Origin of the sequence: Methylobacter psychrophilus (assembly GCF_025583945.1) — a bacterium.
Classification (GTDB): Bacteria; Pseudomonadota; Gammaproteobacteria; order Methylococcales; family Methylomonadaceae; genus Methylobacter_C; species Methylobacter_C psychrophilus.
Map to the genome: position 1 here is coordinate 1 of NZ_JAOEGU010000026.1, position 56,877 is coordinate 56,877.

The window sequence follows — 56,877 nt, forward strand, 5'->3', positions numbered from 1 at the left end:
GAACAAGATCGGATAGATCCAGAACATCCTCGGTTTTTAGCCATTTTTTGGCGGCAAAATTCGCCAGTTTGGCAAGGGTTTTGGTCGGCCCTATGCCCACGCAAACCGGAATACCGGTGGCGCGAACCACCGCTTTTCTAATGCGCTGGCCATAAGCGATAGAATCTTGCTGACAAACACCGGTTAAATCCAAAAAGGCTTCGTCGATGGAATAAACTTCCATAGACGGCGCAAACGCTTCCAGAGTCGCCATGACGCGGGCTGACATGTCGGCAAGCGTGTAGTTTGATGAAAAAAGTTGTATCTGATGTTGATTAATCAACTGTTGTACCTGAAAAACCGGTACCCCCATTTTTACCCCAAGATCTTTCACCTCCTTACTGCGGGCCACCACACAACCGTCATTATTGCTCAGTACCATCACCGGCTTACCGATCAAATCCGGGCGAAAAACCCGTTCACACGATACGTAAAAATTGTTGCAATCAACGAGTGCGAGCAACCGCGGCATTACAGCGGATGAATCACGTTGGTTACTACGCCCCAAATCACCATGTCCAAATCATCATGAATAACAATATCGGCATAGGCAGGGTTTTCCGCTTTCAGTTGCCATTGCCCATTAGCTCGTTCCAAGCGTTTCACGGTTAATTCACCGTCCAGCGCACAAATAACGATCTTACCCGGTACTGCTTCTATAGAGCGATCCACCACCAGAATATCATTGGGATGGATACCGGCACCGAGCATGGATTCACCCTGTGCACGCACAAAGAAGGTCGCTGCTGGTTTTTGTACCAACAGTTCGTTTAAATCCAGATTTTTCTCAACGTAATCATCGGCCGGAGAGGGGAAGCCGGCCGCGACTTTACCACTGAATAGCGGTAGCGGCAGTCTGGGCGGGCAGGGGGTTGGCAAGAAAACACTATAGGCAGGTAGGGACATAATAGCTCGGCAGGAATAGGGTGGATAACAAAACAGAAACACATAGTTGCCATGTTTTCTTTTTGTTCTCTTTTTTGTTGCATTCTAGGGTATTTTTGCTAAGATGGCAAACAACGTAAAGCTCACTGAGAGGCAACGCTACATGAAAGTAATCACCCGGCGACAACAGCAAGTTTTTAATTATCTGCGCGATAACACCGACAGTTTTTCTTGTCCACCCAGCTTGGCCGAGCTCTGTGTACGGTTGGGCATGACTTCGCGTGGATCTTTATATAAACACATCATGGCCTTGATTGAGGCGGGTCTGATTGAGCCTTTTGCCGGTAATAAACAAGGCGGGATTCGCTTGACTTCGCAAGCCGGGCAAGAACAATTACAACCGGAACAAGGCTTGCCGTTTATTGGTGTTATTGCCGCCGGCAAACCGATTGAAGCCTTGGCAACGGTTGACTATATGACAGTACCGGATGCCCTGAAAACCGACAAACCTTGCTATGTGTTACAGGTGAAGGGCGATTCCATGATTGAAGCGGGTATCTTTGACGGGGATTGGGTGGTCATTGAGCAGCGTGATTGTGCCAACAACGGTGATATTGTCGTGGCTTTAATCGATAACGCCGAAGCCACGCTGAAATATCTGGAGCAGGGGGCAGAGCAGGTCTTGCTATTGCCTGCCAATGCCAACATGACCGCACTGTCTTACCGTCCTGAACAAGTTGTCATACAGGGTGTATTAGTCGGACAAATGCGCAGTTATCGAGTTCACTGACACTTTTATAGTTATAACGAGGAACGACCATGCAACATAAAATTCACATGCACGATCAAGTCTTTAATAAAGTTGACGACATCATGAAGCATTATAAAAGAAAACCGGCAGCGCAATTCCTGCAGCAAATAAAGCAGTTTATGGCGAGCATGCAAAACCGAAGGCGATAATTTGATGTGTTAAAAAACACTCGACAGATAAATGGCCGAAGGCACACGCTGTAAATCTGACAGCGGATACTGGAAATTAACTATAAATTCCCGGACAAATAATTTCGATATCAACAGATACCCTTCCGACAAGGAATGGTATCTGTATGAACTTACAACGGCGTAATGGAAATTCAACCCGCGAGGTTATTGATCGTAGTCGAACAAACGACCGTTATTCTTGATAAAATCATTGCCAAATTGGGGGCGCTTAATGAATGATTGGATAACGAATGGGTTAGAATCGTTGCTTGCCACCCTGAAAACCGCCAGCTTTTCCTGTATTCCGTTAACGGTTGGGAAACGGTTGAGTTTACTGTACTGTACTTTGGAATCCATTAAAACGTATCGGTGCAACCATCAATGCGCTAAATATCTATCGATACCGATATCAGTATTGATAGTATTGGCATTATTAAGCGCCTCCAGTCAAAAACATAGCCCGTTCAAAGTTTTGAATGCCATCGGCTTGAGCTCAATTTTGGCAGGCGTGGCGGTTTGGTTTTTAAATCCCGCTGCCTGGTTCGATGTGGCGATATTTGCTAGTGGCATTATCCCCGCCTGGATATTGGGGATAGTTGTCTTGGCAAAACTGCTAAAAAATAACAACTTTTCCGAATCACCCTTTGCCTATCGGGCGATGGCAGAACCCCAACCAAAACTTTTCTTGCTATTGTTTTTGAGTTTCTTGGGGATGGTCGGTTTTCCTATTTCACCGGCTTTTCTCGGCGAAGATTTATTGCTTTTTCATGTCAGTAATCATGCGCCCTGGGTTGCACTGCCTATCACTGTTGCTTTCGCTATCAATGGTATCGCTGCCGCCCGGGTATTTGAAAGACTGTGTATGGGCACCCAGACTGAACTTAATATAATGATAGAAGAACTTGAGATAAAAGTAGCGCTATCTATCAAAATACCAAAACACCATACGGCTTGATTAATTACGCGAGAGCTGTCTGGCAGAGAATTTTCAACCAACAGGATGTTGGCGCAGCAACGGATCTTGCCGGTAATAAAGTTGCAGTTGTTGGTAGACTTCAGCAAAATGCGATTGCAAAATTTCTGGCGCGCAGAAAAAATATTCACTGATTACCGCAAAAAACTCGGCTGGACTGGTTGCTGCATAAGAGTCAATAACGGGGTGATGGTGATGCTCGACCCGTTGAACCAGGCTTTCATAAGCAACACTGAGTGAAGTCGACCACGCAACGACAGCCATCCCATGATGCAACGGTGGAAAGCCGTCAGCCGAACCATTAAGCATATCCAACTTATGAGCAATTTCATGAATAACAACATTGCGGCCGGATTGATTATCCGGTATATCCCGTTCAACATCATCCCATGATAATATCAAAGGCCCCCGCAACCATGATTCACCGATTAACGCATTGTCATTATGGTGAACAACACCCGCCGCATCCTTTTCGTCCCGGTTAATCCTGAACGCAGACGGGTAAACAATAATCTCTGTCCAACCCGATAAACAGTCAATCCCCAACCAAAGCGCAGGCACACAGGCTTGAATCGCAATGATCAGACACATGGTATCGGTAAGTTGAAAGTCCTGTGCACCGGAAAATTTTTTTTCATTGAGAAACAAGGTTGTTAGTTCACGTAAATGCGCCTTCTCAACCGCCGTCATGCCCTCCAAAGAAGCCAGTTTTTCAGTCACCTCAAGCCATAAAACATGCTCAATAGCATGATGCTGTAAAACGTAACGGGTATGTAGGCGATTAAAAAAATTCATAGCCAATTAAATCCTGATTTCTATAGGGCTGGGATGACAATACGGGCACTAATAATTGTAAACAGTTGATTAATAATGATTAACCAAAAAAAGATGTTAAATAATTTCAAAAGAGAAAATCACCGTAATTAATGTCATTGATACCAATCCCAGCAAGAAGATCATTTCTGCCCAACGCTCTAATCGTTCATTGGCTTGCTTTGAACGAATCGATGAAAATGAAAGTAATGCACTGATCATAAATAATAAACTATCAATCGCCAAGGCTTTATCAATCAGGTAATTTGTAAGTCCTGTATCCATCGTTTTGACGATACTGATAACCATAATACAAACACCCACCATCGTCGCAGAATTCGGCAAAATATGATGGGATAGATCATTTGAACTATTATTTTTCATCAGCTATTTCCTTATAAACAAAACAGGAAAAAATCAAACTCATCTAAAAGTTTGTTGATTTATCTGAGCTTTTGAACACATTTGCCAAGACATACCAAATTAATTTCAAAAACATGGCGACCACAAAAACAAATAATATTCCCATCAGGTATATTCCTCCCCACCTACCATCATCTTTAAACTGCGGATAGTAAGGAGAAATATCAGCCAAAAAACGAAACAAGTATATTGAACTACCAAAGATAGCAATGCTGACAAAAAACTTTTTACCTCTTAGAAATAATGGCAAAAATGCCAAGACAGGACATACCACGATTAACAGATTAAAAGCATTATTAATTAACGCGGTTAATAAGGGATTCTGTATTTGTGACAGCCTTTCCTGCGTTGCATTACTTACCTCAATGACTTCATCATTTAAAAGAGGAGCGATAATATAAACAGCCTCTTTTCCTTGTAATTCTATCAGTGCGTTCATTGCACCAATACGTATCTTGGGCTCATTATCTTTTAAAAAAAAGACCAGCGTGGGGATTGCTTCTTTTGCCTGTAATTTTGCTACAGTCTCTGTTGCTGCAAGGCGTACATCATCATTACTATCTTGCAAAAGATCAATAATACCGGGGATCGCTTCTTTTGCCTGTAACTCTTTTAATGTATTGACTGCCGCATAGCGTATGCTTTTATTGTTGTCTTGCAAAAAAGGCACAACAGTAGAAATTACTTCTTTTTTAGGAACTAAGGCATTTTTTTCTTGTAATTGCTGCACTAATTCCATTGCCCGAATTCGTATCCCGTCGTCATTATCGTGTAACAGAGGAACAAGACGAGGAACAAGTTCTTTTTCTTGCAATTGTACTATCGAATTAAACGCCTGAAGACGCACAAGACCAACGCTATCCTTTAACAGTGGAAGAATACCGGAAACCGCATTTTCTCCCTGTAATTCTTCTAATGCAACTATTGCATTTCTACGCACATCAGGATTGCTATCTTTCAAAAGAACGGTAATTTTTGCAATGGCTTCTTTTGCCTTTACTTTGCGTAAAAGGCTTAGTGCACTGGAACGAATCTCTGCATTGCTGTCTTGCAAAAGCAGAATAATGCCAGGCACCGCTTCTTTTGCGTCTAAATCCTGCAATGCTTTTATCGCGCTCAAGCGCACATTATCGTCCTTGTCTTGTAAAAGAGAAATAATTCCAGGAAGCGCCTCTTTTCCTTGTAACAAGCCGAGTGCTTCCATGGCTCGAATACGTATATTGCTGTCTTTATCTTTCAAAAGCCCGGTAATGCCGGAGGTCGCCTCTTTAGCTTGCAATTGCAATAAGGCGTTTATAGCAGCCATGCGTACCGTGTTTTCGCTATCGTTTAATAGCAGAATAATCGTTGGAATTGCTTCTTTAGCTTGCAATTGCAATAAGGCGTCCAGTGCACTAATACGTACATTGGCGTCTTTTTCTTGAAAAAGAGAAATAATGCTTGGAATTGCTGCCTTTGCGCGAAATTGCACTAATACTTCTATGGTTTTATTCCGAACGGAGCTATCCGCATCTTGTAAAAGAGGAATAATACGGGGAATCGTTTCTTTCGCGTCTAATTGTCCTAATACTTCTATTGCGGCAGCGCGTACATAAGGTTCGCTATCTTTCAAAAACGGCGTAATACTGGAAATTGCCCGCTGCTCTGCCAAGCTTTGCAATAGTTTCAAAACGTATGATTTACTATTGCTTAAATTGTTTTTCGGGTTTTTTAAAGTAGGAGCAATAGCCGGAACCGTGTCTTTTTTTTGTGACTGCGCCAATATTTTTTTTACGCTTTTACTGGCTTTATCTGCCTTCTTTCCTGTCAAACATTCCTTTTCGGACCCGGAAGAGCGATTAGTACAATTCTGGATTTTTTCTGCCAGAACAGTATGATTTACTAAAACCAGGATCATGGAAAAAATAAAATAAAGTATTATTTTCATAGATAATGAACTGTTTTGATAGATGGCTTAGGTTTGAAATAACACACCTGATGGATGTCTAAAAATTGCTTTTAGCAAATTGGCGATATAGTAATGTTAATAACTTACTAAAAAAAGCCAATATCCAAAATTTTTAGTGATTTCCATAAATGATTATATAATTTTCATGTTTTATTGATGAATTACCGATTTTTATCTAAAATCCCTCTCTTTCCCTTGCTACCTTAGATGGCCATCAGTCTAACAGGACAGCAGTATATAGGGTTTCTTTATTTGTTGCACGATAGACAGATCTTGGCTAAATATTCATTAGACCGAAAGAAACCAACTTACTATAATGACGTTAAATCATTTTTGGTAACTTGGTTTCAAGCTGCTTTTGGCGTGTTTTTATCATTACTGTCAGACGGCATTTTTATTACTCTTTCAAAGCCCAGTTTTTCAGCTGCAATGCTACCCACACCGGATCGTCAAGCGTTAAATCATGACCTCCCCATGGGTGACTGTGCAATTCTAAATGCCATTTTTTTTGTATAGCTTCCGAGCAGTTTGGTGACACTAGTCTGTCGCCTTTGCTGTTTAGTAATAAAATGGGCTGTTCCGGCTTTCTATCGCCGGGACGATAGGTTGCAGCTGCTACAATTTGTCGAAAGCTGTTTTTAAGACTAATCGGGCGCTCATGCTGTATTTTCTCCCAATCAAGGCTTATCTGTTCATCCTGATCGCGGCGATTGCTTATTAATTGCAATATGGCTTTTTCTCGGCTGCAACCCTTTCGCTTCGACATCAATAGCGTAAATTTACCGTAACTTTGCCAGCGTAATCGATGATAAAAAGGACTTAAATCGGCAAAACTGGTATTAATCAGACTTGCCCCGCAAATATCCTCAGGGTAACTACGCATCCACTCCCAGGCTACCATGGCTCCCAATGAAACAGCCAGAAGGGTAACAGGTTGTTGCAGGTAACCCTGAGCAAGCGCTAGCCCACGAACTTTGTTGGTAATGGCCTTGATGGAAGCCGGACTAACTTCTTTGTGAAAACAGCCGGTACCAGGTAAATCCAGCATGGTGATGTTGGTATCGGGAAAAGTTGCCTTCAGGATGGGAATAAAATCGCCCCAGTGCGCTGATTCACGTGACAAGCCTCTAAGTAGAAGCCAGTTTTGACTAGGTTTATTATTCATACCAAATATCCTGTGCTTTTTTTGTATATTCGGCTTTTTGTTGATGCGCCAAGTGGGCCCAACTTCCTGGATATAAAAGACTTCTGTGTAAAAAATCAAAAAGTAAAAAATGCCGACGAAAAACCCGATGCTGCCGATGTGGCAAAAGCGGGTGGAACAAGCCGTGCCGGGAAAATAGATGTGATGGATTCTTGCGTAACCATAGCCATGAACCCATTTCCAGAGTCAAAGGCAAAAATAAACGATCAGTGTCAAATTTTTGTATAAATTCATCAAGCAGATAGTCCCATAAATCACCGCTAATGACATATTCCAGGCACATGGGCTCTATTTTATAAATATGATGTGGATAACATCGATCAAATAATTCTTTTAATGCCAAGGTTTCAGCAATAAAAGGAAAGGGGATTTTGCGTGAAGCATAAGGAAACCATAAGCGGTCTTTAATACCAAAACCGGAATGTAAATCCAGGGCAATCGACAATGGTGAGTTAAACAGTTGTTGATCGACTACACGACATAAAGCCAACGCTTCTTTTTCCATGTTCAAGACATCGCCGCGATACCAGGGCAATCGTGGCGTCAAGTTCTGACCACTGTAAAGCTTGGTTGCACCCACACCTTCTACGGGTGAATTTCGCATAAGATCAACCCCATTGCCGTTACAACGAGTCCCCAGATAAATACCCACCGGATTAACCAGAGGCACAAAGACCAGTCGGGATTTTTCCAAACGGGCAAGAAGTTCTTCATCCCAATCGAGTAATTGACTGATAGTTTCCATATAAGACAAAATGACTTCCGAGCCAATTTTTTCCAGTCCGTGGACACCGCCAAAAAATGCCAATACCGGCACATCGGGTTCAGTTGAGCCTAAGGTAATGCAATGGATAGGAAATTCATGGTCTTTATAATGAATTCGCTCTATAACTTGAGTACGGGCTTTGTTGCCGAATTGCTCAATAATACGTTCAAGCTGTTCAAGTTCAGGAAATTTAAAACCAGTCATAGGTAGAAATCAGAAGTTATAAGTAATGAAAAACAACTTTATTGTTTTATGCATTAGTATCACACAGTGTAATTGTTATACTTTGTTAAGAAAATCAGAGGATAACTCTTAAATAAACGGTTATCCTATTACACTCTCATGACAAAAAGATGAATTGTAGCGGACCACTTACTGCATCGATATTTATACTTTTTACTCTATTAAATACCAACATTAAATAATCCGATACCAAATATAATGCCCCAACTAAAACTATTTCTGCTTGCTCTTGGCTTTTATACCCGTATACCTTGTTCACAACTATTGGATTATAAACAGTTACCTCAAGCAACTATTTATTTGCCGCTGGTCGGCTGGCTGGTTGGTAGTATTACTGCGCTCAGCTTTTATCTGGCTGATTGTTTGTGGCCGCAAACAACAGCAGTCATATTAGCTTTAATTGTCGGTATTTTTTTGACGGGCGCCTTTCACGAAGATGGTTTTGCCGATGTCTGTGACGGTTTTGGCGGAGGCTGGGGTAAACAACGTATTCTGGAGATCATGAAAGATTCCTCTCTCGGTGTTTATGGCGTTATCGGATTGTTGCTACTTTTTTTATTGAAGTTCAGTTTACTGGATAGTTTATTAGCCACAGCCGTTCCTTTTGTCTTATTGGCCGGGCACAGTATTAGCAGGTTGTCGCCACTGTTGCTCATGCAGCGATATAATTATGCGCGTAATAATGACAGCAAGGCGGCTGTTGCTATTTATAAAGCCAATAGGCAACAATTGTTTGTTGCTAGCGTGTCAGGCTTGTTACCTTTGCTGCTGCTGCCCGCTGTGTGTGTACTGGCTATTATTCCTGTTTTCGTTGTTAATTGGTATTTGGGACGTTATTTTTATCGCTATATCGGTGGTTACACAGGCGATTGTCTGGGTGCAAGCCAACAAATTTCAGAAACTGTTTTTTATTTAAGCATTAGTGCCTTATGGATATTTATTTAATTCGCCACACGAAAACTGACACGTTTAAAGGACTTTGTTATGGGCAAAGTAATGTTGGATTGGCGAAAAGCTTCCTTGAAGAAGCGCATCAACTGCAACAGAAATTACCTGAACTTAAAGATAACAGTCTGCTTTTTAGTAGTCCGTTAACGCGCTGCGTACAATTGGCTGAACGGCTTTCCAAGTTGGTGACGACTGATGCCCGATTGATGGAACTTGATTTTGGTGATTGGGAGAACAGTTACTTTGATGATATTGATACGGTTATTTTACAGCAGTGGACCGATGATTTTGTTAACGTTGCACCACCAAACGGGGAAAGTTTTATTGATTTATGCCGGCGTGTCGGAGATTTTTGGCAAGAGTTGCTACAGGGAATACCACCGACTACAGAACAAGTTTTGATAATAACCCATGCTGGCGTTATTCGCGCATTATTGGCACATATTTTAAAACTACCGCCTGCTAATGCTTTTCAGTTTCGGGTTGACTTGGGTTCTGTGCATAAACTTCAGCACCTCGATAATTACACTGTTATAAACTACATCAACTTATAAATGAAACACGGTGGTAATATTTATCAGTTTGCCCGGTATCTAGGCTGCCTGCCTGAACAGATAGTGGATTTTTCAGCCAATATTAATCCACAGCAAGCGGTTGATTTGAGTTGTTTGCAACCGGTCTCACTTGGCCCTTATGCCGATCCCGATTATAGATCGTTAAAGCAGGCGATTAGCACGCGCTATAACTATCCGGCTAATGCCGATATTGAAGTATTTAATGGTGCCAGTGCCGCTATTTTTGCTTTACTACGCCGGATACAGCCGCAAGATTTGGTTTTATACACGCCTTTGTATGGCGAATATGCGCATATTGCCGGAGAACTGGGTTGTAAGTTGCATAATATCAACCGGTTTAATTCGTTAATAATGGATATTCCCAAAAATAGCACAGTAATTTTTGTTAATCCCTCCACGCCGGATGGACAGCTTTATGATATGCAAGAACGCTTGGCAGCTTGGCAAGCGGCAGACTGTAATATTATCGTCGATGAATCATTTTTGGATTTTTGCGTGGCCGATTCGGCAGCAGAATACATAGCCGATTACGATAAACTTTATATTATTAAATCATTAAGTAAATTTTATGGTTGTGCAGGCATTCGTATAGGCTTTATTATCGCGGCTGTAAAAGCAATAAAAGAACTAAAACGTTACGAGCCAGCATGGAAACTATCCAGTTTTGATATGATGTACATCCGGCAGGCGTTGGCAAATACTGATTTTGTTGAACAAACCCGGCAGCAGACAGCGTACCTTCGCAACTTGCTACAATGCGCCCTGCAATCTTCCGGTTTGTTTCAGCGGATTTATTCAGGACAGGCTAATTTTCTACTGGCAAAATTAGCCAATGATTTTGATGGCTACCATTTGCAAAGGCTATTGGAACCATCACGAATTTTAATTCGGGTTTGTGATAATTTTGAAGGCCTGGATAATCGCCATGTCCGTTTTGCTGTAAAAGATACACTGTCTATTAGTTTACTTGCGGACAGCTTAAAAACGCTGTCGCTAAATATTGGTAGTCGATAAACATCCGGAAATTTTCCGGGTGGTAAGTCAGACTAAAATCGGCAATAAAATGCCATTGCCATGAGACGTTGGAATACAACGCTTTTATTTATGGATTAAAAGGGATATATGAAACCATTAGCTGTTTTTGGTACCGGTTCAGATGCAGGTAAAACTAGTTTGGTCATGGCATTGTGCCGAATTTTTGCGGATCAGGACATAAAAGTCGCGCCTTTTAAGGCACAAAATGTGTCCAATAATTCAGCGGTTACCCATGATGGTCGTGAAATTTCCAGGGCTCAGTGTTTACAGGCAGAAGGTGCACGGGTAGAACCCAATTATTTGTTTAATCCGGTACTGCTTAAATCGCATGGTAACAGTTCTGTACAAGTGATAGTCAATGGCCTGGTTCATAAAAAACAAACTATAACCGCTTATTATGATGAAATTAATGAGCTAAAATTACAAGTACAACTGGCTTTTTCGCGTTTGCAGCAAGATTATGAGTTGGTCATTGCCGAAGGCGCAGGGTCACCTGTTGAATTAAATTTGTTGGATAAAGACTTATCGAACACCTTCATCGCCAATACTTTTAACACCAAAAATATTTTGGTAGCCGACATAGAAAGAGGCGGGGTATTTGCTTCAATTTACGGCACCATGGCATTAATGGATCCGGTTATGCGGAGCAACCTGGTTGGAGTCGTCATCAATAAGTTTCGCGGTGACCGGCGTTTTTTTGATGAAGGTGAAAAGATTATCAGGGATCGTTTTGGTATACCTGTTTTAGGGGTGCTACCTTTTCAGCCGTTAAATATTGACATGGAAGATTCCCAGTCCCTAGGAAATTATCAACAGCGCCTGGATGATGTAAAAATCCGTGTTGGCGTTATCGCCTATCCCGGTTTAAGCAACTATAACGACCTCGATGTTTTAATGGCAGACCCTGAAGTTTATGTCGAATTAATCCATGCTTATCGTTCGCTGAATGATTTTGATATGGTTTTACTACCCGGTAGCAAAACCGTAATCCGTGATTTGCAATGGCTAAAAAAACAGGGTTTATTTAAAGAGCTTCAACAGTTCAATAAACCTGTTTTTGGGCTTTGCGGCGGTTATCAAATGCTTTGTGAAAGTCTACATGATCCCGATGCCCTGGAACATGATGAACCCATCATTGAACCCGGTTTAAGTTTTATTGATGATGTGGTCATCTATCAAAGTCCTAAAATACTTCAGCGTGCCTATTATCAATTGTCTTCATACACGGCAATAAAAGGCTATGAAATTCATAGTGGACGCATGGGCAAGTACCCTTTATTTTATCAAGGTGGACGTTTCACGGGTACGCATGTGCATGGTATTTTTGACAATGATGCTTTCCGGGGGGATTATTTTAAGGCGATTAATCCTCGCTATCAGGGTTTTGACTATGCAAACTATCGTGAAGCGCAAATACAGGGTTTTACCGATATGGTCGCGAAAAATCTGGATACGGCCGCTATCCTGAAAGCACTTCAGCCCGATTGATCGTGTTTGAATTAGCAGCTTTAGCCTATCTTATTGATATTTTTTTTGGTGAATTCCGTTGTAAACATCCGGTGGTATGGATGGGTGAATTTATTTCGGGGTTTGAAAAACGTTTTTATCATGACCAAGTTTTACCCGGTGCACTATTAGTGATCAGCTTGGTCGTATTGACCCTGCTGATTAGCAGCGTTGTTGTTTATCTGTGTAGCTGGTTACCGGAAGAACTGTCTTTAATCGTATTGGCATTGATTGCTTCCACCGGACTGGCCATGAATATGTTGCATGCCAGTGTTACTGAAATATTGACGACTAAACAGCCTAAACGAGCTTTAAGTTTTCTCGTTAGTCGTGATACTGACGCCATGACGGAAACTGAAATCTATAAAGCGGCATTGGAAACCTGGGCTGAAAATCTCAGTGACGGTGTTATTGCACCCTTGTTTTATTTGGTATTGTTTGGCTTGCCGGGGATTGCGGTTTATAAAGCTATTAATACGATGGACTCCATGATTGCCTATAAAACCGGGCGATATTTTTATTTTGGTAAAACGGCGGCTATTGTTGATGATATAGCCAATTTTTTACCGGCACGACTGACAGCGTTGTTGATTGTTTTATTGGCTAAAGATAAACGTCTTGCCTGGCAATGCTTGTGGCGTGATGGCAATAAACTGGAAAGTCCCAATGCCGGATTTCCGATTGCCGCAATGGCAGGCGCTTTAGGTATTACCTTAGGTGGCGAGGCTTCTTATCACGGACAACTAAAATATAAACCGCTATTAGGAATATCTGTTAACCCGGTCAATAAGACCGTATTAGCGGAGGCTTTAGCAATGAAAACAGGGGTTAATTGGCTCGTTTTAGGTTTATTAGCTACGGGTGCTGCACTGACATGAAAACACTGTTTATAGGTGGTATAAAAAGTGGTAAATCCCGATTGGCAGAAGCGTATATTTTAGAACAAGAATACCCGGATAAACCTTACTATTTGGCAACAACTGAGTTTTTTGATGATGAAATACAAGCACGTGTGACTATTCATCAACTGCGCCGTAAAGATTTTTTTATCACACGGGAAGAGCCGGTAAAACTGTTTGACGCCCTTGAAAAATGCCGGCGACCGGTATTGATAGAGTGTGTATCAATGTGGCTCAATAATTTACTTTATTATCAAATTTCAGAAGCTGATATTTTACAGGAACTGGAAGCCGTGTTGCAGTTACCCTGTCCTATGGTTCTGGTACACAATGAAGTCGGCTTGGGTGTCATTGCCGATAATCTATTGGCACGCCAGTTTGTTGATTTATCGGGTAAAGCAGCGCAGTTGATGGCGCAGTACTGTGATGAAGTGTTTTTTTGTAGCGCAGGATTAAAGCTGCGTATGAAATAGTCACTGTTTTGACAACACAGTAAGAACTCCCAATCGTTGTCTGACTTTTGAACGTCACTGCCTTAATTTATTTCTGATCGGGTCGGTGGTAACAACATTACATCTGTTACCCCGACCCGATCAAAGCGTAATTCCGAAGTGTGTAAACACGATCAGTAGGTTTTTTTGCGAGTTGCTTAATCTTTCTAAAATAAACCTGTTATCTGATTTCAAAAGCAGTAAAAGCCTCATCAGTTTCCAGTTCAATTATGTCAACCTGATCAACTCGGGCGGTGATCGGGCCTTTGTGGCACCATTGTATTAATTGCTCAACACTGGAATGATCAGCTTCGGCAATAATTTCGACCCGACCATCGGGCAAATTTCTGACAAAGCCTTTTATCTCAAGTTGTCTGGCTTTTTTCTGGGTAAACATCCGAAAATAAACGCCTTGCACACGTCCGGAGACCTGAAGCCTGACCCTACGTATCACTTGGTAATTTTCCAGCAATAATGAATTCTTGGATTACGGGAAAAATCTTCAGGAATAGTGGCAGCGCTAATGTCTTGTACTATTAATTCAGACAAGCCCGGCAGATCAATTTTAAATCGTCTGAAATTGGTAGAAAAATATAAAATCCCTTCAGGTGCCAATAGTGTTACAGCATTTTTTATTAGCTGAACATGATCATTTTGTATATCGAACACATCATCCATTCGCTTTGAATTGGAAAATGTTGGTGGATCAAGAAAGATAAGATCATATTGCTGGGTATCCGTTTGTTTGGCTTCATTTGCCAGCCATTCCAAACAATCTGCCTGAATAAACTCATGCTCTCCGGTATTTTTATTCAGAGCCATATTGTTCTTGGCCCAAGTAATATAAGTATTGGACATATCCACCGTGGTGGTTGACGTTGCCCCTCCCATAGCGGCATGAACGGTGGCACTGCCGGTATAAGCAAATAAATTTAAAAAGCGTTTATCTTTAGCCTGTTGCTGAATCAGTAGCCGGACAGGTCGATGATCGAGAAACAAGCCGGTATCCAGATAATCTTCAAAATTAACCAATAATTTGCAGCCACCTTCTTCAATGGTATGGAAGCGTCCCAGCTCACCGTGTTTTTCGTATTGGTCAGTACTTCTTTGTTTACGACGTATTTTTAAAAAAACCTGCTCGCTATTAACACCCAATACCTGAGGTATTTCGGCAAGCAAGCCAGCCAATCTCTGATCTGCTTTATGTTGATCAATCGTTTTAGGGGGTTCATATTCCTGAACATTTATCCAGGTTTGCTCATCCTCACCCTGATAAATATCAACCGCTGCCGCATATTCGGGTAAATCGGCATCGTAAACACGATAGCAGGTAATCCCGTTTTGCTTTGCCCATTTGGACAGTTTTTTAAAATTCTTTTTCAGTCGATTGGCGAATTCTATCGCTCCAACACTAGCATCAATACTGTTGACTACAGATTTCTCTCCCAGCTCAAGATCCTGTTCGGCAACGCCTACTACTTGCTGTTCACGACCTTTCTCTGCACCGACAAGCCTTTCGGCACTGATATTAGATTGCTCGGTTTTACTAATCGCAATGACTTGAGCAATGCGTTCTTCCTGTGTTTTGGCCTTTGGAATAAAAAAATTATTTGCTTCAATATTCAGACGTAATAATTTACACTCAAGTGCACCGTTAAACAGGGTAATCGGTTTTTGTGAACGTATGCCCAAACGAAAACCCAGCTCGGGATTACTGATAATCATCGCGGCTTTCCAGCCAACAAAATGCGTTTTTAGTGCCGTACCAAATTTTTTGTACAGCTCTGCGGTTTCTTGTTCATCGCCCAAACGTTCACCGTAAGGCGGGTTACAGATTAACAACCCCGGTTTCCAGCTTTCAGCAGGCTCTGCATCTTCAATATCGCGACGCTCAACATGAATTTTATTTTGTAGTCCGGCATTAGCGATATGCGTTAAAGCCGCATTGACGGTGTGACGATTTTGATCAAAGCCAACGATAACGGGGAGCTTTTCCAGCCCCACTTTTCTGCGTTGTAGCGCTTCAATGCGTAATTTTTTCCAGCATTCTGCATCATGCTTTTTCCAGCCAATAAAGCCAAAATATTCACGCAATAGCCCGGGGGCGTAATCTGCAGCGATCATTGCGCCTTCCAACAATAGCGTACCTGAACCACACATCGGATCAATTAATGAGCCGTTTTGTTGGGCAATTTCCGGCCAACCGCAACGCAGTAGCATGGCAGCCGCAAGATTTTCTTTCATCGGCGCCTGTATATTGACGTCCCGATAGCCTCGGCGATGCAAACTTTCACCGGAAAGATCCAAACTAAGTTGGGCGATTTCGCCATTCAAATACACATTGATTCGAATATTAGGTTGCTCGGTATTGATGCTGGGGCGTTGTTGAAACTTTTCCCGCATCTGATCGACAATCGCATCTTTAACTTTTAATGCGCCAAAATGGGTATTATTAATAGCCTGCGAATTTTTTGCACTGAACGAGACAGCAAAAGTATCATCAGCGTTAATATGTTCAAACCAATTGATTTGTTGCACGCCATTGTAGAGATCTTCCTGGGTTTTTACCTCAAAAGAACTTAATACCAGCAAAATCCGGTTGGCTGTTCGTGACCATAAACAGGCACGATAAGCGGTTTCCAGATCACCCTCAAAAGCAACGCCTGCCATTGTAGCCTTAATATTATTGATGCCGAGAGTTTTAAGTTCTTCGGTAAGAATGGTTTCCATCGCCTTTGGCGTGGTGGCAAACAATTGGTAAGTGGGCATAAGAACAAGGAAAAAGGTAAAAGGGGAAAATAAAAAAGGCGTAAGTGACAGACTTTTTTGCCTGCCGCTTTACGCCTTTTAGTTGTTTTTTTTATTGAATTTTTAGCAGTTCAACATCAAATATCAAGGTTGAGTTGGGGCCTATTGATCCGCCTGCACCTTGCTCGCCATAAGCAAGTTCTGAAGGAATATAAAAGCGGTATTTAGCGCCTTCGGTCATTAATTGTACGCCTTCAGTCCAACCTGGGATCACTCTGTTTAAAGGGAATGAAATAGGCTCGCCACGGCTGTAAGAACTATCGAATTCTTTACCATCCAAAGTTGTACCCTTGTAATGAACTTTTACAGTTTCTGTCGCTGAAGGCGATACGGTACCGGTTCCAGGCGTTAAAACTTCGTATTGCAAACCACTGGCTGTGGTTACGATATTGGCTTTTTTAGCATTTTCTGCCAGAAAAGCGATACCAGCTGCTTTATTTTCTTCAGGTGTGGTGGCATTGGCCATTGAAAACATAGTAATCCCTATAAGTAGAACAGTAATAATTGAAACAACTTGAATTTTTCTCACGATTTTGCCTTTTTGTTAACGTAAAAAGTGGTTAGTTTATCAAAAAACAACACTATTTTTTAATTCATTTTGCAAGCACCCAATTGGCTTTGAAATAATCTGGCCCGGTAAGCGACTTTATCTGCTACTCGTTGTAACCAGGCTTTTTTTAAATAACTTTTATGCTTATAGCCACTATGGCCTTCATGATAGGCCAGATATAGATTTTTTGCGTCTCCTTTTGAGATACCCAGTCTGGAATAACTTATGTTGCAATACCAACCGATAAAATCAGTGGCATCGGCAAAATCATCGCGATCAGAAGTCCAGCCCCCCGCTGCATCAAGATAATCATCCCAAGTCTCATCTTTAACTTGCGCATAACCATAAGCACTGCTCGGCCTAAACCAGGGAATAATACCCACTAGCCAAACTCGGGGCGGTTGCGCATCGGCGACAAAATGGGACTCTTGGTGCATAATTGCCATTTGCACAGAAATAGGTACCCCCCATTTTTTGTAGGATTCTTGCGCATCGGCATACCAATCATCCTTTTCCCTGAAGGTAGCACAGATATTGTCACTATTTTTAGGCGGAAGCGCGGTACAAGCGGCTAAAGAGAATACTAAACATAGTATTATTTGGATCTTCATGATGTGGTGCAGCGTATCAATCAAAATAACTAAAAAATTAATAATTGGCGTTAAGGTGATTTCCTGCGAATAATAGTCCCAGCTTGCTGGTCTTTTTATTCATTTACTGTGTTGTCAAAATAGTTACGTAGCCAGCTACGCGCCTATTTTTCCGCCTCGGCAACTGCTCCTGCGTTGCCCTACCTCCTGCATCCTTGCAGTCGTTGTAAATAAACAAAAATCCTGCGCCACTTGGGACTATTAATTCTTGGATATCACCTAAAAGAAAAACAAGTAGGTAAGTACCGCTTCAAAATACTACAATTGTACTTGATAAATTTGTGCACAGTAAGCTGAACTATAAGCGAATAATCAATCGGGAGATAGTGATGTATGAAAAGTTGGATAGGGCTCGTCGCGCAAACCTGGTGTCATACGGTTTTATTTATATGGGCGGAGAAGAGCATAAAATCACAATTAGAAATCTTTCTATCAGCGGTGTACTTGCCCAATTAAACACGGATAGAAAAGACATTGATATTAAATATGTTTTTAACCACTTACTGATTTCAACGCTCATTGATTTGTATCTTCCTGAAATGCGTCTGATTGGTGAAGCCGAAGTAGTCAGGGCTGACATGGAAGAAGGCCATATTCTACTTGCCCTGGAGTTTAAAAATATTGCCTTTGATGTCGATAAAGAGCTAAACAAAAGAAAAGCCTATAGAAAAAACATACCAGGCCCTGGAAGAATTTTATTAAACGGTGAATACCATCATTTCGCTACGATAAATGTTTCTGTAGGAGGTTTAATGATCTGTCTTTCAGAAACAATAACTGTTGAGGAAGGAACTATAACGCAGTTTGAATTGAAACATCTGGAATTGGAGGGCAAAGTAAAAATAATCTGGATTAATCATATCTCCGATGACAAAACACTAATCGGTTTGCAATATGTTGATATGAAAAAACATGCCCTTAAAGGCATTCCCAGCTTTGCCCTACAAGAAAAACCATAATCGCTTCCCGACACATTTGCTACCGCAGAATAAATACTGAGGAGCGGAATTAAAGGCCTGCGTATTTTTGCTTATCCCTGCTTAACCAGTAATCAGTCGCTAATTGATGTGCTTGTTGTTGAGTGTCGGCTTTACCCAATAACTTAAGTGCAATCGCTGCAGTACCAATGATAGTGCTTTGTGCAAACTCATCCTCCATAGTACCCTGCCAAATCGCAGCCAGTTGCCTTGGGTCAAGCTCTTCTGATTTAACATGGCGACGGGCAAATAAAGCGGGCCAATTTTCGTCAAATAGCTCACCATTATGGACGCTTTGCACCAGGCATTCCATATCGGGATTACGTTCAGTTTCACCGCCCTCGCCTTTTAAAGCCGCAGCATGAGGCTGTTGCAATAAAGCGGCTGCTTGCTGATGCACAGGACGATAACCGGGATGAAATATTCCCTGAATACTGTATGCTGCATTGAAAGGATTTAATAACCGCACCAACGTATGAACGGGTGAACGTAAACCCAATAGCGGACGCAACTCTATGATCTCATGTAATTTCGGGCAAAAATACTCCAATGATAAATAACTGAAATGCTGCCGCTCCAGTTGTTGCCTGGTTTGTACAATTGAGGTTGCATATTCCAGCCCCAGATATTTTAGTACATCCCGGGTATAAACTCTGTCTGCACTATGACCACTCGCACCATGCATAAAAACGGTAGTACCGTTTTCTGCCAATAACAGTGCCGACAATAAAAACCAGGGCAAATGACGACGTTTACCGGCATAAGATGACCAATCCAGATCGACTATCGACTGTGCACCGGCAAGATTACAGGATTCTCTGGCAGCCAAAACAAAACCGGCCAATTCTTCCGGTGTTTCTTCCTTAACGCGCATTAACATCAAAAATGCCCCCAACTGCACTGGAAGCACTTCGCCTGCCATGATCATTTTCATGGACTGATAGGCTTCCTCCTGCGTCAACGGTCTTGAGCCTTTTTTACCTTTACCCAATATGCGAATGTACTCTGCAAAAGGGTGTTCAGGGCGCGGGGTTTGCTCGTGATGCGTTAAGTTCATAAAGTAAATCGTAGATAATGATCGATTAATAAAGCGGCAAACAACAGTGTTATATAAACAATTGAATAAACAAACGTTTTCATGGCAGTTTTATTATCTTTATTACGCATCATCAACACTGCGTAATAAATAAAACCAAGATCCAAAAGTACCGTAGAACCCAGATAAATCAAACCACTCATGCCGGTTAAATAAGGCAGCAGCGTCACAATCAGCAGCAAAATGGTATAAAGCAATATTTGCAGACGGGTAAATTCGACACCGTGAGTAACGGGTAACATGGGGATATTTACTTTGGCATACTCTTCGCGTCTGGCAATAGCCAATGCCCAGAAATGTGGGGGTGTCCAAACAAAAATGATTAATGCCAGAAGCAAGCCAAAAGGATGCACTTCACCGGTCATTGCACACCAACCCAATAGTGGTGGTGTAGCACCAAAAATACCGCCGATAACAATATTTTGGGGAGTCGCTCTTTTAAGATACAACGTATAAATAATAGCGTAACCAAATAACGACAAAAAAGTCAGGACAGCGGTTAAGGTATTGACTAATAAAACCAAAATAAGCATGGAACTAACGCCCAACACAACTGCGAAAGTAATTACATTGGTTGCATTTAATTCGCCTGTGGGCAAAGGACGCTTTTCGGTGCGGGCCATTTGTGCATCCGCTTTTCGATCGATAAAATGATTAATGGCTGCGGCAGAAGAGGCTGCCAGGGCAATACCGACGGTAGCATAAATTAAAAGCCCTAATGGCGGCATTCCAGGTACGGCCAATAACATACCAACAACGGCGGTAAAGAGCATTTCCGCAACAACATTGGGTTTACATAGTGTAAGGTAGTTCTTCCAGGAAAGCACAAAGGGTTTGCTAGGCATTATTTAATTAAGTTCCAACTTGTAGTTTATTGTATAGAATACAGTGAACTATTAATTATTGAAATAGTCCGTTGCGCTTACCATCATTTAAAGAGGGAGTTATGAATAATCGATTACTGTGTACAGTATTAATGTGTCTGCCGGCGTTTGCCGGTAGCGCAGAAACAAAAGTATTTGAACATACACTGACTAATGGTCTAAAAGTTCTGGTAAAAGAAGATCATCGCTCACCGGTTGCCGTGTCTCAAGTATGGTACAAAGTGGGTTCCAGTTACGAACCTGGTGGCATTACCGGCATTTCACATATGCTGGAACACATGATGTTTAAAGGGACGGACAAGCACCCTGCCGGTGAATTTTCGCGCATTATTTCAGAAAACGGGGGTGATGAAAATGCCTTTACCGGCCAGGATTACACGGCTTATTTTCAAACCATGGAAGCGTCAAGACTGGCAGTAAGTTTTGAACTGGAAGCCGATAGAATGCGTAATTTGCATCTGCTACCCGAAGAATTAAAAAAAGAACTACAGGTAGTCACTGAAGAGCGCAGGATGCGGACGGACGACAATCCGCAGGCAAAAATGCAGGAACAATTTATGACCATGGCTTATTCCAATAGCCCGTATCAGCATCCTGTTATCGGTTGGCCGGCGGATATTGCCAATTACACCGTTGAAGACCTGCAAGCCTGGTATCAACTATGGTATGCACCCAATAATGCCACTTTAGTTGTGGTGGGTGATGTTCAGCCTCAAGCGGTTTTTGATCTGGCAGAAAAATATTTTAGCGCACTTAAACCCAGTGATATTAAACCGCTAAAGCCACAAACAGAAATCGAACAACTGGGTGTTCGTAAGATGACCGTTAAAGTTCCTGCAAAGCTGCCCTCTATTGTAATGGCTTATAAAGTACCGACACTAAAAACAGCTACCAATGAATCCGAAGCCTATGCACTGGAAGTATTGGCCGGTGTACTTGATGGCGGTAGCAGTGCCCGCTTGACGTCAGCCTTGGTGCGAGGCAAACAAATAGCTGTTGCCGCCGGCGCCGGCTATGGATTAACGTCAAGAATGTCCGATTTATTCGAACTGGAAGCGACACCCGCTGAAGGTAAAACAGTCGATCAACTGGAAGTTGCGCTAAAGGATGAAATTAAAAAATTGCAACAAAACCTGATTAGTACAGAAGAATTAGCGCGTATTAAAGCACAGGTTTTAGCCAGTGATATCTACCAGAAGGATTCCAATTTTTATCAGGCTATGGAAATAGGCACCCTGGAAACAGTTGGTTTAGGCTGGCAAAAAGCGGATGAGTATGTTTCTAAAATCAATCAGGTAACCGCAGAACAAGTGCGTGAGGTCGCGCGAAAATACTTAATTGAAGATCATCTCAGTATCGCTTATCTGGAACCACAATTGATCAATTCAACGGCTGAAAAAAAGGGAGCTAAATAATGCGCATACATTTCTTAAACGACGTAGATTGGGTTAACGATAACGTAACCCAACACCTCGAGCATAAAAAAAACAGCATCCAAAAAACCATAATCAGAGCTAAATTTCTTTGTTTTTTAAGCCTTGTCTTATTGTCATTTAGCCAATTAACCAGCGCCGCTGCAAAAATTGACCATTGGCAAACGCCGCAAGGTACGCGAGTTTATTATGTGCATACCGAAGGCCTGCCCATGGTCGATATACAGGTTGTTTTTGATGCCGGTAGTGCCAGAGACGGCCAGCAGTTTGGCTTGGCGGCTTTAACAGCAGGATTACTGGATACCGGTGCCGGAAAATGGAATGCCGATGATATTGCCCAACGCTTTGAAAGCGTTGGGGCCAAGTTTAGCGCCAGCAGTTCCATTGATACTGCCACCGTATCGTTACGCACTTTGACGGATAAACCTTTATTCGATAAAGCCTTGGAAACCATGCAGGTTATCTTGACCCAACCGGTTTTTAATGAGGCTGATTTTAAGCGAGAAAAAAACCGTACCCTGGCCGGTTTAAAACAACAGGAAGAATCACCGGGAGCATTGGCCAGCATCGCTTTCTATGATGTCCTTTATGGTAAGCACCCTTATGCCCATCCTGAATCCGGTGTTATTAAGACAGTAACCAGCCTTAAAAGCACTGATCTAAAGCATTTTTATCAAAAATTTTATGTTCCTGAAAATGCAATAGTTGTCATTGTCGGGGATTTATCCAAACTGCAAGCAGAACAAACCGCAGAAAAGTTGCTGGCCGGATTACCTGCCGGAAAAAAACCGGACGCTTTACCGGATGTTGCGATGCCACTGAAATCGACACAGCAACATATTGAGTTTCCATCAACACAAACCCATGTTTTGGTGGGACTACCTGGTACCTATCGTAAAGATCCCGATTATTTTAATCTATATGTGGGCAACCACATATTAGGTGGCAGTGGCCTGGTTTCCAAACTCTTTAATGAAGTACGCGAAAAGCGCGGCTTGGCTTATAGCGCATCCAGTGCTTTTATCCCCATGTTGAAACCGGGGCCTTTTTTGGTTAGCTTACAAACCCGTAATGATCAAACCACCCAAGCTTTGCAAGTACTCAATCAAACCTTGGCCGATTTTATTACCAAAGGTCCGAGTGAAGCCGAGCTGATTGCCGCAAAGAAAAACATTACCGGTGGTTTTGCCATGCGTTTTGATACCAATAAAGAACTGGCAGGTTATGTTGCCATGATTGGTTTTTATGAAATGCCCTTGGATTATCTGGATACCTTTCAACAAAAAACAGAAGAAGTAACCGTTGCCTCAATAACCGATGCCTTTAAACGTCGTGTTAATCTGCAATTACTGCAAACCATAACCGTCGGCAAGGCAGAAGAAAAAAGTGTCAAATAAACTCAGAATTATCGGTGGAGACTGGCGTAGTCGCTGTATCACTTTTATCGATACGCCAGGATTAAGACCAACACCTGTAAGAGTGCGCGAAACCGTATTTAATTGGCTACGCAATGACATTATCGGTAGCCGCTGCCTGGATTTATATGCCGGTAGCGGTGCCCTGGGCTTTGAAGCAGCTTCGAGAGGGGCCAAATCGGTCATTCAGATTGAAAATAATACCTTGGCCTGCAAGGCATTAAAAGACAACAGCCTCCAACTTGCTGCCGAGCAGATAAAAGTAGTTCAATCCGATGTGTTGCGTTATCTATCCGGCGAGACTGGCGTTTTTGATGTCGTCTTTATTGATCCGCCTTTTGCTATGGAACTTGCCGTCCAAACCTGTCAATGGCTGGAAGAAAAAGGCTGGTTAAGTCAACATGCAAAAATTTATGTTGAAACGGAAAGTACGCTAAAGCTTGAAGGACTACCCGAAAATTGGCAACTACTGAAAAGTAAAGTGGCAGGAGAAGTAGGCTATCATTTGTTTGAGAGATTGGGATAAATAGTATTGTCTATCAGCAATTCTGCTCATAAGAGTTGCTGTATTTCCGGATAAAAATTATGGCTTATTTTCAGATAATAAAACAAGTAAGGACAAAATAGCTTTTGCTTGGCGCTCAATTTTGCATCCACTTTTGATGATTGCTACGGTGAATTCTTATGACATCAACTTTCAGCAAAAAACGTATCGTTTAAAATTAACCTGACCATTATTTATTACTAAGTGTCAGGTTAAATTTACGCTATCAGTTTTTATTCCGGATGACTTCTAAATCCGGCAAAGTACCCTGAATGCTATCAAATAGTACAATTTACCGACTAAACGCCGTTGGGATATGCGTAGCTGTAATGCTTACGCAATGGCTTGATTACTTCCCATTGGCTATCCAATCCCGCGTGAAATGATACCAAATCACCCGGTAGAATCCGTACCGGCTCGCCTCCGGCAGGTGTCACCAAAATTTCACCCTCTAATATATAAGCACATTCGGTTTCATCAAAATCGATTGGAAAGGTTGAAACTTCTTTTTCCCAGATTTCCCAACTGGATACACCTAGTTCATTTAAGCGCTCATCACTAGGATTGTGTTCGATGGTAATTTTGCTCATGTTATTCCTAAAAAATTAATGTTGTTGAAGTGTTAAGGTGATATCCAGGAATTAATAGACGCGTAACTGGCTAGGTAATTATTTAACGCAGTAAATGAAAAAAGACCGGCGACGTCGGCATATTCTCCACAGAAAATCGCCCAAGTCCGCAATTTTAGCATCCTATCCAACTTTGTACTATTGGGTATCGTGGCTACCAACTACCGGCCACGATATCTGTGATATCACCAAACTAAAAGTTTGGTAATTGGTAACGCTGATGCCGCTAACAGGCTAATTAAGCGATTTATGGCTATTGCGCACGAAAAATCCTGAACCTACATTTTTATAGAGTATTGGAAAAAGATTTCTATAATTATTGTATTATTGCTCAACTATAATTGGCTATAGCACTTTTAAAAACATGAGATACTGCGATGAATCCAGATACCATCAAAGAACTTTTGCTTTACAGCCTCACATTCAACTACGTGATCCTGATAATTTGGTTTAGCGTATTCAGCCTTGCCCACGACTGGATGTATCGCCTCCATAACCGCTGGTTTAGCCTCTCGACTGAAACCTTTAATGCGCTACACTATGCCAGTATGGCCCTTTACAAAATAGGGATTATTCTGCTGAATATCGCCCCACTTGTAGCGCTCTGGTTGGTGTTTTGAAAAAATTCTCGCTTATGGTAGACAACTCCAACTTGCCTTGCCGGTCAAGTCAAGTCAATCCAAGCGAATCATTATAATTCCCTTAGGTTGACCCTATTTGAGTATCTAAATTTTTCCGTCCAGGCCCATCTGGAAATATTTATGAATAATTTTATCCTGATTTTCCAGTAACCAATCGATACCAGGTTGATTGTTCATGGCCTTATGGATAGCGGTTGACATGGCTTTACGATGAATATCGAAAAGGATTCTATGATCCAGATTATCATCAGTCGCTACACTGGGATTTAGCCATACCGAAACGATAATACCTAAATCATTGGCTTTTTCTTTAGGAATATCTCCTGCACGGACGGCATCCAAAACACCATTGGCAATTGCAGCTTGTACCGTGCCCATTAAAATGTTCGTGTAGCGGCTATTTTTAACGGTAACTTTACTGACCATCAAGGTTACCGGCCTGACCTGAATATCTGTATTTAAAATGGCAAATACCCGTGTGTGACCACTAACTTGACCTGCCGTCATGGTCGCAATTGCTGTGCCCACAGGCCCGTCAAGCGCACCAATAATAATTTCAGGTTCGGCTGCTGTTCCGGGCGGACCACCAGCAACCAACGCTTCTCCTGTACGCATAATAATTCTCTCGTTCATTAATCTTTCCTCTTAAAGTAAAAATAGTTGTAGTCAGTAGAATGCCATCGTGCAGGATGCACAATACTATTGTACCACCTGATACTCTGATAATTTTTAACTGATGTTACGTAGGCCTTAACTTTTGCAAATCAGCATAAGCTATGCTGATTTACTTTAATCACGATAACAATTGAAACAGGAAAAGACTTTTTCTATATAGTGACTCCTTAAAATCAGACAATGGTTTAAGATATGCTCTGTCGAAAAATGAGAAGTAGAAAATGAGCGAAAGCAAACGGAAGGTTTTTACAGGAGCTTAAAAAGCCAAGATTGCTTTGGAAGTGGTTAGAGGCACCAAGACGATCAATGAGATTGCTCAGAAAAACAGCGTGCATCCTACACAAGTCAGTCAATGGAAAAAGGACTTACTGCATAATGTCGGTAGCTTGTTTGAAGGAAAGCGAGGACCAAAGCCAGTCAATGCACAGAACGATCCGGATCGGCTATATGCCAAAATTGGGCAGTTAAATATGGAGCTGGACTGGCTAAATACCCGCACGGGGCACTAGAAAAAAGTCTGGGATCAACCTGTAACAGAGCGGCAGAGATTGCTCGGTTCCAGCGGGGAGCTTGCTCTATCTGCTCAGTGCAAGCTACTCAAGGTCACGCGCTCGGTGGTGTATGCTCGCAAAAAGCATCTACAGAAAGTCGTTGATGAACATGACATCACAATCAGCATGGATGGACGTGGTCGAGCTTTGGACAATATTTTTGTCGAACGGCTCTGGAGAACGGTTAAATATGAAGAAATTTATTTGAAGCAGTATGACAGCGTACAGCGCTTGCTGCTGGGATTGACCGATTACTTTGTGTTTTATAATAAAGAACGGCCCCATCAATCATTAGGCTATGAAACGCCCAGTGTGATCTACCAAACTGCCACAGGAGGCGGTGCGAGGATTGTGGATAAATACGGAACGACTGAAACATTAGTTCCGGTATAAAAAAATAGGACAGCGCCATTCAGCTGGAGTGTGAACAAGGCTCCATCTTAAATTAAGATATTATTTGTCTGGACAGAGGGATCCACTTTAGACTGGAAGATTGGTTTTTATCGTTAAAAGTTATATAGACATAACCAAGGTTTTAAATAGACGTTAGTCTTGTTGTTGGTTTACTTGGCAAGCACCCTGTAAATTACATAGGCTGCAAAGACAATGGTTAAGATATAAATACCCGCAGAAATCATTTAAAGATCCTCGTCAGTTATTGGTGTGGTTGCCTGTATCAGCGATTCGGTTAGCCTTTTTTATAAAAATTGATCACCGATAAATTACCATCAGTTAAGTTTGTTCATATTTACCAAGGCTAACCAGATTCTTACACATCAACAATTGACTGTCACTACTTTATTTTAAGGATTTAATTTTGGTAACACCCATAAAAAAATGTGCGTGGGCACTGACCAGTCCTGTCTCAGAATACTATCACGATCTGGAATGGGGTGTTCCTGTTCATGACGATCTACTTTTATTAGTCCGTAGTAAGGTTAAAACCACCGCCTTTTAGGCGGTTAGATTTATCTATGATTTTTTGACGTATGATATTGCTCTGCACTGAAAAGTAGGGGGTCTTATGGATTACCGTTATGGAAGTCATACTGTTTTTAAAATTCAATATCATTTTGTGTTTGTCACAAAGTATCGTTACAAGGTATTGAAAGGTGACGTTGGTTTGAAAGTTCGTGAACTGATTAGGCAAACATGTGAAGCCTTTGAGATAGAAATTCTGAAGGGTGTTGTTAGTCAGGATCATGTCCATATTTTGGTTTCTGCGCCACCCAATCTGGCACCGAGCGAAATTATGAGACGGATTAAAGGAAGAAGTTCGATGAAGCTGTTCGAGAGTTTTCCAGATTTGAAAAAACGCTATTGGGGGCGGCACTTCTGGGCACGGGGTTACTTTTGCGTGACTTCTGGCGAATTGACAGAAGAAATGATAAAAAATTATCTGGAACATCATTTTGAACCCAAAGGAGATGATAATTTTAGGACAGAAACATGAACGGGTCTTATGACCCGTATCCGGACTTTAGTCCATAATACGAACCCACCAGCTTTAGCTGGTGGTTGTTCAGTTGAATTTTTGATACTTGAGGGTGCTCAGGCAGGTTTAAGTTGGGTGACTATTTTAAAAAAACGTGAAGAATACAGAAAAGCTTTTGATGATTTTGACGCACGTAGCATTGCATCTTATGACGAGAACAAAATCAATTCACTATTGGCTAATCCAGGCATTGTCAGAAACAAGCTAAAAATTAATTCTGCCGTAGGCAATGCCAAGGCTTTTTTGGCAGTTCAAGAAAGTTTTGGCAGTTTTGATGAGTATATTTGGTTATTTGTCGATGGCAGACCTTTGTGTAACCACTTTAAGACTGCTGCTGATCTTCCTGTTTCGACTCGTGTATCTGACTTAATGAGTAAGGACTTAAAAAAACGCGGATTTAAGTTTGTTGGCAGTACTATTTGTTATGCTTTTATGCAGGCAACCGGTATGGTGAACGATCATACAGTCAATTGCTTTAGATATAATGAAATTAAAAAAGCTTACAACACATGATTTATAGGTAATGAAGGTGGTTTTTAAACTGATCAAGACAGGATTTTAAAGGGATGGCCATAAAAAAACCGTCAAAAACAAAGCTTTCTTACAATGAAGGTGCGAGGCTTTCAGCGTGGCGGGAATCACTGAATGACATCATTTTTGGTTCTGAAACGGCCAAGGGTAAAGCCTTTGATATTGCGTTGAGTATCTGTATTTTGCTTAGTGTAGTGGTTGTCATGATGAGCAGTGTTGATAGCTTTCAGCAACAGTTTTCTTATAGCCTGGCGGCTTTAGAATGGGTATTTACCGCATTATTCACGCTTGAATATGGTTTGCGTTTAATCAGCGTTCGGAGGCCTTGGCTATATTTTAAGAGTTTCTTTGGCGTGGTGGATTTACTGTCGATTTTACCAGCCTATCTGACGCTTATGATTCCAGGGGCAGAGTATATGCTCGTTATTAGAATTATCAGGTTATTACGTGTTTTTCGTATCCTGAAATTATCAGAGTATATGCAGGAAGCGAGTATTCTGATGACGGCATTAGGTAACAGTTCCCGAAAAATTATCGTGTTTCTTTATGCGGTATTAACGCTGGTTATTATTTTTGGGTCGCTGATGTATGCCGTTGAAAATAACGAAGCCGGGTTTACCAGTATTCCAAAATCTGTTTATTGGGCGATTGTGACCATTACTACTGTTGGTTATGGTGATATTGCACCGCAAACCGTATTAGGCCAAATGATTGCTGCTACGCTGATGATAATGGGTTATGGCATCATTGCTGTGCCTACGGGCATCTATAGTGCCGAGCTTTATAAAACGTATAATGCCGGAACAATCAGAAATGATGCCTGTCCTGATTGTGGTAAAACAGGGCATGATGTTGATGCTGACTACTGCAAATATTGCGGTCATCAATTGGATGATACAAAATAGCATGACAGGTGAGTTTGATGCTATCCGGGTGCTGATTAAAGTTAGTTTGTCTTAATAAATCAATTGATAAGGAGTAAATCACTATGCGTTATCTACATACCATGATTCGGGTTCATGATTTGAATGAATCTCTGGATTTTTTCTGTAATAAATTAGGATTGTTGCAAAATTACCGGTTTGATAGTGAGTCAGGTCGTTATACTCTGGTTTATTTGTATGCGCCGCTTGATGCGAATCAGGCAGTAAAGAGTGAAGCGCCATTAATAGAGCTGACTTATAACTGGGATACTGAAGACTATGAAGGAGGGCGTAACTTTGGTCATCTTGCTTTTGAAGTTGACAATATTTATGAGACTTGTCAAAAATTGATGACGGCGGGGGTATTAATCAACCGTCCACCACGTGATGGCCACATGGCATTTGTGCGCTCACCAGACAAAATTTCTATTGAACTGTTACAGAAAGGTGAGTCGTTGGCTCCCGCAGAGCCATGGCTTTCCATGGAAAATACAGGGACTTGGTAAGGTTACGAAGGGCGACTGATTAGCCGCCCTTTTTGATAAGCCAAAGCCCCGGAGGGTGGTCGTTTTTTTCTATCCTGCACATTGAAAAGCCGATGCTTTTATTGGCTGATAGATAAAAAATGTCGACACGCCAACCACCCTGAACGATATTGGCTTTTAGTTCTTGGAATCTTTTTTGGATTTCTTTGCGGCTTTTTTTTCTTTTGGATTCATAGCCGGTTTTTTCTTGTCTTCTTTATTGCTTTTTTGTTCTTTGCTCATGGTACTGCCTCCAAATAGTTGATGGGGTTTTTCTTAACACGAATTAAAATAACACAAGCATTGCTGTGTTTTGAAGATTAAGGTGGCGATATTTAACTGCCAAATACAGCGGGGTTAAGCATACTCTTATGCACTTGAAAGAACAACTTTAGCCAAACTGGATAAGGCAAGATAATTACAGGCTTGATTAGAGGTAATGTTTTTAGTTTTACATAGGTCACTAACTTGGCCAAACCGCCGATCAATGCCGATTGGTTCCTTAACTTTATAGTAGATTGATTTTTTGATGAAAAAAACATCATTTTTTAGTGTCATTATTACCCTGCTTATTAATATAACTATCTGTTTTTCAAATGAAAAAGTTTCACCAGAGAATAGGGTTGTGAAGGCGGCAACTTTTAGTTGTGCAGAAAATAAAACCATTCAAGCACTTTTTTTTGAAGATAAAGCCGAGCTTATTTTGAGTGATGGCAGGCATCTACTGTTGCTTCAGGCTATTTCAGCTTCAGGTGCCCGTTATACAAACACCGATGAATCATTGGTATTTTGGAATAAAGGTAATACCGCTTTTATAGAAGAAGGTAATAAAAGTACCTTTAAAGACTGTATAACGGCAGTTAATAATCAGGCTTCTGCTCAATTAGCCAATCCTGCATCGGTTAATTGTTCAAAATCAGGCGGTGATTTGGTTATTGAAAAACGCGGTGATGGCGGCGAATACGGCGTGTGTACTTTTCAAGACAACAAAGCGTGTGAGGAATGGGCTTTGCTGCGTGGTGATTGTCCGCAGGGAGGCGTTAAAACTACCGGATTTGATCGTATCGATCAGAAATACTGTGTCTGGCTTGGCGGTAAAACAGTGGCAGAGCCACAATCAGTTTGTATTTTTAAGGATGGTTCAAGTTGTTCTACTAAAGCCTTTTATAATGGAACCTGTACTGTCGGACATTGATTAGAATGGGTAGAGGCAATTAACGCTTCTACCCATTTTAGTCAGCGGTTTTTAAATGGCTTTCTTGATTCGTTCCAAAGCATTTTGGAGATTAGCCATGCTGGTGGCAATCGAAATGCGGATATGGCCTTCGGAGCCAAATGCAGAACCGGGAACCAAGGCAACGCCGGCTTTTTCGATTAAATAATCAGAAAACTCCAAATCGTTGTTAATGCCATCCAGGCGGGAAATAAGTTTTTCTATATTGGGAAACACATAAAAAGTGCCATCAGTTTCCAGGCACTCAACACCGTCAATACTATTAAGTTCTGCTACGACATAATCATGACGTTTTTTAAATTCAATGCACATATTGCTGATAAAGCTTTGATCGCCAGTTAACGCTTCTTCGGCAGCATATTGTGAAATAGATGTTGGATTGGAGGTACTTTGTGACTGAATAGTGCACATGGCTTCAATCAAATCAGCCGGGCCTGCGGCATAACCGATACGCCATCCGGTCATTGAATACGCTTTTGACACGCCATTCATAACCACCGTGCGGTCATAAAATTCTGGATGTGCATTTAAAATATTAACAAACGAGCCTTGATTCCAAAGAATGTGTTCATACATATCATCGGTGGCGATAATAATGTTGGGGAAATCAGCCAGTACGTCACCCAGCGCTTTCAGATCTTCCAGGCTATAAGCAACACCTGATGGATTGGAAGGGCTGTTAATAAAGATCAACCGGGTTTTTTCGGTAATCGCAGCGCGTAACTGCTCGGGTGAAATTTTAAAATGTTGGGCTTGTGTGGTTTCAATAATAACCGGCACACCATCAGCCAGTAATACCATATCAGGATAAGAAACCCAGTATGGCGCAGGAATAATCACTTCATCGCCAGGGTTAATCATGGCCTGAGTCAGATTGTAAGAGCTTTGTTTACCACCGCAAGAAACCAGAATTTGTTTAGGTTGGTAATCAAGGCCATTATCATTTTTAAATTTAGCGATAATTGCTTTTTTCAGGCTGGCAGTGCCATCTACGGCGGTGTACTTGGTAAAACCGCTATTCATCGCCTTAACAGCCGCTGCTTTAATATGATCGGGCGTATCAAAGTCGGGTTCGCCTGCGCCAAGGCCGATAATGTCTTTGCCTGCGGCGCGCATTTGAGCGGCTCTGGCAGTAATTGCCAACGTGGGTGAAGGTTTAACTGCTTTGACTCTGTTGGATAGTGTGATGCTCATATTCCGCCGTGTAATAGTAATGTAACAAATGACAGCAATTATACGCTATGTATAATGGCTTGCTAATAGTAGCGTATTAAAAAGTGGCATCAAAAGTTTTCCTCTCCAAAAAGAGAAGGCTGGGGTAAGGGGGGTTTCCTGTTCATTCCGTATCTTCTCTTCTCCCTTAACAAGAAGCGATTTTCATTACCGAGAAACAAGTTTAGTGCGAAAGAAATTTAAAATTCATAGTCAATTTCAACCGGCTGGCGATCAGCCTACTGCCATAAAAGCATTGATTGACGGCTTAAGTGATGGTGAAGTTCATCAAACCTTGCTGGGGGTAACCGGCTCGGGAAAAACATTTACTATCGCCAATGTTATTAATGAGGTGCAGCGTCCCGCGATGATTATGGCACCCAATAAAACCCTGGCTGCACAGTTATACGGCGAAATGAAAGAATTTTTTCCGGAAAACAGCGTCGAGTATTTTGTTTCTTATTATGACTACTATCAGCCGGAAGCTTATGTGCCGGCATCGGATACGTTTATTGATAAAGATGCGGCGATAAATGAGCATATTGAACAGATGCGCTTATCTGCGACCAAGGCCTTAATTGAAAGAGGCGATACTATTATTGTCGCAACGGTTTCAGCGATTTATGGTTTGGGCGAGCCGGAATCCTACTTTAAAATGGTGTTGCATCTGGTCAAGGGTGACATCATTAATCAACGTGACATTCTGCGCCGTCTCGCAGAAATGCAATATACGCGTAATGATCTGGAATTACGCCGCGCTACTTACCGTGTGCGTGGTGAGGTAATTGATGTTTTTCCTGCCGAATCGGAACAGGAAGCCTTAAGAATCGAATTGTTTGATGATGAAGTGGAGCGGTTGTCCTTATTCGATCCATTAACCGGAGAAATAGTCCGGCGACTGGCACGTTATACCATTTATCCAAAAAGCCATTATGTAACCCCCCGTGAGAATTTGCTGTCAGCGGTTGAATCCATAAAAATTGAGCTTATGGAGCGTCTACAACAGTTGCGCTCACTAAACAAACTGGTAGAAGCTCAGCGACTGGAACAACGTACTCTGTTTGATATTGAAATGATATTGGAGGTTGGCTATTGCTCCGGTATTGAAAACTATTCCCGTTATTTGTCGGGCAGGATGGCTGGGGAATCACCACCTACCATGTTTGACTATTTGCCGGCTGATGCGCTGGTGATTATTGATGAAAGCCACGTTACCATACCGCAAATTGGTGCCATGTATAAAGGCGATCGGTCGCGTAAGGAAACCTTGGTTGAATACGGTTTTAGATTGCCGTCGGCTCTGGATAATCGACCCTTAATGTTTGCCGAGTTTGAAGCCAAATCACCGCAACGAATTTATGTATCAGCAACCCCCGGTCCTTATGAGAGAGAGCATTCAGGCGTTTTTGCCGAACAGGTTGTCAGACCAACCGGCTTACTTGATCCGGTTGTTGAAGTGCGACCGGCAACGTCTCAGGTTGATGATTTATTATCAGAAATTAATCTGCGTGTCAGCGTAAAAGAGCGCGTACTGGTCACCACCTTGACCAAAAGAATGTCGGAAGACTTAACGGAATACTTAGCCGAGCATGGCGTACGTGTGCGTTATTTGCATTCTGACATTGATACTGTAGAAAGAGTCGAGATTATTCGGGATTTACGTTTGGGGCAGTTTGATGTATTGGTCGGCATCAACCTGTTACGTGAAGGTCTTGATATACCCGAAGTGTCTTTGGTGGCTATTCTGGATGCCGATAAAGAAGGATTTCTGCGTTCAGTCGTGTCGTTGGTTCAGACGATTGGACGAGCGGCGAGAAATATTAATGGTAAAGCCATTTTATACGGTGACCGGATTACCCGTTCCATGCAACAGGCGATAGATGAAACCGATCGCCGCCGGGAAAAGCAGCATCTGTTTAATCTTGCCCATGGTATTGAGCCCGCAACCATTCTTAAATCAATCACTGATATTATGCAGGTTGCTATTCCCGGTTCCGGTCCTCCGTCCAATAAAGCACTGGGTAAGGTGGCAGAATACGCTGCAGACTATAAAACGATGACACCCAGGCAATTGGGTAAAAAGCTCAAGCAACTGGAAGATGCCATGTATGGCTATGCGAAAAATCTTGAATTTGAGCAAGCCGCCAGAATCAGGGATGAAATTAAGGTATTGCAAGAGCATTTGTTGATTTAGTCGGGCTTGTGGATATAACGCTATGAATTAATTAAGTACGCACGGCACGCCCTACAGAAAGTAATGTCGCTTAATCCACTTCGGGCGCTATAGCTTACCAAGTCATGAACACTTAAAATCAATAGACCTGATAGCGGCTTCTGTATTATTCTAAACCCATAACAACGCAGGATTTAATAATGAACCATTACGAAAATAGCAAAAAAGCACGGCGCGTGGCATCAGTTACTTATCTTATAATTATGGCAGTGATTCTTGGCGGAACTTTTTTATCAAACGAACAAAAAGAATTAGCTAAAAAACAGTCCCCCCAGTCTATAGAAAGAGCTAATGGTTTTTCTAATACCCCGGTTCAGAATTAAAGGTGTCTGCTAAACATTATTGGATACTGCCTGATAGTGAATTATTAGTTATAATCAAGTTAAAGAAATAACAGATTGTTTTATAAGAGATGTTCATGACTATTGCTTTAATCTGCTAAAATATCATTCCAATAAATAAGTGAGGTAAATTATGATTAAATCAGAACTTGTAAATGTGCTAAATGATAAATTGCCGGAGCTTCAAAAAAAAGAAGTGGAATTAGCACTTAATGTCATTTTAGGACAGTTGGAAAATGCATTGGTCAGTGGCGAACGCATTGAAATTAGAGGTTTTGGTAGTTTTAATTGTCGGCAACGGCCGGCGAGGATTGCGCGTAATCCTAAATCTGGTGAAGCCGTTAATTTACCGGCCAAAGTAACTATTCACTTTAAGCCAGGTAAAGAAATGAGAGATCGGGTTAATGCCGCCAGTGATAAATTTGATATTACTGAATAAAGGCTTCATTAACCGGGTCTTTAAGCACCACGACTATAGCCTTGCTGATCAAATAGTCTATTGATTAGCAGAATAAAAAGTTGGAAAAAAGCCGCACCCGCTATTGCAAAAAGAGAGGCTGTTAAGATCATTATGTTTATAATTTTCATACGACATCACCGAATGTTTGTTTGATTTCGATGCTGATAATCCTCTCGTTAAATAGGCAAAACAAGTAATTTAAGTATTAATTAAATAAAGATTAGTTAGCGCTTCAGGTGCTTTTTTTTGCGTCAGGTTGGTTCGTTGTTTATCTGCAACAACCCTTTGAAATGTCTTTTTTGTGTTAGAGATGAACTCATCATGAGAATGTCAACTTGTTAAAACAACAGATGAATAGTACTTCCCCGGCAGGATTTTTTGTATAAAAACAACACAGAAATCAATGCTTAATCATGGTTAAATTGGCATTTTAACAGGCATTATTTTCCGGTAATGACCGCAATTACTGCCGGGAAAATTCTCTTTACAGGCGTTTTATAAATAGATGACTTTATGGCGAATAGACTGGATATAAGCCGATAAGAAGAGAAAATTCCCTATCGCCCTTATGATGATCCTGCCTAATAATGAATGAAGAAAAATGACAAACCTTTCATGGCATAATCCAAGGGTTTGGATAGTGTTACTGACGTAAATCATGTAGAACCAAAAGTATTTTTTTTAAAAATAAAGGTGGTTGACTATGCAACATCCTTATTTCCCCCGTACTTTACCCGCCGAGCTGAAAATATTAGTGGAATTTGCACTGGATTTACGCTGGACATGGAGTCATGCCGGTGATGCGCTCTGGCAAACTATCGATCCAAAAATTTGGCAACGAACCCAGAATCCCTGGTTGTTATTACAAAAGGTCAGTAAAGAGCGTCTTGAAGCACTGGTTAATGACTCAACCTTTCTTGTTAAACTGAAGGAATTAAAGCAGGAACGGGCGCAATATTATAGTCAAGAGGGCTGGTTTCAATGTGAATATGCCGATTGTCAGATCGGTACCGTTGCTTATTTCAGTATGGAATATGGACTCGGTGAAGCGTTACCCATATATGCGGGCGGTTTAGGTATATTGGCCGGCGATTTGTTAAAATCGGCCAGCGACTTAAACCTCCCGTTGGTTGGCATCGGCTTATTGTATCAACAGGGCTATTTCCGGCAAATGTTGGATGCCCAAGGCGCTCAGCAGGCTTTCTACCCCTATAATGAACCGGCCAGCTTGCCAATTCGGCCGGCATTGGACAAGCAGGGCAACCGCTTGACTATTGTTCTCGAATTACCCGCCCGTGATCTGTTTCTGCGCGTTTGGGAGGTTCAGGTAGGAAGAATTTCCTTATATTTACTGGATAGCAATGACCTGATGAACAGTCCGGTTGACCAAGCTATTACCGCAGAATTATACGGCGGTGGTCATGAAATGCGTTTACTACAGGAAATTGTTTTAGGTATTGGCGGTTGGCGCTTGCTTGAAGCACTGGGAATAAAACCGGAAATTTGTCACCTAAACGAAGGCCATGCGGCGTTTGTTGCTTTGGCACGTATTGGCGCCTTTCAGAGGAGCCATCAGGTTACTTTTGAAGAAGCCCTGTGGGCAACACGAGCCGGTAATATATTTACGACACATACGCCGGTTAGTGCCGGTTTTGATCGTTTCAGCCCGCAATTGCTGTATCAATATTTAAGCGGGATTGTACAAACATTGGCAATCCCTTTTAATCAATTTTTGGCGCTGGGGCAAACCACAGCTGAAAATCCCGATGAATTATTTACCATGACCTATTTTGCCTTGCGTACCTGTGCCGCAGCTAATGGCGTTAGTCGTTTACATGGTCAAGTCAGTCAACAATTATTTCATCAACTTTACCCGCATTGGCTTATAGAAGAAATTCCGGTTGGTTATGTGACCAATGGTGTTCATGTGCCGACCTGGGATTCCAGCTTTACCGATGCCTTGTGGACCAATGTCTGCGGCAAGGAGCGCTGGACAGGTAAAATCGATGCTCTATGCATGAAAATAGAAGCGATTCAGGACGAAACAATCTGGACGTTTCGTACTGAAAGCCGCACTAAACTGGTTCGTTATATCCGACAACGTATCAGCGAGCAATGGGGCTTACGACGGGCGCCCGATAATGAACAGGCGTTGGTACAAAGCATTTTTGATCCCAACATACTAACATTGGGTTTCGCACGCCGTTTTGCAGAATATAAACGGCCCAATTTGCTGCTCCATGACCCTGATCGTTTACTACGTTTATTGACTAACGCCCGTTATCCCATACAGTTGGTCATCGCCGGGAAAGCACATCCTGCTGACAGGCAAGGGCAGCGGTTGATACAGGAAATGACTGATTTTGTGCGCAGGCCTGATGTTCGTAAGCATATGGTATTTATGGCTGATTACGATATGGCCATGGCCGAACAGTTCGTACAAGGTGTCGATGTCTGGATTAACACGCCACGAAGACCTTGGGAAGCCTGTGGAACCAGTGGCATGAAACTGTTGGCTAATGGCGGCCTTAATCTGTCCGAACTGGATGGTTGGTGGGCCGAAGCTTATACGCCGGAAGTAGGTTGGGCGTTAGGTGACGGACAAACGCATACTGAACCGGAATGGGATGCCGTCGAAGCCAATGCGCTTTATAGTTTACTGGAAGAACAGATTATTCCGGAATTTTACCAGCGTGACGAACGTGGTATTCCCGAAAAATGGGTGGCTCGTATTCGTGCCAGCATGTCAACTTTGGCTCCAGAATTTAGCAGCAACCGAATGTTGCGTGATTATGTGGAAAACTATTATGCTCCCGCAACTGCCCGGTATCGGCAACGTATCAATAACGATGCCGCAATAGCCAAGGAATTGGCTTTGTGGCAAAAGCAGTTAGCTCAACACTGGCCGACTATTTATATGCAAAATTTGCAGATTGAACCCACCGAATCAAGTTATCGGTTAACCGTACATGCTTATCTGGATGACTTATCCGCCGAATTTGTCAGGCTGGAAATTTATGCCAATGCCAATGGTGATAACAAACTTTTTTGCCGTATTATGGAGCGAAAAGCCGCATTGACAGGCTCTGTTAATGGTTATGTTTACGAACTAACTGTCCCTGCAGATCGTCCGGCAGACCACTATACGCCAAGAATTGTCGCTAATCATTGCCATGCCAATATTCCCGCTGAAGAAGCGCATATTAAATGGTATTGTTAAAGAATATTTGGGACGGCGAGAACGTAAATTCAAGACGGATTGCTTAGGTGTTTGTACGTATTTATTTTCATGTTTTATTGTGCTTTAATGCAAAAAATAATTTCGGTCATGTTTTATTAAGCGCATAAGAAGAAAATAGATCATTAGCTTACAACGCACAATTAATATAAATATCAGACCTCAGCATCTCAAACCAACAACACTGGAGATGAAACAATGACTACCAATAAACAAGGCACCATTGAAAAAATTTTTGTTCATCAAAAAGAAATTATTGATGAGTGGTTGCATGAGCAGTTTGCCGCACTCTCGGCACGCCAGGATTTAATTTCCGAACTGGATTTACGTCGGCAATCAACCGAATTCCTGGCACTTTTTACCCCCGCCTGCTCCACCGATAACCTTACTGATATTACCCAGTCGGAGTGGAAGCCGGTTCTGGATTTTCTGGGTAGCGTTTCGCGTAGTCGTGCTATCCAGGGCTTTTCGCCCTCGGAAACCGCCACCTTTGTCTTTTCGCTTAAGCAACCGCTGTTTGCCCGTCTTCGTCAGGAGGTGGGTGCTGATGCCGTGTTGCTGGCTAATGAGTTATGGAACACGACGGTTCTGATTGATAAGTTGGGGCTTTATACCACCGAGGTATACCAAAAGAGTCGTGAAGAGATTATAAAGCATCAGCAGGCAGAAATGCTTGAGTTGTCCACGCCAGTGGTAAAGCTTTGGGAGGGTATTCTTGCAGTGCCGCTAATCGGCACACTTGATAGTGTCCGTACCCAGGTAGTGATGGAAAATTTGTTACAAAGTATTGTCGATACCGGTAGCAGTTTTGCCATTGTCGATATTACCGGTGTTCCTACGGTCGATACGATGGTTGCCCAGCATTTGCTTAAGACGGTTTCTGCTGCGAAGTTGATGGGTGCCAATTGCATTATTAGCGGTATTCGTCCGCAGATTGCCGAGTCAATGGTGCATCTTGGTTTGGAGTTTAGTGATGTGGTCACCAAAGCGACACTGGCCGATGCTTTGGTCTATGCGCTTCGGCAAATGGGCTTTGTTATTAACAAACCGGCGTAGCGGAACAGAACTCGGGAAGTTACCATGGATCATATACCTATTATTAAAGTCGGCGAGTTTCTGCTGGTGAGTATTCAGGTCGATATGCATGATCGACTGGCGATGAGATTGCAGGATGATCTTACCACCCAATTAATTAAAACTCGTGCTCAAGGCGTGCTTATTGATATCTCTTCGCTTGATATTGTCGATTCGTTTATTGGTCGGATGATTGGCAATATAGCATCGATGATGAGCATATTAGGAGCTGAAACCGTTGTCGTTGGTATGCGTCCGGCGGTGGCTATTACCATTGTCGAGCTTGGATTATCGTTGAGTAATGTTCGTACTGCCTTAAATGTAGACAAAGGCATAGGTTTACTCCGAGTCCTGGTTAATTCAATCGGGAACGAAGGTAGCCGTCATGACAATTATCAAAAGTGAAGTTTTGCCATTATTTACTGATGATGACTTGGTAAAAGTGCGGCAAGCCGTGCGTGCCTGGATGATTGAACAGGAATTCAGCCTGGTAACACAGACTAAAATGGTGACAGCTTCCAGTGAGTTGGGTCGTAACATGGTGGTCTATGGTGGTGGTGGTTGTGCGCGGTTGGAATGTCTGAATGATTTTGATCGCCGTGGTATTCGGGTGATATTTGAGGATCAAGGGCCGGGTATAGCCGATATCAGTCAAGCTTTGACGGATGGGTTTACCACAGGTGATGGCTTGGGCTTGGGTTTAGGCCTGGGTGGCGCCAAGCGGCTGGTGAATGATTTCGAGATCTGGTCGGAGCCAGGCCATGGTACGCGCGTAACCATTACCATGTGGAAATAAAGTGAAGATATTTCCTCAACACTTGAATGTGCAAGACCCCAGCGATTCGGGTGCCGCACGGCGGTTGGTAATCTCGCTTTGCCATGAACTGGACTTTAATGAGATACGCATTGGTGAAGCCGCATTGTTGGTCACTGAGTTGGCGACTAATTTGCTTAAACATACCGCTGGCGCTGGCGGTGATCTTATTTTTTGTCCATTGGCAGAGAATGGTAATATCGGCATTGATATTCTCTCGCTTGATCAGGGGCCGGGTATTACCAATATTAGTGAAAGTTTGCGTGATGGTCATTCTACGGCCGGCAGTTTTGGTGCCGGTTTGGGTGCCATTCGTCGGTTATCCTCGGTGTTCGACATTTTCTCGGTTCCCGGTCAAGGTACCGTTGTGTTGAGTCGGCTCTGGAAAGACTTGCCGAATAAAGCTTCATTGCCATCTGTGTCCTTGTTGGCTGTTGGTACCGTGTGTCTGCCCGTTTTCGGTGAACAAGCTTGTGGTGATGCATGGGCGATGAAAGCCGGTTGCGACAGGGTTTTGTTCATGCTCGCGGATGGTTTGGGGCATGGCCCGGATGCCGCGACTGCCGCTAATCTGGCGGTGGCTATTTTTGAAAAATATGCCCCGCGTAGCCCTGAGGCTTTACTGTCCTTGATTCACACAGGATTGCACAGTACCCGGGGGGCTGCCGTGTCGGTAGTCGAGGTAGATATTAACGAGCAGATTGTTCGCTATGCAGGCGTCGGTAATCTCTCAGGGCTAATTATTTCCGGTGGAGCTTCCCGGCAGATGGTTTCCAATAATGGCACTGCCGGTCTTGAAGCAAGAACTATCCATGTTTTTACCTATCCTTGGCCTAAGGATGCCTTGCTTGTCCTGCATTCTGACGGTATTGCGACCCATTGGTCGCTGGCAGATTATCCGGGGTTGGCAATGAAACACCCAACCCTTATTGCCGGGGTATTGTTTCGTGATCATCAGCGCCTGCATGATGACAGTGTCATCGTGGTTGCCAATGCAGGCGGCGCACGCAGGGTGTTAACATGAGTACTGACATTGCCCGTGTCGATATTAACTTTGATCAGGATGTCGTTGCAACACGTCAGCAGGCAAGGCTTATTGCCGAAATGCTGGGTTTTGATCGCCAGGATCAGGCGCGTATCGCTACTGCTGTCTCGGAAATTGCCAGTAATACTCTCCAATATGGACAGGGTGGTGTAGCCACGTTTTTTATTGAAGGTGTTGAATCTTCAGAATATTTTACCATTAGTATTTGTGATCATGGTCCCGGTATTGAAGATCTTGACGCTATTCTGGAAGGTCGTTATATGTCAAGTACCGGTATGGGACAAGGTATTGTCGCCAGCAAACGACTGTTACCGGACCATTTTCACATTGACAGCAAGCTTGGTCAGGGGACTACGGTTACGCTCGGAAAATGGCTTCCTGTTACTGCTTCACCGGCTACGTTGGAAGGTATCAAAAAAGCTCTGGCTGAGCTGCGAGCCGAATCGCCATTGGAAGCCATTCGCAGCCAAAATCATGAATTGTTGGCCGCTCTCGAATTGATTCGTCAACGTGATGAAGAGCTGAGGCGCGTCAATCAAGAATTGATTGAAACCAACATTGGTATTGTTGCCTTGTATAACGAGTTGGATGACAAAACCCAACGACTGCAAAAAACCGAGCAAATGCTTTTGAAGCATAATGAAGAGCTGAAAGGCTTTGCTTACACGGTCGCGCACGATCTTAAAGCCCCTTTGCGGGGTATCACAGGTTACGCTCAAGAGTTGGCAATCAAGCACAAAACAGGGCTGAGCGAACGCGCCTTGTTCTGCCTAAGCCAGATTATCTCTGCCAATCGTAATCTGGATAATTTAATTGAAGACCTGCTCAATTTTGTGCGCATGGATACTGAAGCCGCCCCGTTGTTTGTTGAAGTTGATTTGGGTAGTTTGATCAAGGAGTTATTAAAAGACCGTAACTTGATTATTACCGAACTGCATGTAGAAGTGACAGTAGATATTCCGTTGATAACACTGCACACGTGGGAATGTGGCTTGGCACAGGTGCTTGCCAACCTGATCGATAATGCCATAAAATTCAGTGGTAAGGCCGATCCTCCTCGCATCAGTATTCGGGCAGAGGATATAAAGGCGTGTTATCGGATTATTGTCAGTGATAACGGTGTCGGCTTTGATATGAAATATAGCGAACGCATTTATGGTTTGTTTAACCGACTGGTACGCACTGAGGAATTTGAAGGTACTGGTGCCGGTCTGGCTATTGTTAAAAAAATACTCGATAAATTAGGTGGCAGCATTCGGGCAGAAGCACAACCTGGACTAGGAGCGACCTTTTATGTCGAGTTACCGAAATCCGAAATCCGAAATCCGAAATCCGAAATCCGAAATCCGAAATCCGAAATCCGAAATCCGAAATCCGAAATCCGAAACAAGGTCCTGCGTAATGACTTTTCAACCAAAGAGTGGTTTTGTTGATACTCTGGTTAGTCCGATTTTACTATTGGAAGATAACCCGATGGACATTGATTTTGCCCTTCAGGCGTTTACGGAAAATCAGCTTAATAATCCGATAGTAATTTGTCGTGATGGTGAAGAAGCATTAACGTTTATTAAGGCACACACGGCTCCTGATGATTTACAACTACCGGCTCTGGTACTGCTGGATCTGCACTTGCCCAAGATAGACGGTTTTGAGGTCTTGCGCCAGATTCGACAAGATGTAATCTGGAAACAAATACCTGTTGTCGTACTGACTGTCTCACACGAGATCACAGATATTTCCAGGGCTTATCAGTTGGGTGCCAATTCCTACATTATAAAGCCGTTAAACTTCGCGGACTTTACCGAAATGATGCAGTACATCAAGGCCTACTGGCTACAGGTAAATCAACCACCTTTTCCGAAATCGGCCAGGAATCGACCATGACAGCCACCTTGCGCCTTCTTTATGCCGAAGACAATCCTCAGGATGCGGATTTGACCCAAGCCTGTTTGGCGGAGTATGCACCGGAATTTCAAATTGAGATTGTCAAAACCGGGCAGCAGTGTCAGCAGCGACTGCAAGAGTCTACCTTTGACTTGTTGTTACTGGATTATCGACTACCTGATATGGGGGGTATGGAACTATTAACGTGGCTGATACAAGCGGGTATAAAAATACCCGTAGTACTGGTGACGGGAGCTCGTGACGAGGAAGTGGTGGTAAAGGCGCTAAAATTGGGGGCAATCAACTACCTGCCTAAAAATAACCATTATTTAAAAACGCTTCCTGAAATGTTGCATCTCGCACTTAAGGAATACGAACATAAACAAACTATGGGATTACTGGCTGCCCACGATATTCGACGGATTCTTTATGTTGAGCATCAGTCAATGGACATTGATTTGACTCTGTCTTATTTTGCTGAAACGCTACCTTATTTTGTCATTGATGTTGTCAAAACTTGCGCAAATGCACTGGAACGCTTAGCTCAGCCACATAACTATAATCTGATCTTAATTGATCTGCGCATGCCCGATCAGAGTGGTTTAAACTTTGTGCGCGAGGCCCGAAGCCGCAACCTTAGATTACCCCCATTTATTATGGTTACCGGCCAAGGCAACGATAGTGAGGCCGTTACTGCCATTAAGTTGGGTGCCGCAGATTATATCGTCAAGCGTACTGACTATCTCGAACAATTACCTTACCGCATCGATAATGCCATCATTCATGATCGGCTCAACCAATTAAATGCGCAGCTATTAATCGAGTTGGCCGCACGTAAACAGGCTGAAGAGGAGTTGAAAATTGCTGCCCTTGCCTTCGATTCGCAAATGGGTATGCTGGTGACAGATGCCGATGGCATCATTTTACGTATTAATAAAGCCTTTACCACTCTAACAGGTTATAGCGAAGAAGAAGTATTGGGTCAGAATCCCCGTCTATTCCATTCCGGACAGCACAACAAAGCATTTTTTGACTCGATGTGGGATACCCTAAAGCGTTATGGTTACTGGCAAGGCGTGATTTGGAACCGTTACAAGAATGGTAATGTTTACTCCAAATGGCTGGCCATCTCAGCAGTCAGTACGCCAGAAGGTAGAGTGACACATTACGTCGGTAATTATTCCAGTATTATCGAGAATCAGGAAGCGATGGAGGAGATTCATCGCCTGGCTTATTATGATCCATTGACCAAACTTCCCAATCGACGTTTGTTGCAAGACCGATTGAGTCAAGCGTTGATTGCGGCAGGGCGTAGCCGGTTATACGGGGCAATTTTGTTTTTGGACATTGATAAATTTAAAACATTAAATGATACGCACGGTCACGAGGCCGGTGACCAGTTATTGATTGAGGTAGCGCGGCGTCTTCGAAAAGCCGTCCGCGAAGTGGATACCTTGGCGCGCTTGGGCGGCGATGAGTTTGTGGTGTTACTGGAAAATCTTAATATAGACGTCGATATGGCCGCCACCTATGCCAGGCAGGTTGGTGAAAAGGTGCGTGAAATTCTTGCTGAACCCTATAGTATCAACGGTAATGACTACAAATTCCATTGTTCGGCCAGTATTGGCATCGCCATGTATCGAAATTTGGAGGCGGTTGATGAGCTGCTTGGGCACGCTGACATGGCTATGTATAAAGCCAAAAAAGCCGGGCGTAATACGGTGCGTTTCTTTGACAAGACCATGCAGGAGGTGGTGACTGCCAATGCCAGCATAGAGAAAGACTTACGCTGTGCATTGGAACAAAATCAGTTAAGGCTGTATTTTCAGATGCAGGCTTATCATAACGGCCGGATTATTGGGGCCGAAGTGCTGCTTCGTTGGGAGCACCCACAGCGAGGCCTGGTTTCTCCGCTAAATTTTATCCCGTTAGCCGAAGAAACCGGCTTGATATTGCCGATTGGTCAGTGGGTGCTGGAGACTGCCTGCGCCCAGTTGGAAGCATGGGCAAAAAAATCGTCAACCCAACATTTACAGCTTTCCGTTAATGTCAGTCCGCAACAGTTTCATCAGGACTGTTTTGTTGAGCAGATTGATGAATTGGTAGAAAAATATAACGTTCAGTTTGATCGTCTTAACCTTGAAATTACCGAAAGCTTGCTGCTGGTTAACATCGATGACGCTATCATCAAAATGAATGCGCTTAAAAAAATCGGCGTGCAATTTTCCGTGGATGATTTTGGTACCGGTTACTCATCACTGGCTTATCTAACCCAATTACCGCTTAACCAACTGAAAATTGATCAATCTTTTGTCCATAATATTAATGTAAAAGTTACCGATGCCTTAATCGTACAGACCATTATTGCCATGGCTGCCAATTTAGGTATGGAAGTGGTTGCCGAGGGCGTAGAAACAGAAGAACAACGTGCTTTTTTAGAACTTCATGGGTGTTCTATTGTTCAGGGTTATTTATTTGGCAGGCCGGTGCCGTTAGCCGTATTTGAGCAGCAATTAAACCGAAATTGATGATTTTTTTGGGATATACGGCTTGAGAAAATAGCTGAATCATTAATGAACTTTTGCAAAAATAAATACGTTAAGTTGCATGATAGATAGGGGGATAACTGTATTTTAAGTTGCTAAATGACATTGTCATATTAATAATGTAATGAACATAAATTTTGGTACAGAGAAGAGGATTCTGTACCAGCAAAAAAGTAAAATTATTTATAATTTAAATAAATGAGTTGTACTTTGTATTGGTTTATCACAGCACTTTATACTAAGTGTTAGTCAGTTCTTCATGAAATTTATAATTGTCAATGATGAAATCTCCATTAACCAAAACTTACATTCAGCTGGTTATAGCCTCAAAATAAATATTACATGAAGTATTTTACGTAACTATTTGACAGATAGTGGTTTGTAGACTTATCCCCAGAAGCTGTGGATAAGTCTGTGGATGAGTACTGGATTAACTTTCTAACTATATAATATTTCTTAAAGTTTTTTAGATTGTCTAATATTTGCACAATAGATTTACATGATTAATAATCAACAGGTTACGATAATTCTTTAAGTTTTTTATGCAAGATAAGATAATTCTTTTACCTGTCGAATCAAAAAAAACACTATGTGTGTAAGTAATATACTTCATTGTTCTATTTCTCTAATGTCAAGGATATTTTGATGATATTCTGCAGAACAACCCTAACTACATCAGTGTTCCCATATTTTCGCCTACCCAGGAACTAATCGGCACATAAGGCCGAACAAAGACATTCCGCTGATTATAGCGTTTTGAATGGCTCGAGTGGTATAGGCGCTGATACAGACTATTTTTTCCTGAAACAATGTTTTTGTGTTTCGGGGTCACGGTAATGTTAATTTAGCTAAAGCGGCGGGTAGGTTTTGGCGGTGACTTAGGCGATTTCCTACGAAGAATATACCCAGGTCGCTGGTCTTTTTATTCATTGTCTGCGTTGTCAAAATAGTTACGTAGCCAGCTACGCGCCTATTTTTCCGCCTCGGCAACTGCTCCTGCGTCTCTTAAGGAGCCTACTGTTGGTGCTCTACCTCCTGCACCCTTGCAGTCATTTAAAATAAACAAAAATCCTGTGCCACTTGGGTATATTCATTTTTAGATATCGCCTTAATGCTCATTACTTCAAATTGACTCAATAGTTTAGCTTTTCGGTTTTACTGCAATATTAACTTTTTGAATAGCAATATTTTCAACAGTAACTCGTTTGATCAGTGCGCTTAAATTTACGCCTAATATCTAACGTAAAATCTTATTACCCTATATTAATCAATTCTTTCAACGAAGCTGCCAAGCAGAATGTAGGCTTGAAAGGGAATCTATCCATAAGTGTCTTGCGGGAATTATTAAAATGATGGCATCACCGGCCATTGGAAAATAAAAACGTAAGAGCCAATAAAAGGTAGTCAAACGCCGACTAAAATTCTTTCTTTTTCTGGCTGTGCCAAGAAACGATGCATGTTTAAGCCTCTGATTTTATTTTGCGGTAGCAGTATTAGTCTATAACCTGATGGTCATTAGCAATGAGTTAATTATAAAGTCCGATTATTTGTTTGTGACATTGGCACTGGAAGCGTTATTTTAACTATTGTTTGAATAATCGATATAGCTTATATTGACAAAAACTGTATTGTTCGCTGCTTTTAAATATTCAAAATACGTTTGCAAACGCATTTACCTTCCTGAAATTATATTTTACTAAAGAACCTCATTATGAATAATTCCAATCTTTCCCCAACTGACCGGGTTTTTATCCATAAATCACTTGAAGCTACTATCCGAATAGGTCTGTTGCTCATCATTACGGTCTGGTGTTTCAAGATTGTTGAGCCTTTTATCGCGCCGATAATCTGGGGGATTATTATTGCCATTGCGGCTCATCCACTTTACAGTCGACTGCGAACAACTCTCGGTGAAAGGCACAAACTTGCCGCTACGGTATTTACTTTTATTTTTCTGATAATATTGATAGTCCCTACCGTACTGCTGACTGATACGCTGATTGACGGGATAAAAATGTTGGCAGAGAAAATAAAAGATGGCTCGCTGTCAATTCCACCGCCGCCCGAAAATCTTGGCAACATAATGATTATCGGTAAACCGCTAGCCAAGTTTTGGTTGCTGGCCTCACAAAACATCGATAATGCTTTGCAACAACTCACACCGGCATTTAAAGTTATCGGTAGCTGGCTATTATCAGCGGCAACCGGTGCGGGTCTTGCCATTTTACATTTTATAGTTGCCATCATTATTGCCGGCGTATTATTGGCTAATTCCAGTGGCAGTAATCGAGTCGCTCGTGCTATTACTTATCGGCTTGCTGATGAAAAAGGTGCTGATCTTGCCGACTTGGCAGAAGCGACGGTACGCAGTGTGGCTAACGGTATTTTAGGCGTTGCAGTCATTCAAAGTTTACTTGCAGGGATCAGTTTTATGGTTGTGGGTCTGCCAGCTGCAGGTCTTTGGGCTCTGCTTTGCCTGATTTTTTCCATAGCCCAGATTGGTACGGCTCCAATCTTGATTCCGGTAATCATTTATCTGTTTTACAATGCTGATACATTTACTGCTGTGGCATTTCTGGTCTGGGCCATTCCTCTTAGTTTAATAGATAATATTCTTAAACCAATCCTGCTGGGTCGAGGCGTTAAGACACCGATGGCAGTTATTTTTATTGGTGCAATTGGTGGACTACTCAGTTCGGGTGTTATCGGTCTTTTTATTGGTGCGGTAATTTTGGCGCTTGGTTACGAGCTGTTTTTGTTATGGCTTAATACTGATTCATCAGTGGAGTAGTTATTTTGAACGCGACATAAGCCTTTACGTAAAAAACTGTGTCGCTATAACAAAAAAAAGCTTGGTCGGCTCTCCTCGAACCAACCAAGCTTTTAATGATAAATATTTTACCTTAAGTAAATCTATGGTAATAAGGTAATGCGATTTTTTAAACCAGGTGCTACCAGACTATTAGAACTAAAATAATTTTCAAGTGCATCTAAATCAAGTGCCCCACCGAGACGGTTTGTCCCTTGTATGAGTACATAAAGCTGATCACCGCCATCGGCCATAAAGTTATTAACCGAAACGCGATAGCTTGCGGCAGGATCAACCATGATACCGTTAATTTTAATACTGGTTGGATCGACGTTATCACAAGCCGTGCCTTTTTCTTTCCATTCATAGCTAAAGCCGGTCGAGACTTGCAGGATACGGTTAAAAGGTTGGCCGCCAACGGGTGCGCTGGACGGATAACCAGCAGTACAACCGGTGAACTGTTGTTCCAGCAACGTGTGAATTTGATCACCTGTTAATGTCACAGAAACCAGCGTATTGCCAAAAGGTTGCACGGTAAACACTTCACTGTAAGTTACGTTACCGTCACCTTCGCCTGCTGTGCTGTTTGCATAGCTAATATCTGCCCGAATACCGCCAGGATTCATGAAAGAAACTACAGTTTCGCCAAAGCCGACACCTTGGGTTTCTAATAACTGCGCATCGGCAATCACATCGCCTAACGCGGATTCACCAGCACTGTTAACTGTTTTGGTAATCGTCGCACTTACTGTGCCGATCACACGATTGGCTACAGGAGTAGAGATAGTCTTGTAATTATTGACAATGGTTTTAATCGCAGCATTTGGTGTTACGGTTGCATTAGTGCGATCAACGACGATATTATTTGCCGAAACTGCACTGACTTCACCAGTGGCTTTATTAACCGTCAGGTTAATATCGGTTAATACTTTGCCTTGAGCGCTTGCACTACTGACCGATATCATGCGGCCATCCCTGTTGGCAATTTGGCAATTATAGGCTTGATGAGTGTGGCCTGAGACGACTAAATCAACTTCATCATCCAACTGATTAACGATAGTTTTGATAGGGGAGTTGTTCAGACCGCCATCGCACAGATTGATAGTTGAAAAGCTTTGTGTAATCGGTACAACTCCACCTTGATGTATCAGCACTACGATGGATTCAACGCCACGTGCACGCAGTTGGGGTATCAATGCATTGACTGTTGCTGCTTCATCCTTAAACGCCAGTCCAGCCACGCCGCTTGGCGTAACAATGGTTGGTGTTTCTTTTAAAGTCATGCCGATAAAGCCTACGCGAATGCCGCCAACCACTTTAATTGCATAAGATGGAAAAATCGTTTTACCGGTAGCCGTTTCTACGACGTTGGCGGCCAGGAATTTAAACTTGGCACCTTCAAAAGGTACAGGCGTTCCAACATCAACACCACGGCAAGAGTTCAAATCAGTAGGATGGCAACCGCCGGTTTGCATGCGTTTTAGTTCAGCTTTGCCTTCGTCAAACTCATGATTACCGACTGAATTAAAATCCAATCCTAGACGATTCATGGTTTCAATGGTGCCTTCATCATGGAATAGCGCAGAAATGAGCGGCGTTGCACCGATGATGTCTCCCGCTGAAACCACCACCGTATTAGGATTTTGGCTCTTTAGCTTGGCAATATATCCTGCCATCCAATCTACGCCACCTACAGCGACATTGGTTGCTGCTGGGCTGGTAGGTGTTTGACGAAGCGTTCCCGGTGATTCCATTTGTCCGTGAAAGTCATTGAAGGCAATGATTTTTATGGTTGTGGTGCTGGTGGGAAGCGCATTGGCACAATTCATCGCAGTTAAACTGAGTGCGATAGCTATTGCAAGTTTGTTGAATTTCATAGGTTACAGTCCTAAATAGTAGTTTTACGACGACGAGCGACAAAGCCCATTAATGCGGTACCGGTTAAATACAACCAGGCAGCGGCAGGCAATGGAACAGCCGTCAGGCTGACCGCACCAACTGTGGCGTTAAGTTCATTGCTTGAATCATCCAAAGCAGACTGACTTAGTAAGCCGGTAATGCTATGGGTGCCGGCACCCAACAAAAAGCTACCGTAACTAAAATTAGAATCAGCAGTCGCTGCATCAAAATCAAGACCTACACTGACGGGATAAGTATTAACAGCAACCGAGGTTTGACCCAGCAAATTTCCATTATCGAAAATATTAAAACGGTCGCCGGCAAAGCCGCCATCAACGACTTTTAAATAGGCTGATCCGTTTAAGGTAAAATCAAAGCTTAATGCGTTATTATCAAGGTCTATCCACTCAAGATTTCCAGAAGTTGACAGCATATTATCTATGTCAAATGCATTCCATGTGCCATCGGCAGCAAGGGAGGCGGCTTCAGCTTGGCCACACAGTGCCGACATTAAAGCGACGGTGATTAAAAGTTTATTTTTGTTCATTAAGATTACTTCCAGTAAGAAAAGTGATTGGTGCTAAGTTTGGTAAAAAGCCAAATAATGCATGTACTTTGCATTGGTTAATAGCAGTGTAATAATAAAAAATTTTTGTGATAACGTTATTATCATTGCAAGAAGATTTAATGAAATGTAATACAAATATACTTTTTGTCATGATTTCTTAACGGCTCGTAAATAATTACTCTGTAGTCTTTTATTAAGCTTGCAGAATTTAAAGGAGATGGATGCTTAGGCGATTTCCTGCGAAGAATATGCCTAGGTCGCTGGTCTTTTTATTCATTGTATGCGTTGTCAAAATAGTTACGTAGCCAGCTATGCACCTATTTTTCCGCCTTGAAAATAAACAAAAATCCTGCGCCACTTGGGTATATTCATTCTTGGATATCGCCTTAAATGCCACTCGATTGACATTGCCTGGTCATTGGTAATGTTTTTTCTGCGAGTCAAGCCATGGGCATAGAGCCTGTTAACCGATTTTAATGCAAAGAGAAACTACGACAATGATCGCAAAAAGTTTAAGTCGCTATCCATTACTGGTAGCTGTGGGGGCCATCGGTTTCATCGGTAATGCTCAAGCTGTTACCCCGGTTTTTATCAACGAAATTCACTATGATAATGCCGGTACCGACAGCGGCGAAGCTATCGAAATTTCCGGCCCGGCAGGCACCAATCTTAGCGGATGGTCGCTCGTACTTTATAATGGCAACGGTGGTGCCGCTTACAATACAAAAGCCCTCAGTGGTTTGATTGCTGATCAATCCGGCAATGGCTTTGGTACACTGAGTTTTAATTATCCAACTGACGGCATACAAAACGGCTCACCGGATGCTATCGCTCTGGTTAATGGCACTACGGTAGTGCAGTTTTTAAGTTATGAAGGTACTTTTGTTGCCGTTGGTGGCGTTGCGGCTGGCATGAGCGGAGTCAACATCGGCGTGTCTGAAACCTCTGCACCAGTCGGCCAATCCTTGCAATTAAAAGGCAACGGCACCAACTATGAGGACTTCGTCTGGAATTCTGCTTCGGCCAGTTCATTTGCTGCTGTCAACACGGGTCAAAGCTTTAATGGCGGAAGCACTACTCCACCTAAAGTTTCTCAATGTGGTCAGAGTGCGATTTTAATTAGTGCCATTCAAGGTAGTGGTAGTGCCAGTCCACTGATTGGCAATATTGCACATGTTGAGGCATTAGTTAGCGGCGATTTTCAGGGCAGTGCCAAGCTAAACGGCTTTTTTGTACAGCAGACTGATAATGAAGGCGATGGCAATGCTGCGACATCTGAAGGCTTGTTCGTCAATTCCAACAGCCCGGTTAATGTCGGTGATAGAGTTCATATCGTTGGTAATGTTTCAGAAGCTTATAATATGACTCGCCTGGATAGTGTCAGCTCAGTTGATGTCTGCTCGACCGGCAATACTTTGCCAACGGCAGTCAGTGTTATGATACCGTTTGAAAACCTCAGCAATAACCCGGAATGGCGGGAAGGTATGCTGATCAATTTACCACAAGCATTAACGGTTACCGAAAATTACACGTTGGCGCGTTATGGCGAATTATTGTTGTCATCTGGCGGTCGTTTAATGACACCAACCCAAATTGCTACTCCCGGTCAGGCTGCTATTGATGTTGCTGCGCAAAACCTGCTTAAGCAGATATTGGTTGACGACGGATCCAGCACTCAAAATCCGGATCCGGTAATTTATCCAGAACCGACTGGCTTAAGCGCAGCCAATACTTTACGTAGCGGTAATACGGTAATGAGCGCTACCGGCATTCTGGCGTATGATTATGGCGTTTATCGTCTGCAGCCTACCCAGCCACTGACCTTTGTAGCCGATAATAATCGCACGACAACACCCGGCTTATCAACACAGGGTTCTTTAAGCATCTCTGCTTTTAATGTGCTTAATTACTTCAATGGCAATGGCCTTGGTGGTGGATTTCCAACTGCACGTGGTGCCACTACCGCTAGCGAATTCACGCGGCAACGCAATAAAATAATTCCAGCTATCCATGCCCTGAATGCTGACATCATCGGTTTGATGGAAATCGAAAATGACGGTTACGGTAGCAATAGCGCCATTGCTGATCTGGTTAACGGTCTTAACCAATTGGCTGGAGCAGGAAGTTATGCCTTTATTAATCCGGGTGTAAGTAATATTGGTACTGATCAAATCAGCGTAGGCATCATTTACAAGCCCGCTAAAGTCAGTGTAGTCGGCTCGGTAGCGATTCTGGATTCATCTGTTAATCAGTTATTTGTTGATACCAAAAATCGTCCTGCTCTGGCACAGACCTTTTTGGATAAAGCGTCCAATAAAATGCTGACCATAGCGGTTAATCACCTTAAATCCAAAGGTTCAGCTTGTCTTGATCTTAACGATCCTGATACCGGCGATGGTCAAGGTAATTGCAATCTGACTCGTACAGATGCCGCTGAAGCGTTGGCAGCTTGGCTATCGGCAGATCCTACCCATAGTGGCTCAGATAATGCCTTGATTGTCGGTGACCTGAATGCTTATGCCAAGGAAGATCCGATCACCGCGTTGCGTAATGGTGGTTACCAAAATCTCGTAGAGAAATTTATTGGTAACAATAACGCCTACAGTTATGTATTCGACGGCGCTTCCGGTTATCTTGACCATGCATTGGCCAATGCAGCATTAACATCACAAGTTAAAGGCATCACTGAGTGGCACATAAATGCCGATGAACCCATTGCGCTTGATTACAACACCGAGTTTAAAAGCGGTGCGCAAATCAGCAGCTTTTATGCGGCAAATGCTTATCGCTCATCTGATCACGATCCTCTGTTGATCAAGCTGTTTGTACCCGGCGATCTTGATAATGATGGCGATGTCGATGCAAACGACGCCAGCTTGGTAAGAGCGCAGGCTGGTAAATGTCCCGGCCAGTTTGGATTTAACCAGGAAGCCAACTATGACAAAATTGGTTGCATAACTGCTGCCGATTATCGAATCTGGTACGGCTATTACAACAATTATAAGAACAGTTTAAAGGCTGTTAAATAAACGCCTGTCACCGGAAAGTCAGGTCGCTTTCCGGTGACAGGCCTCAACCCTATTTTGGATAAAAACTATGAAAAATCTGATTCAAATTTTAACACTGGTTACCGTGACTATTTTAAGTATCGCCCCAAGTCATGCAGCCATTATTTCATTTTCTCTGGATACCGCAAGCAGCGAAGTTCAGGTCGGTGACTCTTTCGATGTCGATGTTATCGTACATGATCTGTTCGCCAATGACTTAACCGATTATCTGGTGGCTTTTGGTTTTAATGCCCTCTATTCAACTGACGGTCTGCTTGCATTTACCGGCAGCACCATCAATCCGCTGTTTGATGATAATTCAGTAAATTTTGGTCTGAATGCCGCTGGTTGGGCAAATGAAGATATCACTAATGACACAGTCGTGGGACAAACATTAACCCTGGCAAGTTTGCATTTTCAAGCACTGGCAGCAGGTAATGTCTCAATTTTTGTTAATTCCGAGTTATTGGATTTAAATCAAGGTTTAACTTTTTTAAACCAGGGTCAGTTAGCAATCAACAACGTCAGTTCTAACTTCTCTATTAGCGCCGTGCCATTACCACCAGCCCTGTTGATTTTTATCAGCGGTCTGGTAGGTATCAGTTTTAGCGCATTTCGTAAGCGTTTCGTCTAAGCTGGTCTTCTAGTCAGGTAGGGCAATCCTGCTATCGGGAAATCACCCAAGCGAGTCAGTACCAATCCGGGGCATTACTCCGGATTGGTACTGACTCGCTTTTTTACTGATAATCCAGTTGTTCAAAATTAATACTTTTTACATCTGGCGTGTGAGTTAAGTTTTTGCAATCAAATCTGATAGCGGACTGACTCACTTACTTACGTACTTTTCCTTATTATAACGATTGTATAATCGCTATCTACGTCAAATTGTAAGAAGTCTATGTCTCTGTATTCCTTTATAAACCCATTGTCTTTACTACTGATCAGGTAAATTTTTAGGTTTGTTGCTATATTTCATGCCAAAATATAGCCTGTCTTAAGTGCTAATTAGAGAAACTATGAAAATTGCTATTTTATCCCGTAACGCTAAACTCTATTCAACCGCTCGATTGGTTGAGGCGGCGCAAGCACGCGGACATGAGGTACGGGTTTTGGATGTTTTGCGTTGCTACATGAATATTACCTCGCATAATCCATCCATCCATTATCGGGGAGAAGATTTAACCGGATTTGATGCTGTTATTCCAAGAATTGGTGCTTCAGTAACATTTTACGGTACCGCAGTACTCAGGCAATTTGAAATGATGAATGTCTTCCCTCTAAATGAGTCGGTGGCCATATCACGATCAAGAGATAAATTACGTTCAGTTCAGTTACTCGCCAGAAAAGGTATTGGCCTGCCAGTAACCGGTTTTGCCAACAATCCGGATGATATTGAAGATTTAATTTCGCAAGTTGGTGGCGCACCATTAGTGATTAAACTGTTGCAAGGTACCCAAGGTATTGGCGTGGTATTGGCAGAAACTCATAATGCCGCTGAAAGTGTTATTCAAGCTTTTATGGGGCTAAATGCCAACATTATGGTTCAGGAGTTTATTAAAGAAGCTGGCGGCAGTGACATACGCTGCTTTGTAGTCGGCGACAAAGTCGTCGCAGCCATGAAGCGACAAGCCTTGGATGGTGAGTTTCGTTCAAATTTACATCGCGGCGGCTCAGCGGCGTTAATACGCTTGACACCTGAAGAGCGGTCAACCGCAGTGCGTGCAGCAAAAATAATGGGGTTGAATGTTTGTGGGGTTGATCTGCTGCGCTCAAATCATGGCCCGGTTATTATGGAAGTCAACTCATCACCCGGTTTAAAAGGTATTGAAGCGGCTAGTGGAAAAGATATTGCCGAACTGATTATCCAGTTTATTGAAAAACGTTTTGAAACTATGGAAACGACAAAAGATAAATCACCAACTCGTACTCGTACTCGCGGTAAAGGTTAAAATCCCCAGACTATTTTTGGTCGATGTTTTTCCTTCGCAGTTCATTATGTCAAGTTGACCGGACATATAATCCGATCACAGAATCCAGATAAAAAAATACCCCGTTAGTTTGCTAACGGGGTATTTTTTTCAAATCAGCGCTAATAAATCAATATTTTTTCAGCGAGTATCGCGAATACTATCAGGTTACCTGTATCGTACCCGAAGACTTGTCAATTCAAGCTGTTGTCGCTTGATTTATCTTTTATAGCGATTGAATCTTGATTTGCTGTTGCTCAAGATTGTTTAAGTTTGACAATAAATCCGCCAGCTTGGCTTTTTCTTTATCAATAACTTCAGGTGGCGCTTTATCAATAAAGGTGGGGTTGCTTAACTTACCTTCAATTCTCGGTAGATCATTTTTAATCTTTTGTATTTCTTTTTCCAATCGTGCCAGTTCAGCCTCTTTGTCTATCAGGCCGGCCATGGG

Annotated in this window: 54 protein-coding genes and 1 pseudogene; 36 read left to right on the forward strand and 19 right to left on the reverse strand. The window is 42.5% G+C overall.

What is annotated here, in order from left to right:
* Window positions 1-511, reverse strand: a 511-nt coding sequence (locus N7974_RS12650) for a Y-family DNA polymerase (RefSeq protein ID WP_449566809.1), incomplete at its 3' end; no start/stop codon positions are given.
* The gene (locus N7974_RS12655) at window positions 511-945 is read right to left on the reverse strand and encodes a LexA family protein (protein ID WP_262965969.1); all 435 of its coding nucleotides are present in this window, start codon (window positions 943-945) and stop codon (window positions 511-513) included. The genes N7974_RS12650 and N7974_RS12655, both read right to left, overlap by 1 nt.
* Before the next feature lie 142 nt (window positions 946-1,087).
* On the opposite strand from N7974_RS12655, the gene lexA reads away from it, so the two are divergent.
* The 3 genes from lexA (at window position 1,088) to N7974_RS12670 (ending at window position 2,860) form a co-directional block, all read left to right on the forward strand.
* The gene (gene lexA / locus N7974_RS12660; RefSeq protein WP_262965970.1) at window positions 1,088-1,714 is read left to right on the forward strand and encodes a transcriptional repressor LexA; all 627 of its coding nucleotides are present in this window, start codon (window positions 1,088-1,090) and stop codon (window positions 1,712-1,714) included.
* Between the two features lie 29 nt (window positions 1,715-1,743).
* Window positions 1,744-1,884: a hypothetical protein gene (locus N7974_RS12665; RefSeq protein WP_262965971.1), complete on the forward strand. Its 141-nt coding sequence runs from the start codon at window positions 1,744-1,746 to the stop codon at window positions 1,882-1,884.
* Window positions 1,885-2,137: 253 nt separating this feature from the next.
* Window positions 2,138-2,860, forward strand: a complete 723-nt coding sequence (locus N7974_RS12670; protein ID WP_262965972.1) for a hypothetical protein — start codon at window positions 2,138-2,140, stop codon at window positions 2,858-2,860.
* A gap of 33 nt (window positions 2,861-2,893) precedes the next feature.
* On the opposite strand, the gene N7974_RS12675 is transcribed toward N7974_RS12670, so the two are convergent.
* The 5 genes from N7974_RS12675 to N7974_RS12695 all read right to left on the reverse strand — a co-directional run bounded on the left by N7974_RS12675 (window position 2,894) and on the right by N7974_RS12695 (window position 8,236).
* Complete coding sequence (locus tag N7974_RS12675; protein ID WP_262965973.1) at window positions 2,894-3,673, reverse strand: M90 family metallopeptidase; 780 nt, start codon at window positions 3,671-3,673, stop codon at window positions 2,894-2,896.
* A gap of 96 nt (window positions 3,674-3,769) precedes the next feature.
* Window positions 3,770-4,075, reverse strand: coding sequence for a hypothetical protein (locus N7974_RS12680; RefSeq protein ID WP_243217962.1), 306 nt, complete (start codon window positions 4,073-4,075; stop codon window positions 3,770-3,772).
* A gap of 43 nt (window positions 4,076-4,118) precedes the next feature.
* Window positions 4,119-6,041, reverse strand: a complete 1,923-nt coding sequence (locus tag N7974_RS12685) for a HEAT repeat domain-containing protein (protein ID WP_262965974.1) — start codon at window positions 6,039-6,041, stop codon at window positions 4,119-4,121.
* A gap of 418 nt (window positions 6,042-6,459) precedes the next feature.
* A complete protein-coding gene (locus N7974_RS12690) occupies window positions 6,460-7,227 on the reverse strand; it encodes an alpha/beta fold hydrolase (RefSeq protein WP_262965975.1) in 768 nt (255 codons plus the stop codon).
* Entirely contained in the window at window positions 7,220-8,236 is a 1,017-nt protein-coding gene (locus tag N7974_RS12695; RefSeq protein WP_262965976.1) for a M14 family zinc carboxypeptidase, read from the reverse strand. The genes N7974_RS12690 and N7974_RS12695 overlap by 8 nt, the downstream gene beginning before the upstream one ends.
* A gap of 237 nt (window positions 8,237-8,473) precedes the next feature.
* Here N7974_RS12695 and cobS point away from each other — a divergent pair, with 237 nt between their 5' ends.
* The 6 genes from cobS (at window position 8,474) to N7974_RS12725 (ending at window position 13,711) form a co-directional block, all read left to right on the forward strand.
* Entirely contained in the window at window positions 8,474-9,220 is a 747-nt protein-coding gene (gene cobS / locus N7974_RS12700; protein ID WP_262965977.1) for an adenosylcobinamide-GDP ribazoletransferase, read from the forward strand.
* Entirely contained in the window at window positions 9,205-9,777 is a 573-nt protein-coding gene (cobC, locus tag N7974_RS12705) for an alpha-ribazole phosphatase (protein ID WP_262965978.1), read from the forward strand. The genes cobS and cobC overlap by 16 nt, the downstream gene beginning before the upstream one ends.
* A complete protein-coding gene (locus tag N7974_RS12710) occupies window positions 9,778-10,812 on the forward strand; it encodes an aminotransferase class I/II-fold pyridoxal phosphate-dependent enzyme (RefSeq protein WP_262965979.1) in 1,035 nt (344 codons plus the stop codon). It abuts the gene before it with no gap.
* Window positions 10,813-10,920: 108 nt separating this feature from the next.
* Window positions 10,921-12,321: a cobyric acid synthase gene (locus N7974_RS12715; protein ID WP_262965980.1), complete on the forward strand. Its 1,401-nt coding sequence runs from the start codon at window positions 10,921-10,923 to the stop codon at window positions 12,319-12,321.
* 2 nt (window positions 12,322-12,323) lie between these two features.
* Window positions 12,324-13,217 (forward strand): adenosylcobinamide-phosphate synthase CbiB, encoded by an 894-nt coding sequence (cbiB, locus tag N7974_RS12720; protein ID WP_262965981.1) that lies wholly within the window; start codon window positions 12,324-12,326, stop codon window positions 13,215-13,217.
* Window positions 13,214-13,711, forward strand: a complete 498-nt coding sequence (locus N7974_RS12725; RefSeq protein WP_262965982.1) for a bifunctional adenosylcobinamide kinase/adenosylcobinamide-phosphate guanylyltransferase — start codon at window positions 13,214-13,216, stop codon at window positions 13,709-13,711. Before cbiB ends, N7974_RS12725 begins: the two co-directional genes overlap by 4 nt.
* A 199-nt stretch (window positions 13,712-13,910) precedes the next feature.
* Here the strand turns inward: N7974_RS12725 and N7974_RS12730 are convergent, their stop codons facing one another.
* The 4 genes from N7974_RS12730 to N7974_RS12745 all read right to left on the reverse strand — a co-directional run bounded on the left by N7974_RS12730 (window position 13,911) and on the right by N7974_RS12745 (window position 17,698).
* Entirely contained in the window at window positions 13,911-14,201 is a 291-nt protein-coding gene (locus tag N7974_RS12730) for an acylphosphatase (RefSeq protein ID WP_394813117.1), read from the reverse strand.
* Complete coding sequence (gene rlmKL, locus N7974_RS12735) at window positions 14,180-16,498, reverse strand: bifunctional 23S rRNA (guanine(2069)-N(7))-methyltransferase RlmK/23S rRNA (guanine(2445)-N(2))-methyltransferase RlmL (protein ID WP_262965983.1); 2,319 nt, start codon at window positions 16,496-16,498, stop codon at window positions 14,180-14,182. The genes N7974_RS12730 and rlmKL overlap by 22 nt, the downstream gene beginning before the upstream one ends.
* 91 nt (window positions 16,499-16,589) lie before the next feature.
* A complete protein-coding gene (locus N7974_RS12740) occupies window positions 16,590-17,066 on the reverse strand; it encodes an FKBP-type peptidyl-prolyl cis-trans isomerase (RefSeq protein WP_262965984.1) in 477 nt (158 codons plus the stop codon).
* A gap of 59 nt (window positions 17,067-17,125) precedes the next feature.
* A complete protein-coding gene (locus N7974_RS12745; protein WP_262965985.1) occupies window positions 17,126-17,698 on the reverse strand; it encodes a transglycosylase SLT domain-containing protein in 573 nt (190 codons plus the stop codon).
* Between the two features lie 368 nt (window positions 17,699-18,066).
* Between N7974_RS12745 and N7974_RS12750 the strand changes: the two genes are divergently transcribed.
* On the forward strand, window positions 18,067-18,696 hold the full coding sequence (locus N7974_RS12750) for a PilZ domain-containing protein (RefSeq protein ID WP_262965986.1): 630 nt from the start codon (window positions 18,067-18,069) through the stop codon (window positions 18,694-18,696).
* 49 nt (window positions 18,697-18,745) lie between these two features.
* Here N7974_RS12750 and N7974_RS12755 read toward each other — a convergent pair whose 3' ends face one another.
* Together N7974_RS12755 and cyoE are read right to left on the reverse strand one after the other, a co-directional pair.
* The gene (locus N7974_RS12755) at window positions 18,746-19,771 is read right to left on the reverse strand and encodes a glycosyl transferase family protein (protein WP_262965987.1); all 1,026 of its coding nucleotides are present in this window, start codon (window positions 19,769-19,771) and stop codon (window positions 18,746-18,748) included.
* Window positions 19,768-20,655: a heme o synthase gene (gene cyoE / locus N7974_RS12760; RefSeq protein ID WP_262965988.1), complete on the reverse strand. Its 888-nt coding sequence runs from the start codon at window positions 20,653-20,655 to the stop codon at window positions 19,768-19,770. The genes N7974_RS12755 and cyoE overlap by 4 nt, the downstream gene beginning before the upstream one ends.
* Before the next feature lie 101 nt (window positions 20,656-20,756).
* Between cyoE and N7974_RS12765 the strand changes: the two genes are divergently transcribed.
* The 3 genes from N7974_RS12765 to rsmD are packed head-to-tail and all read left to right on the forward strand — an operon-like array spanning window position 20,757 to window position 24,068.
* Window positions 20,757-22,109 carry a M16 family metallopeptidase gene (locus N7974_RS12765; protein WP_262965989.1) on the forward strand — a complete coding sequence of 451 codons (1,353 nt, stop codon included), beginning with the start codon at window positions 20,757-20,759 and terminating at the stop codon, window positions 22,107-22,109.
* Complete coding sequence (locus N7974_RS12770) at window positions 22,109-23,524, forward strand: M16 family metallopeptidase (RefSeq protein WP_262965990.1); 1,416 nt, start codon at window positions 22,109-22,111, stop codon at window positions 23,522-23,524. The genes N7974_RS12765 and N7974_RS12770 overlap by 1 nt, the downstream gene beginning before the upstream one ends.
* Complete coding sequence (gene rsmD, locus N7974_RS12775) at window positions 23,514-24,068, forward strand: 16S rRNA (guanine(966)-N(2))-methyltransferase RsmD (protein ID WP_262965991.1); 555 nt, start codon at window positions 23,514-23,516, stop codon at window positions 24,066-24,068. The genes N7974_RS12770 and rsmD overlap by 11 nt, the downstream gene beginning before the upstream one ends.
* 317 nt (window positions 24,069-24,385) lie before the next feature.
* Here the strand turns inward: rsmD and N7974_RS12780 are convergent, their stop codons facing one another.
* Window positions 24,386-24,676 (reverse strand): cupin domain-containing protein, encoded by a 291-nt coding sequence (locus N7974_RS12780; RefSeq protein ID WP_262965992.1) that lies wholly within the window; start codon window positions 24,674-24,676, stop codon window positions 24,386-24,388.
* Between the two features lie 416 nt (window positions 24,677-25,092).
* Between N7974_RS12780 and N7974_RS12785 the strand changes: the two genes are divergently transcribed.
* Complete coding sequence (locus tag N7974_RS12785; RefSeq protein ID WP_262965993.1) at window positions 25,093-25,335, forward strand: DUF6868 family protein; 243 nt, start codon at window positions 25,093-25,095, stop codon at window positions 25,333-25,335.
* 105 nt (window positions 25,336-25,440) lie between these two features.
* On the opposite strand, the gene fae is transcribed toward N7974_RS12785, so the two are convergent.
* Entirely contained in the window at window positions 25,441-25,989 is a 549-nt protein-coding gene (gene fae / locus N7974_RS12790; protein ID WP_243217983.1) for a formaldehyde-activating enzyme, read from the reverse strand.
* Window positions 25,990-26,306: 317 nt separating this feature from the next.
* Between fae and N7974_RS20775 the strand changes: the two genes are divergently transcribed.
* The 7 genes and pseudogenes from N7974_RS20775 (at window position 26,307) to N7974_RS12825 (ending at window position 31,250) form a co-directional block, all read left to right on the forward strand.
* Window positions 26,307-26,540 carry a transposase gene (locus N7974_RS20775; protein ID WP_394813118.1) on the forward strand — a complete coding sequence of 78 codons (234 nt, stop codon included), beginning with the start codon at window positions 26,307-26,309 and terminating at the stop codon, window positions 26,538-26,540.
* Window positions 26,541-26,693: 153 nt separating this feature from the next.
* Window positions 26,694-26,975 (forward strand): annotated as a pseudogene (locus N7974_RS20780) (integrase core domain-containing protein); the annotation flags it as partial.
* Between the two features lie 631 nt (window positions 26,976-27,606).
* The gene (tnpA, locus tag N7974_RS12805) at window positions 27,607-28,035 is read left to right on the forward strand and encodes an IS200/IS605 family transposase (RefSeq protein WP_262965994.1); all 429 of its coding nucleotides are present in this window, start codon (window positions 27,607-27,609) and stop codon (window positions 28,033-28,035) included.
* Window positions 28,036-28,044: 9 nt separating this feature from the next.
* Window positions 28,045-28,590, forward strand: coding sequence for a DNA-3-methyladenine glycosylase I (locus N7974_RS12810; protein WP_262965995.1), 546 nt, complete (start codon window positions 28,045-28,047; stop codon window positions 28,588-28,590).
* A gap of 53 nt (window positions 28,591-28,643) precedes the next feature.
* Complete coding sequence (locus N7974_RS12815; RefSeq protein ID WP_262965996.1) at window positions 28,644-29,513, forward strand: ion transporter; 870 nt, start codon at window positions 28,644-28,646, stop codon at window positions 29,511-29,513.
* An 83-nt stretch (window positions 29,514-29,596) separates the two neighbouring features.
* Window positions 29,597-30,037, forward strand: coding sequence for a VOC family protein (locus N7974_RS12820; protein WP_262965997.1), 441 nt, complete (start codon window positions 29,597-29,599; stop codon window positions 30,035-30,037).
* Between the two features lie 547 nt (window positions 30,038-30,584).
* A complete protein-coding gene (locus tag N7974_RS12825) occupies window positions 30,585-31,250 on the forward strand; it encodes a DUF333 domain-containing protein (protein WP_262965998.1) in 666 nt (221 codons plus the stop codon).
* A gap of 51 nt (window positions 31,251-31,301) precedes the next feature.
* Here the strand turns inward: N7974_RS12825 and N7974_RS12830 are convergent, their stop codons facing one another.
* Entirely contained in the window at window positions 31,302-32,483 is a 1,182-nt protein-coding gene (locus tag N7974_RS12830) for a pyridoxal phosphate-dependent aminotransferase (protein ID WP_262965999.1), read from the reverse strand.
* A gap of 205 nt (window positions 32,484-32,688) precedes the next feature.
* On the opposite strand from N7974_RS12830, the gene uvrB reads away from it, so the two are divergent.
* The 12 genes from uvrB to N7974_RS12890 all read left to right on the forward strand — a co-directional run bounded on the left by uvrB (window position 32,689) and on the right by N7974_RS12890 (window position 48,927).
* Window positions 32,689-34,695 (forward strand): excinuclease ABC subunit UvrB, encoded by a 2,007-nt coding sequence (uvrB, locus tag N7974_RS12835; protein WP_262966000.1) that lies wholly within the window; start codon window positions 32,689-32,691, stop codon window positions 34,693-34,695.
* Window positions 34,696-34,874: 179 nt separating this feature from the next.
* Window positions 34,875-35,057, forward strand: coding sequence for a hypothetical protein (locus tag N7974_RS12840; protein ID WP_262966001.1), 183 nt, complete (start codon window positions 34,875-34,877; stop codon window positions 35,055-35,057).
* A 151-nt stretch (window positions 35,058-35,208) separates the two neighbouring features.
* Window positions 35,209-35,514 (forward strand): integration host factor subunit beta, encoded by a 306-nt coding sequence (locus N7974_RS12845; protein WP_262966002.1) that lies wholly within the window; start codon window positions 35,209-35,211, stop codon window positions 35,512-35,514.
* Window positions 35,515-36,238: 724 nt separating this feature from the next.
* Window positions 36,239-38,755 (forward strand): alpha-glucan family phosphorylase, encoded by a 2,517-nt coding sequence (gene glgP / locus N7974_RS12850; RefSeq protein ID WP_262966003.1) that lies wholly within the window; start codon window positions 36,239-36,241, stop codon window positions 38,753-38,755.
* A 216-nt stretch (window positions 38,756-38,971) separates the two neighbouring features.
* Window positions 38,972-39,829, forward strand: coding sequence for an STAS domain-containing protein (locus tag N7974_RS12855; protein ID WP_262966004.1), 858 nt, complete (start codon window positions 38,972-38,974; stop codon window positions 39,827-39,829).
* A gap of 24 nt (window positions 39,830-39,853) precedes the next feature.
* A complete protein-coding gene (locus N7974_RS12860) occupies window positions 39,854-40,252 on the forward strand; it encodes an STAS domain-containing protein (protein WP_262966005.1) in 399 nt (132 codons plus the stop codon).
* Window positions 40,233-40,643, forward strand: a complete 411-nt coding sequence (locus N7974_RS12865) for an anti-sigma regulatory factor (RefSeq protein WP_262966006.1) — start codon at window positions 40,233-40,235, stop codon at window positions 40,641-40,643. Before N7974_RS12860 ends, N7974_RS12865 begins: the two co-directional genes overlap by 20 nt.
* 1 nt (window position 40,644) lies before the next feature.
* Complete coding sequence (locus N7974_RS12870) at window positions 40,645-41,685, forward strand: ATP-binding SpoIIE family protein phosphatase (RefSeq protein ID WP_262966007.1); 1,041 nt, start codon at window positions 40,645-40,647, stop codon at window positions 41,683-41,685.
* Window positions 41,682-43,139 carry an ATP-binding protein gene (locus N7974_RS12875; protein ID WP_262966008.1) on the forward strand — a complete coding sequence of 486 codons (1,458 nt, stop codon included), beginning with the start codon at window positions 41,682-41,684 and terminating at the stop codon, window positions 43,137-43,139. The genes N7974_RS12870 and N7974_RS12875 overlap by 4 nt, the downstream gene beginning before the upstream one ends.
* On the forward strand, window positions 43,108-43,590 hold the full coding sequence (locus N7974_RS12880; RefSeq protein WP_262966009.1) for a response regulator: 483 nt from the start codon (window positions 43,108-43,110) through the stop codon (window positions 43,588-43,590). The genes N7974_RS12875 and N7974_RS12880 overlap by 32 nt, the downstream gene beginning before the upstream one ends.
* On the forward strand, window positions 43,587-46,118 hold the full coding sequence (locus N7974_RS12885) for a two-component system response regulator (protein WP_262966010.1): 2,532 nt from the start codon (window positions 43,587-43,589) through the stop codon (window positions 46,116-46,118). Before N7974_RS12880 ends, N7974_RS12885 begins: the two co-directional genes overlap by 4 nt.
* A 1,729-nt stretch (window positions 46,119-47,847) precedes the next feature.
* Window positions 47,848-48,927, forward strand: a complete 1,080-nt coding sequence (locus N7974_RS12890; RefSeq protein WP_262966011.1) for an AI-2E family transporter — start codon at window positions 47,848-47,850, stop codon at window positions 48,925-48,927.
* 122 nt (window positions 48,928-49,049) lie between these two features.
* Here the strand turns inward: N7974_RS12890 and N7974_RS12895 are convergent, their stop codons facing one another.
* Window positions 49,050-50,822: a bifunctional metallophosphatase/5'-nucleotidase gene (locus N7974_RS12895; RefSeq protein ID WP_262966012.1), complete on the reverse strand. Its 1,773-nt coding sequence runs from the start codon at window positions 50,820-50,822 to the stop codon at window positions 49,050-49,052.
* Window positions 50,823-50,833: 11 nt separating this feature from the next.
* A complete protein-coding gene (locus tag N7974_RS12900) occupies window positions 50,834-51,391 on the reverse strand; it encodes a VPLPA-CTERM sorting domain-containing protein (RefSeq protein WP_262966013.1) in 558 nt (185 codons plus the stop codon).
* A gap of 518 nt (window positions 51,392-51,909) precedes the next feature.
* On the opposite strand from N7974_RS12900, the gene N7974_RS12905 reads away from it, so the two are divergent.
* From N7974_RS12905 to rimK, 3 genes are all read left to right on the forward strand, one after another.
* A complete protein-coding gene (locus tag N7974_RS12905) occupies window positions 51,910-54,441 on the forward strand; it encodes an ExeM/NucH family extracellular endonuclease (RefSeq protein ID WP_262966014.1) in 2,532 nt (843 codons plus the stop codon).
* A 67-nt stretch (window positions 54,442-54,508) separates the two neighbouring features.
* Window positions 54,509-55,093 (forward strand): hypothetical protein, encoded by a 585-nt coding sequence (locus N7974_RS12910; protein ID WP_262966015.1) that lies wholly within the window; start codon window positions 54,509-54,511, stop codon window positions 55,091-55,093.
* Window positions 55,094-55,475: 382 nt separating this feature from the next.
* Window positions 55,476-56,408 carry a 30S ribosomal protein S6--L-glutamate ligase gene (rimK, locus tag N7974_RS12915; RefSeq protein ID WP_262966016.1) on the forward strand — a complete coding sequence of 311 codons (933 nt, stop codon included), beginning with the start codon at window positions 55,476-55,478 and terminating at the stop codon, window positions 56,406-56,408.
* 244 nt (window positions 56,409-56,652) lie between these two features.
* Here rimK and N7974_RS12920 read toward each other — a convergent pair.
* Window positions 56,653-56,877: hypothetical protein (locus tag N7974_RS12920; protein ID WP_262966017.1), on the reverse strand; the 225-nt coding region annotated here is incomplete at its 5' end.

Bases quoted from the DNA above. Each gene is read 5' to 3' on its own strand.
- N7974_RS12655 (WP_262965969.1), bottom strand. From the start codon at position 945: ATGTCCCTACCTGCCTATAGTGTTTTCTTGCCAACCCCCTGCCCGCCC.
- lexA (WP_262965970.1), top strand. From the start codon at position 1,088: ATGAAAGTAATCACCCGGCGACAACAGCAAGTTTTTAATTATCTGCGC.
- N7974_RS12665 (WP_262965971.1), top strand. From the start codon at position 1,744: ATGCAACATAAAATTCACATGCACGATCAAGTCTTTAATAAAGTTGAC.
- N7974_RS12670 (WP_262965972.1), top strand. From the start codon at position 2,138: ATGAATGATTGGATAACGAATGGGTTAGAATCGTTGCTTGCCACCCTG.
- N7974_RS12675 (WP_262965973.1), bottom strand. From the start codon at position 3,673: ATGAATTTTTTTAATCGCCTACATACCCGTTACGTTTTACAGCATCAT.
- N7974_RS12680 (WP_243217962.1), bottom strand. From the start codon at position 4,075: ATGAAAAATAATAGTTCAAATGATCTATCCCATCATATTTTGCCGAAT.
- N7974_RS12685 (WP_262965974.1), bottom strand. From the start codon at position 6,041: ATGAAAATAATACTTTATTTTATTTTTTCCATGATCCTGGTTTTAGTA.
- N7974_RS12690 (WP_262965975.1), bottom strand. From the start codon at position 7,227: ATGAATAATAAACCTAGTCAAAACTGGCTTCTACTTAGAGGCTTGTCA.
- N7974_RS12695 (WP_262965976.1), bottom strand. From the start codon at position 8,236: ATGACTGGTTTTAAATTTCCTGAACTTGAACAGCTTGAACGTATTATT.
- cobS (WP_262965977.1), top strand. From the start codon at position 8,474: ATGCCCCAACTAAAACTATTTCTGCTTGCTCTTGGCTTTTATACCCGT.
- cobC (WP_262965978.1), top strand. From the start codon at position 9,205: ATGGATATTTATTTAATTCGCCACACGAAAACTGACACGTTTAAAGGA.
- N7974_RS12710 (WP_262965979.1), top strand. From the start codon at position 9,778: ATGAAACACGGTGGTAATATTTATCAGTTTGCCCGGTATCTAGGCTGC.
- N7974_RS12715 (WP_262965980.1), top strand. From the start codon at position 10,921: ATGAAACCATTAGCTGTTTTTGGTACCGGTTCAGATGCAGGTAAAACT.
- N7974_RS12725 (WP_262965982.1), top strand. From the start codon at position 13,214: ATGAAAACACTGTTTATAGGTGGTATAAAAAGTGGTAAATCCCGATTG.
- rlmKL (WP_262965983.1), bottom strand. From the start codon at position 16,498: ATGCCCACTTACCAATTGTTTGCCACCACGCCAAAGGCGATGGAAACC.
- N7974_RS12745 (WP_262965985.1), bottom strand. From the start codon at position 17,698: ATGAAGATCCAAATAATACTATGTTTAGTATTCTCTTTAGCCGCTTGT.
- N7974_RS12750 (WP_262965986.1), top strand. From the start codon at position 18,067: ATGTATGAAAAGTTGGATAGGGCTCGTCGCGCAAACCTGGTGTCATAC.
- N7974_RS12755 (WP_262965987.1), bottom strand. From the start codon at position 19,771: ATGAACTTAACGCATCACGAGCAAACCCCGCGCCCTGAACACCCTTTT.
- cyoE (WP_262965988.1), bottom strand. From the start codon at position 20,655: ATGCCTAGCAAACCCTTTGTGCTTTCCTGGAAGAACTACCTTACACTA.
- N7974_RS12765 (WP_262965989.1), top strand. From the start codon at position 20,757: ATGAATAATCGATTACTGTGTACAGTATTAATGTGTCTGCCGGCGTTT.
- N7974_RS12770 (WP_262965990.1), top strand. From the start codon at position 22,109: ATGCGCATACATTTCTTAAACGACGTAGATTGGGTTAACGATAACGTA.
- N7974_RS12780 (WP_262965992.1), bottom strand. From the start codon at position 24,676: ATGAGCAAAATTACCATCGAACACAATCCTAGTGATGAGCGCTTAAAT.
- N7974_RS12785 (WP_262965993.1), top strand. From the start codon at position 25,093: ATGAATCCAGATACCATCAAAGAACTTTTGCTTTACAGCCTCACATTC.
- fae (WP_243217983.1), bottom strand. From the start codon at position 25,989: ATGAACGAGAGAATTATTATGCGTACAGGAGAAGCGTTGGTTGCTGGT.
- tnpA (WP_262965994.1), top strand. From the start codon at position 27,607: ATGGATTACCGTTATGGAAGTCATACTGTTTTTAAAATTCAATATCAT.
- N7974_RS12810 (WP_262965995.1), top strand. From the start codon at position 28,045: ATGACCCGTATCCGGACTTTAGTCCATAATACGAACCCACCAGCTTTA.
- N7974_RS12815 (WP_262965996.1), top strand. From the start codon at position 28,644: ATGGCCATAAAAAAACCGTCAAAAACAAAGCTTTCTTACAATGAAGGT.
- N7974_RS12820 (WP_262965997.1), top strand. From the start codon at position 29,597: ATGCGTTATCTACATACCATGATTCGGGTTCATGATTTGAATGAATCT.
- N7974_RS12825 (WP_262965998.1), top strand. From the start codon at position 30,585: ATGAAAAAAACATCATTTTTTAGTGTCATTATTACCCTGCTTATTAAT.
- N7974_RS12830 (WP_262965999.1), bottom strand. From the start codon at position 32,483: ATGAGCATCACACTATCCAACAGAGTCAAAGCAGTTAAACCTTCACCC.
- N7974_RS12840 (WP_262966001.1), top strand. From the start codon at position 34,875: ATGAACCATTACGAAAATAGCAAAAAAGCACGGCGCGTGGCATCAGTT.
- N7974_RS12845 (WP_262966002.1), top strand. From the start codon at position 35,209: ATGATTAAATCAGAACTTGTAAATGTGCTAAATGATAAATTGCCGGAG.
- glgP (WP_262966003.1), top strand. From the start codon at position 36,239: ATGCAACATCCTTATTTCCCCCGTACTTTACCCGCCGAGCTGAAAATA.
- N7974_RS12855 (WP_262966004.1), top strand. From the start codon at position 38,972: ATGACTACCAATAAACAAGGCACCATTGAAAAAATTTTTGTTCATCAA.
- N7974_RS12860 (WP_262966005.1), top strand. From the start codon at position 39,854: ATGGATCATATACCTATTATTAAAGTCGGCGAGTTTCTGCTGGTGAGT.
- N7974_RS12865 (WP_262966006.1), top strand. From the start codon at position 40,233: ATGACAATTATCAAAAGTGAAGTTTTGCCATTATTTACTGATGATGAC.
- N7974_RS12875 (WP_262966008.1), top strand. From the start codon at position 41,682: ATGAGTACTGACATTGCCCGTGTCGATATTAACTTTGATCAGGATGTC.
- N7974_RS12880 (WP_262966009.1), top strand. From the start codon at position 43,108: ATGACTTTTCAACCAAAGAGTGGTTTTGTTGATACTCTGGTTAGTCCG.
- N7974_RS12885 (WP_262966010.1), top strand. From the start codon at position 43,587: ATGACAGCCACCTTGCGCCTTCTTTATGCCGAAGACAATCCTCAGGAT.
- N7974_RS12890 (WP_262966011.1), top strand. From the start codon at position 47,848: ATGAATAATTCCAATCTTTCCCCAACTGACCGGGTTTTTATCCATAAA.
- N7974_RS12895 (WP_262966012.1), bottom strand. From the start codon at position 50,822: ATGAAATTCAACAAACTTGCAATAGCTATCGCACTCAGTTTAACTGCG.
- N7974_RS12900 (WP_262966013.1), bottom strand. From the start codon at position 51,391: ATGAACAAAAATAAACTTTTAATCACCGTCGCTTTAATGTCGGCACTG.
- N7974_RS12905 (WP_262966014.1), top strand. From the start codon at position 51,910: ATGATCGCAAAAAGTTTAAGTCGCTATCCATTACTGGTAGCTGTGGGG.
- N7974_RS12910 (WP_262966015.1), top strand. From the start codon at position 54,509: ATGAAAAATCTGATTCAAATTTTAACACTGGTTACCGTGACTATTTTA.
- rimK (WP_262966016.1), top strand. From the start codon at position 55,476: ATGAAAATTGCTATTTTATCCCGTAACGCTAAACTCTATTCAACCGCT.